At 54.5% G+C, this 56052-nt stretch carries 57 protein-coding genes and 2 pseudogenes (2 of these 59 cut by a window edge); 44 read left to right on the top strand and 15 right to left on the bottom strand.

Annotation, left to right across the window (positions count from 1 at the left end):
• From ABIB18_RS13610 to ABIB18_RS13585, 6 genes and pseudogenes are all read left to right on the top strand, one after another.
• Positions 1–908, top strand: a pseudogene (locus tag ABIB18_RS13610) (PBSX family phage terminase large subunit); it begins 462 nt to the left of the window's first position.
• The gene (locus tag ABIB18_RS13605; protein ID WP_354474389.1) at positions 908–2434 is read left to right on the top strand and encodes a DUF1073 domain-containing protein; all 1527 of its coding nucleotides are present in this window, start codon (positions 908–910) and stop codon (positions 2432–2434) included. Before ABIB18_RS13610 ends, ABIB18_RS13605 begins: the two are co-directional and overlap by 1 nt.
• A 52-nt stretch (positions 2435–2486) precedes the next feature.
• Entirely contained in the window at positions 2487–3173 is a 687-nt protein-coding gene (locus tag ABIB18_RS13600) for a phage head morphogenesis protein (RefSeq protein ID WP_354474563.1), read from the top strand.
• A gap of 12 nt (positions 3174–3185) precedes the next feature.
• Positions 3186–4505, top strand: coding sequence for a DUF2213 domain-containing protein (locus tag ABIB18_RS13595; protein WP_354474387.1), 1320 nt, complete (start codon positions 3186–3188; stop codon positions 4503–4505).
• A 1-nt stretch (position 4506) separates the two neighbouring features.
• Positions 4507–4989, top strand: coding sequence for a structural cement protein Gp24 (locus tag ABIB18_RS13590; RefSeq protein ID WP_354474385.1), 483 nt, complete (start codon positions 4507–4509; stop codon positions 4987–4989).
• Complete coding sequence (locus ABIB18_RS13585; RefSeq protein WP_354474383.1) at positions 4989–6023, top strand: major capsid family protein; 1035 nt, start codon at positions 4989–4991, stop codon at positions 6021–6023. Before ABIB18_RS13590 ends, ABIB18_RS13585 begins: the two co-directional genes overlap by 1 nt.
• A 9-nt stretch (positions 6024–6032) precedes the next feature.
• Here ABIB18_RS13585 and ABIB18_RS13580 read toward each other — a convergent pair whose 3' ends face one another.
• Positions 6033–6506 carry an HNH endonuclease gene (locus ABIB18_RS13580; RefSeq protein ID WP_354474381.1) on the bottom strand — a complete coding sequence of 158 codons (474 nt, stop codon included), beginning with the start codon at positions 6504–6506 and terminating at the stop codon, positions 6033–6035.
• A 67-nt stretch (positions 6507–6573) separates the two neighbouring features.
• Here ABIB18_RS13580 and ABIB18_RS13575 point away from each other — a divergent pair, with 67 nt between their 5' ends.
• The 19 genes from ABIB18_RS13575 to ABIB18_RS13485 all read left to right on the top strand — a co-directional run bounded on the left by ABIB18_RS13575 (position 6574) and on the right by ABIB18_RS13485 (position 21907).
• Positions 6574–6906, top strand: a complete 333-nt coding sequence (locus tag ABIB18_RS13575; protein WP_354474379.1) for a hypothetical protein — start codon at positions 6574–6576, stop codon at positions 6904–6906.
• A gap of 2 nt (positions 6907–6908) precedes the next feature.
• The gene (locus ABIB18_RS13570; RefSeq protein WP_346529051.1) at positions 6909–7352 is read left to right on the top strand and encodes a DUF4054 domain-containing protein; all 444 of its coding nucleotides are present in this window, start codon (positions 6909–6911) and stop codon (positions 7350–7352) included.
• Positions 7353–7354: 2 nt separating this feature from the next.
• Positions 7355–7807 carry a hypothetical protein gene (locus tag ABIB18_RS13565; protein ID WP_354474377.1) on the top strand — a complete coding sequence of 151 codons (453 nt, stop codon included), beginning with the start codon at positions 7355–7357 and terminating at the stop codon, positions 7805–7807.
• Entirely contained in the window at positions 7804–8175 is a 372-nt protein-coding gene (locus tag ABIB18_RS13560; protein ID WP_354474375.1) for a hypothetical protein, read from the top strand. The genes ABIB18_RS13565 and ABIB18_RS13560 overlap by 4 nt, the downstream gene beginning before the upstream one ends.
• The gene (locus tag ABIB18_RS13555; RefSeq protein WP_354474373.1) at positions 8172–8711 is read left to right on the top strand and encodes a phage neck terminator protein; all 540 of its coding nucleotides are present in this window, start codon (positions 8172–8174) and stop codon (positions 8709–8711) included. The genes ABIB18_RS13560 and ABIB18_RS13555 overlap by 4 nt, the downstream gene beginning before the upstream one ends.
• The gene (locus ABIB18_RS13550; RefSeq protein WP_354474371.1) at positions 8712–10190 is read left to right on the top strand and encodes a DUF3383 domain-containing protein; all 1479 of its coding nucleotides are present in this window, start codon (positions 8712–8714) and stop codon (positions 10188–10190) included.
• Positions 10190–10630, top strand: a complete 441-nt coding sequence (locus ABIB18_RS13545; RefSeq protein ID WP_354474369.1) for a phage tail fiber protein — start codon at positions 10190–10192, stop codon at positions 10628–10630. Before ABIB18_RS13550 ends, ABIB18_RS13545 begins: the two co-directional genes overlap by 1 nt.
• An 8-nt stretch (positions 10631–10638) precedes the next feature.
• Entirely contained in the window at positions 10639–11043 is a 405-nt protein-coding gene (locus ABIB18_RS13540; RefSeq protein ID WP_354474367.1) for a hypothetical protein, read from the top strand.
• A gap of 26 nt (positions 11044–11069) precedes the next feature.
• Positions 11070–11255, top strand: coding sequence for a transglycosylase (locus tag ABIB18_RS13535; protein WP_502922713.1), 186 nt, complete (start codon positions 11070–11072; stop codon positions 11253–11255).
• Positions 11255–13042: a hypothetical protein gene (locus ABIB18_RS13530; protein ID WP_354474363.1), complete on the top strand. Its 1788-nt coding sequence runs from the start codon at positions 11255–11257 to the stop codon at positions 13040–13042. The genes ABIB18_RS13535 and ABIB18_RS13530 overlap by 1 nt, the downstream gene beginning before the upstream one ends.
• Before the next feature lies 1 nt (position 13043).
• Positions 13044–13847: a hypothetical protein gene (locus ABIB18_RS13525; protein ID WP_354474361.1), complete on the top strand. Its 804-nt coding sequence runs from the start codon at positions 13044–13046 to the stop codon at positions 13845–13847.
• Positions 13847–14152, top strand: coding sequence for a phage baseplate plug family protein (locus ABIB18_RS13520; RefSeq protein ID WP_354474359.1), 306 nt, complete (start codon positions 13847–13849; stop codon positions 14150–14152). The genes ABIB18_RS13525 and ABIB18_RS13520 overlap by 1 nt, the downstream gene beginning before the upstream one ends.
• Positions 14149–15003: a hypothetical protein gene (locus tag ABIB18_RS13515; protein ID WP_354474357.1), complete on the top strand. Its 855-nt coding sequence runs from the start codon at positions 14149–14151 to the stop codon at positions 15001–15003. Before ABIB18_RS13520 ends, ABIB18_RS13515 begins: the two co-directional genes overlap by 4 nt.
• Positions 14952–15704 (top strand): Gp138 family membrane-puncturing spike protein, encoded by a 753-nt coding sequence (locus ABIB18_RS13510; RefSeq protein ID WP_354474355.1) that lies wholly within the window; start codon positions 14952–14954, stop codon positions 15702–15704. The genes ABIB18_RS13515 and ABIB18_RS13510 overlap by 52 nt, the downstream gene beginning before the upstream one ends.
• A gap of 36 nt (positions 15705–15740) precedes the next feature.
• Positions 15741–16100, top strand: coding sequence for a contractile injection system sheath initiator (locus ABIB18_RS13505; RefSeq protein WP_354474353.1), 360 nt, complete (start codon positions 15741–15743; stop codon positions 16098–16100).
• Positions 16101–16108: 8 nt separating this feature from the next.
• Entirely contained in the window at positions 16109–17341 is a 1233-nt protein-coding gene (locus tag ABIB18_RS13500; protein ID WP_354474351.1) for a baseplate J/gp47 family protein, read from the top strand.
• Positions 17338–17925, top strand: a complete 588-nt coding sequence (locus ABIB18_RS13495; RefSeq protein ID WP_354474349.1) for a DUF2612 domain-containing protein — start codon at positions 17338–17340, stop codon at positions 17923–17925. The genes ABIB18_RS13500 and ABIB18_RS13495 overlap by 4 nt, the downstream gene beginning before the upstream one ends.
• A gap of 1 nt (position 17926) precedes the next feature.
• On the top strand, positions 17927–19258 hold the full coding sequence (locus ABIB18_RS13490; RefSeq protein WP_354474347.1) for a hypothetical protein: 1332 nt from the start codon (positions 17927–17929) through the stop codon (positions 19256–19258).
• Between the two features lie 126 nt (positions 19259–19384).
• Positions 19385–21907, top strand: coding sequence for a right-handed parallel beta-helix repeat-containing protein (locus tag ABIB18_RS13485; RefSeq protein WP_354474345.1), 2523 nt, complete (start codon positions 19385–19387; stop codon positions 21905–21907).
• Between the two features lie 163 nt (positions 21908–22070).
• Here ABIB18_RS13485 and ABIB18_RS13480 read toward each other — a convergent pair whose 3' ends face one another.
• Genes ABIB18_RS13480 through ABIB18_RS13470 form a run of 3 tightly spaced genes read right to left on the bottom strand, consistent with a single transcriptional unit; the run spans position 22071 to position 25376 of the window.
• On the bottom strand, positions 22071–24119 hold the full coding sequence (locus tag ABIB18_RS13480; protein WP_354474343.1) for a DUF6311 domain-containing protein: 2049 nt from the start codon (positions 24117–24119) through the stop codon (positions 22071–22073).
• Positions 24109–25020 carry a glycosyltransferase family 2 protein gene (locus ABIB18_RS13475; protein ID WP_354474341.1) on the bottom strand — a complete coding sequence of 304 codons (912 nt, stop codon included), beginning with the start codon at positions 25018–25020 and terminating at the stop codon, positions 24109–24111. Before ABIB18_RS13475 ends, ABIB18_RS13480 begins: the two co-directional genes overlap by 11 nt.
• Complete coding sequence (locus ABIB18_RS13470) at positions 25017–25376, bottom strand: GtrA family protein (protein ID WP_354474339.1); 360 nt, start codon at positions 25374–25376, stop codon at positions 25017–25019. Before ABIB18_RS13470 ends, ABIB18_RS13475 begins: the two co-directional genes overlap by 4 nt.
• Positions 25377–25672: 296 nt before the next feature.
• Between ABIB18_RS13470 and ABIB18_RS13465 the strand changes: the two genes are divergently transcribed.
• Both ABIB18_RS13465 and ABIB18_RS13460 read left to right on the top strand, forming a co-directional pair.
• Positions 25673–25912 (top strand): hypothetical protein, encoded by a 240-nt coding sequence (locus ABIB18_RS13465; RefSeq protein ID WP_354474337.1) that lies wholly within the window; start codon positions 25673–25675, stop codon positions 25910–25912.
• A 2-nt stretch (positions 25913–25914) separates the two neighbouring features.
• Positions 25915–26238 carry a LexA family protein gene (locus ABIB18_RS13460; protein ID WP_233987923.1) on the top strand — a complete coding sequence of 108 codons (324 nt, stop codon included), beginning with the start codon at positions 25915–25917 and terminating at the stop codon, positions 26236–26238.
• Between the two features lie 174 nt (positions 26239–26412).
• Here the strand turns inward: ABIB18_RS13460 and glsA are convergent.
• The 4 genes and pseudogenes from glsA to ABIB18_RS13440 form a co-directional block, all read right to left on the bottom strand.
• Positions 26413–27009, bottom strand: a pseudogene (gene glsA, locus ABIB18_RS13455) (glutaminase A); the annotation flags it as partial.
• 102 nt (positions 27010–27111) lie between these two features.
• The gene (locus ABIB18_RS13450; protein WP_089562310.1) at positions 27112–28311 is read right to left on the bottom strand and encodes a CynX/NimT family MFS transporter; all 1200 of its coding nucleotides are present in this window, start codon (positions 28309–28311) and stop codon (positions 27112–27114) included.
• Between the two features lie 196 nt (positions 28312–28507).
• Positions 28508–28678 carry a hypothetical protein gene (locus ABIB18_RS13445; RefSeq protein ID WP_162836823.1) on the bottom strand — a complete coding sequence of 57 codons (171 nt, stop codon included), beginning with the start codon at positions 28676–28678 and terminating at the stop codon, positions 28508–28510.
• Positions 28679–28783: 105 nt separating this feature from the next.
• Complete coding sequence (locus ABIB18_RS13440) at positions 28784–28957, bottom strand: GhoT/OrtT family toxin (protein WP_008924737.1); 174 nt, start codon at positions 28955–28957, stop codon at positions 28784–28786.
• A gap of 524 nt (positions 28958–29481) precedes the next feature.
• Between ABIB18_RS13440 and ABIB18_RS13435 the strand changes: the two genes are divergently transcribed.
• A complete protein-coding gene (locus ABIB18_RS13435; RefSeq protein ID WP_031377554.1) occupies positions 29482–31125 on the top strand; it encodes a dihydroxyacetone kinase subunit DhaK in 1644 nt (547 codons plus the stop codon).
• A gap of 14 nt (positions 31126–31139) precedes the next feature.
• Here the strand turns inward: ABIB18_RS13435 and ABIB18_RS13430 are convergent, their stop codons facing one another.
• On the bottom strand, positions 31140–32018 hold the full coding sequence (locus ABIB18_RS13430; RefSeq protein ID WP_069729146.1) for a LysR family transcriptional regulator: 879 nt from the start codon (positions 32016–32018) through the stop codon (positions 31140–31142).
• 241 nt (positions 32019–32259) lie between these two features.
• Here ABIB18_RS13430 and ABIB18_RS13425 point away from each other — a divergent pair, with 241 nt between their 5' ends.
• Positions 32260–32808, top strand: a complete 549-nt coding sequence (locus ABIB18_RS13425; protein WP_084227873.1) for a YbhB/YbcL family Raf kinase inhibitor-like protein — start codon at positions 32260–32262, stop codon at positions 32806–32808.
• 53 nt (positions 32809–32861) lie between these two features.
• On the opposite strand, the gene ABIB18_RS13420 is transcribed toward ABIB18_RS13425, so the two are convergent.
• A complete protein-coding gene (locus ABIB18_RS13420) occupies positions 32862–33734 on the bottom strand; it encodes an alpha/beta fold hydrolase (RefSeq protein ID WP_069729148.1) in 873 nt (290 codons plus the stop codon).
• Positions 33735–33911: 177 nt separating this feature from the next.
• Here ABIB18_RS13420 and ABIB18_RS13415 point away from each other — a divergent pair, with 177 nt between their 5' ends.
• A complete protein-coding gene (locus ABIB18_RS13415; protein WP_069729149.1) occupies positions 33912–34505 on the top strand; it encodes a CGNR zinc finger domain-containing protein in 594 nt (197 codons plus the stop codon).
• A gap of 48 nt (positions 34506–34553) precedes the next feature.
• Here ABIB18_RS13415 and proP read toward each other — a convergent pair whose 3' ends face one another.
• Together proP and ABIB18_RS13405 are read right to left on the bottom strand one after the other, a co-directional pair.
• On the bottom strand, positions 34554–36020 hold the full coding sequence (gene proP / locus ABIB18_RS13410) for a glycine betaine/L-proline transporter ProP (RefSeq protein ID WP_046289299.1): 1467 nt from the start codon (positions 36018–36020) through the stop codon (positions 34554–34556).
• Positions 36021–36334: 314 nt separating this feature from the next.
• Positions 36335–37513, bottom strand: coding sequence for an aminotransferase class I/II-fold pyridoxal phosphate-dependent enzyme (locus ABIB18_RS13405; RefSeq protein ID WP_354474332.1), 1179 nt, complete (start codon positions 37511–37513; stop codon positions 36335–36337).
• 218 nt (positions 37514–37731) lie between these two features.
• On the opposite strand from ABIB18_RS13405, the gene ABIB18_RS13400 reads away from it, so the two are divergent.
• The 11 genes from ABIB18_RS13400 to ABIB18_RS13350 all read left to right on the top strand — a co-directional run bounded on the left by ABIB18_RS13400 (position 37732) and on the right by ABIB18_RS13350 (position 48333).
• Positions 37732–38544, top strand: coding sequence for a MetQ/NlpA family ABC transporter substrate-binding protein (locus ABIB18_RS13400; RefSeq protein WP_046289300.1), 813 nt, complete (start codon positions 37732–37734; stop codon positions 38542–38544).
• Positions 38541–39566 (top strand): methionine ABC transporter ATP-binding protein, encoded by a 1026-nt coding sequence (locus tag ABIB18_RS13395; RefSeq protein ID WP_354474330.1) that lies wholly within the window; start codon positions 38541–38543, stop codon positions 39564–39566. The genes ABIB18_RS13400 and ABIB18_RS13395 overlap by 4 nt, the downstream gene beginning before the upstream one ends.
• Positions 39559–40227 (top strand): methionine ABC transporter permease, encoded by a 669-nt coding sequence (locus tag ABIB18_RS13390; protein ID WP_031377548.1) that lies wholly within the window; start codon positions 39559–39561, stop codon positions 40225–40227. Before ABIB18_RS13395 ends, ABIB18_RS13390 begins: the two co-directional genes overlap by 8 nt.
• 3 nt (positions 40228–40230) lie before the next feature.
• Positions 40231–42546, top strand: a complete 2316-nt coding sequence (locus ABIB18_RS13385) for a molybdopterin-dependent oxidoreductase (RefSeq protein ID WP_354474328.1) — start codon at positions 40231–40233, stop codon at positions 42544–42546.
• Positions 42547–42680: 134 nt separating this feature from the next.
• Positions 42681–43703, top strand: a complete 1023-nt coding sequence (locus ABIB18_RS13380; RefSeq protein WP_069729150.1) for an isopenicillin N synthase family dioxygenase — start codon at positions 42681–42683, stop codon at positions 43701–43703.
• Between the two features lie 16 nt (positions 43704–43719).
• Complete coding sequence (locus ABIB18_RS13375) at positions 43720–44523, top strand: MetQ/NlpA family ABC transporter substrate-binding protein (RefSeq protein ID WP_354474561.1); 804 nt, start codon at positions 43720–43722, stop codon at positions 44521–44523.
• Positions 44516–45304 (top strand): methionine ABC transporter ATP-binding protein, encoded by a 789-nt coding sequence (locus tag ABIB18_RS13370; RefSeq protein WP_052720620.1) that lies wholly within the window; start codon positions 44516–44518, stop codon positions 45302–45304. The genes ABIB18_RS13375 and ABIB18_RS13370 overlap by 8 nt, the downstream gene beginning before the upstream one ends.
• On the top strand, positions 45292–45960 hold the full coding sequence (locus tag ABIB18_RS13365) for a methionine ABC transporter permease (protein WP_031377713.1): 669 nt from the start codon (positions 45292–45294) through the stop codon (positions 45958–45960). The genes ABIB18_RS13370 and ABIB18_RS13365 overlap by 13 nt, the downstream gene beginning before the upstream one ends.
• A 9-nt stretch (positions 45961–45969) precedes the next feature.
• A complete protein-coding gene (locus tag ABIB18_RS13360) occupies positions 45970–47040 on the top strand; it encodes an iron-containing alcohol dehydrogenase family protein (protein WP_354474325.1) in 1071 nt (356 codons plus the stop codon).
• A 95-nt stretch (positions 47041–47135) separates the two neighbouring features.
• Positions 47136–47738, top strand: coding sequence for an NAD(P)H-dependent oxidoreductase (locus ABIB18_RS13355; protein ID WP_046289302.1), 603 nt, complete (start codon positions 47136–47138; stop codon positions 47736–47738).
• A complete protein-coding gene (locus ABIB18_RS13350; RefSeq protein ID WP_031377711.1) occupies positions 47728–48333 on the top strand; it encodes a TetR/AcrR family transcriptional regulator in 606 nt (201 codons plus the stop codon). Before ABIB18_RS13355 ends, ABIB18_RS13350 begins: the two co-directional genes overlap by 11 nt.
• A gap of 87 nt (positions 48334–48420) precedes the next feature.
• On the opposite strand, the gene malG is transcribed toward ABIB18_RS13350, so the two are convergent.
• From malG to malE, 3 genes are all read right to left on the bottom strand, one after another.
• Complete coding sequence (malG, locus tag ABIB18_RS13345) at positions 48421–49311, bottom strand: maltose ABC transporter permease MalG (RefSeq protein ID WP_354474323.1); 891 nt, start codon at positions 49309–49311, stop codon at positions 48421–48423.
• A 144-nt stretch (positions 49312–49455) separates the two neighbouring features.
• A complete protein-coding gene (malF, locus tag ABIB18_RS13340; RefSeq protein WP_089562292.1) occupies positions 49456–50982 on the bottom strand; it encodes a maltose ABC transporter permease MalF in 1527 nt (508 codons plus the stop codon).
• Positions 50983–51039: 57 nt separating this feature from the next.
• The gene (gene malE, locus ABIB18_RS13335; protein ID WP_031377708.1) at positions 51040–52230 is read right to left on the bottom strand and encodes a maltose/maltodextrin ABC transporter substrate-binding protein MalE; all 1191 of its coding nucleotides are present in this window, start codon (positions 52228–52230) and stop codon (positions 51040–51042) included.
• A gap of 361 nt (positions 52231–52591) precedes the next feature.
• Between malE and malK the strand changes: the two genes are divergently transcribed.
• The 3 genes from malK to malM form a co-directional block, all read left to right on the top strand.
• Positions 52592–53701 (top strand): maltose/maltodextrin ABC transporter ATP-binding protein MalK, encoded by a 1110-nt coding sequence (malK, locus tag ABIB18_RS13330; RefSeq protein ID WP_031377707.1) that lies wholly within the window; start codon positions 52592–52594, stop codon positions 53699–53701.
• A gap of 42 nt (positions 53702–53743) precedes the next feature.
• Complete coding sequence (locus ABIB18_RS13325; protein ID WP_046289303.1) at positions 53744–55045, top strand: maltoporin; 1302 nt, start codon at positions 53744–53746, stop codon at positions 55043–55045.
• A 104-nt stretch (positions 55046–55149) separates the two neighbouring features.
• Positions 55150–56052: the 5' portion of a maltose operon protein MalM gene (malM, locus tag ABIB18_RS13320; protein ID WP_031377706.1), read on the top strand. 27 nt of this gene lie beyond the right edge of the window; only the first 903 of its 930 coding nucleotides appear in the window; the start codon lies at positions 55150–55152; its stop codon lies off the right edge, out of view.

Here is a 56052-nt window from a genome sequence, read left to right as displayed (position 1 = left end):
CGCATCAGCGCTTCGTAATCGCCCCTCCTGATGATATTTGCCTGCTGACCGTTAACTACAGCGAGAACCCATGGTTCCCTGATGTGCTTCGGCTGGAGATGGAGGAATGCAAACGCAAAGACTATGACCTCTACCTGCATATCTGGGAGGGTGAGCCGGTTGCTGATAGCGACATGGCAATCATCAAGCCCTCATGGGTTGCTGCCGCTGTAGATGCTCATAAGCTGCTTGGGTTCGATATTGCTGGCGAGAAGCGCGTCGGGTTCGACGTGGCCGATGAAGGTGAAGACAGCAATGCAATTACTCTCCGTCATGGCTCAGTCGCTATTGACGTAATGGAGTGGGATCGCGGTGACGTTATCGAATCCTCTAACCGCGTGAACCTGTATGCAGAACAGCAGCAGGCCGATGAGATTATCTACGACTCAATCGGTGTGGGTGCTGGCGTGAAGGCGCAATTAGGCCGCATAGCAAAAGTTAACATTCAGGGCTTCAACGCCGGTGGCGCTGTCCTTTACCCCGAATCTGAATATATCTCCGGGAAAAAGAACAAAGACATGTTCTCCAATATCAAGGCTCAAGCCTGGTGGCATGTGCGAGACCGGTTCTATAAAACATGGCGCTGCGTGGAAGCCCGTAAAGCAGATCCAGATTGCATCCTCGAATATAAACCTGACGAACTCATCAGTCTCTCATCCGACATCAAAAAGCTGGAATACCTCAAGGCTGAGCTGTCACGCCCATGGGTTGACTACGACGGCAACGGAAAGGTGAAGGTTGAGAGCAAGAAGGACATGAAGAAGCGCGGCATCCCGTCACCAAACATGGCTGACTCGCTGATCATGGCGTTCGCACCACTCATCAGGAAGCCGATGGTCATCGACGCAAGCCAACTCAGGAGAATTTGATGTGGTGGTTTAAGAAAAAAGAAATCGCCGCGCCTGAGCCGGTGAAAGAGCCTGAAAAGGTTCATATGAAGATTAACCCCGAGGCCGTTGCTTCCGTCCAGCCTAAGCCTCAGCGAGAATTCCAGCCTTACCAGCCCCCGAAGGGTGTCATTCCTGAGCCACTGGAGCGGTCAGTGCTTGCGATGGACTCCACCGATTACACGGCGCTGAATGAAGCTTACAGCATGGGCTACGGCACGCTGGATTCATTCCCCGGCTATCCCTATCTGGCGGCAATGGCGCAGAAGCCTGAATACCGAAAGATGGTTGGCACTATTGCTGAGGAAATGACTCGCAAATGGATAAAGCTCCGCACTGTCGGTGATGACGACAAATCAGAACGCGTGAAGGCCATTACTGATGCACTGGAGCGATTCCATGTGCGTGAGAAGTTCAGAGAGGCAGCAGAGCACGATGGTTACTTTGGCGGAGGGCAGATTTATATCGACGTCCTGTCACCAAAAAACGTATCAGCCTGGACGGATGATAATGAGCTGAAGCAGAAGCTTTTTATCTCTGACAAGAAAATCCCGAAAGGCAGCCTCAAAGGTTTGCAGGTGATTGAGCCAGTCTGGACCTACCCCGGCGTCTATAACGCGCAGAACCCGTTAAGCCCCGACTTCTACAAGCCAACAGAATGGTTTGTGATGGGCAAGACAGTTCACGCCAGCCGCATGATCGACTTCGTATCGCGACAGGTGCCGGACCTGCTGAAAGCCAGCTACAACTTCCGCGGGCTTTCTCTGGTGCAGATAGCAGAGCCCTACGTGAACAACTGGTTACGTACTCGTGACAGCGTGAGTGACATGATCCACTCGTTCAGCATCCCAGTGCTCGGCACTGATATGAGTCAGGTGCTGATGGGTAATGGTGCTGATGAGTTGCTTTCCCGCATGGAGCTATTCAACCGCTGCCGGGACAACAGGGGTGTGTTTGCAAAGAATAAGGTGGGCGATCAGGAGGAGTCAGTAGAGTTCGTAAATGCTCCCCTGTCTGGCCTCGACACATTGCAGGCTCAATCACAGGAGCACATGGCGGCAGTGTCCGGCATCCCGCTGGTTAAGTTGCTGGGTATTACACCCAATGGCCTGAACGCTTCATCAGACGGCGAGATTCGCGTTTTCTATGACTACATCCACTCAATACAGCAGGCAATGTTCAAAGAGCCTCTGAAGCGCGTTCTGGACGTTATTCAACTATCAGAGTTTGGCGATATCGACCCCGAAATATATTTCGAGTTTGAGCCGCTGTATGAAATGAGCGCGAAAGAACGTGCAGATATCCGCCTGGTTGATGCACAGACTGATGCAGTTTATGTCACTCAGGTGCAGGCGCTCTCAGTCAATGAAGTGCGCGAGAAGGTTGCTGATGACCCTGACAGCCCATATCACTCACTGGACTTAAGCGATGACCTCGAAATCGAAGAAAGCGACTTCGACGAAGACGAAGAGTCAGAGTCCGAAGACGATCCGCCCGACAAGGCCTAACGCCGGTGTCGAAGCCTGGTATCGAAAGAAGTTGGATTCACTCATTACCGAAATGAACGACTCGGTAGTGTACTGGCTGAAGGCTAATTACCGGGCATCCGGCGCAATGGCAATGGACGCATCGCCCGCAGTGTTCATGCGTGACGCGATGAAGAAGTTAGCCAGGCAATGGCAGAAGCGTTTCGACGATGTGGCCGCAAAGCTTGCTGACCGGTTCGCAGGGCAGGCGCAGAAGAACTCTGACGTGTCGCTCTATAACGCACTGGAAACGGCAGGATTCACAGTCCCGTTCAAGATGACGCCAGCGATGAATAACGCGTTGCAGGCGACAATCACGGAAAACGCGAACCTGATTACCAGCATCCCTGAGCAATATCTTACGCAGGTACAGACGCTGGTAATGCAGTCTGTCAGCCGCGGGCGTGACCTTTCGACGCTGACTGATGAGCTGCAAAAGCGATATGGCATCACCCGCCGCCGCGCAGCACTCATCGCACGTGACCAGAACAACAAAGCCACCGCAGTTATGCAGACGGCCAGACAGCACTCTCTCGGCATCACTGAGGGCATCTGGCGACACTCTCACGCAGGCAAACAGCCTCGGCAATCACATGTGAAAGCTGATGGAGAGAAGTTCGACCTGTCGAAAGGGCTTTATCTGGATGGTAAGTGGACTCTTCCAGGCGAAGAGATTAACTGCCGCTGCACATGGTCCCCGGTCATTCCCGGACTCAATTAAACGGAATCACACATGACTATCGAACGGTTAGCGTTTGACCGCGCATCCGTGCGCTCATTCGATGGTAACGGCAGGCTTCAGATTAAAAGTAGTCATATCAGCAAGGCGAATGTCTGCCCCTATTACGGGCGTGAGATTCCGAATGCTGAGGCGTTGGGATTAGACCCCGACAAGATTTACCGGCTCTGGCGCCACCCTGACGAACTGAAGAAAGCCGCACCAACATTCAACAATATCCCTGTTCTCTGCATCCATACCCCTGACTTCCCCGGCGACCCGCCTCGCGAATATCGAGTAGGCACCACGCATTCTGGCAGCGAGTTTTTATTCCCCTATTTAGATAACGGCCTGTCCGTATGGGATAACTCAGCCATTGCGGGTATCGAGACTGAAGAGCAGAAAGAACTGTCATCGTCGTATCAGTACGTCGCTGACATGACTCCCGGCGAGACACCAGACGGCGAAGCATTTGACGGCGTCATGCGTGACATCGTCGGGAACCACGTTGCACTGGTCGAAACCGGCCGCGCAGGTAGCGACGTACTGGTCGCTGATTCACTCCCACTGGAGCTTAAATACATGAAGTTAGACCGCAAAGGCGTTGCCGCACGTGCCGCGCTGGGAGCGTTTCTGAAGCCGCGCCTGGCTCAGGATGCTGCACCCAAAGACCTCACCGCCATCCTGAATGCGAACAAATCACCAAAGACGATCGCACAGGCCGTTATCGCCAAATACAAAACCAAACTGGCTGCCGACATGGAGCTGGAGCCGGAAGAGTTGGTTGAAATCATCGAAGCGTCCGCTGAAGGCATTGAGCCGGAAGAAGAGCCGAAAGTGGCTGGTGATGACGACAATGAGTCGATCATCTCTCTGCTGCGTGAAGCTGGCGTGTCCGAAGAAGTGGTCGCCAAAATCGCCGCTGCCCTGTCGCCTGCCGTCGCTGAAGATGAAGACAAAGACGACGACGACAAGAAAGACGAGAAAGACAAGGTATCCAAAACCGCTATGGACTCTGCTATTCGCCTGGCTGCTGACAGTGCCACCAAGACCGCCGCTGAGAACTTCCGCCGTGTGCGTGAAGCTGAGCAGGCTGTACGGCCGCTGATTGGTGATGTGGTTGCTATGGACTCCGCCGAGGACGTCTACCGCACTGCGCTTGAGCAGGCTGAAGTGGATATCACTGGCGTACATCCATCGGCATTCCCTTCACTGGTGCGTATGGCAATCCAGCAGAAAGAAAATTCACGTCCTGTTATCGCTCAGGACTCCGCATCAATCAGTGAGTTTGAGAAAGATTTTCCGACCGCTGGCAAGCTGAAACGAGGTTTCTAACATGGCAGGTTTTCAGAGTGTAATTAACCAATATCCGGCCCCGGGTGTTGAGGGTGGCTTTGCCAGCACCAACGAGCACGCTACCTATCTGGCTGGCGAGGCAGCACTGGTTGCAGGCGAAGATGGCCTGACTATCGGTCGCTTTGCATGGGACGTTAACGGCGTGGCATCAAACGCAGGTACTGGTGTTCCAGCTGGCTTTGTTCACCGCGATGGTCAGGCATCTATCACCACCTGGCTGGGTACGGACTCAAACGTTATCCAGTCTGGCCGCGAAGTTACCCTGATGGTTGCTGGTGACTTCTGGGCTCGCACGTCAACTGCAGCAACTCGCGGTCAGAAAATCTTCGCATCACTGACCACTGGTCAGGTTCAGACTGGCGCAGCGGGCGCAACGATCGCCGGTTATGTCGAAACCCCATTCAAAGCCGGTAGCGTCGCAGCAGCAGGCGAACTGGTCAAAATCAGCACCTGGAGCAATTAATGAATAAGTTTCAACAGCACTACTCCGCGGCAAGCGGCAAGTACGGCATCGTGCTGCCGGGCGCGAAAGAATATCTGAAGCCAGAGTTCGCGGAAAACTTCGCACTGGCTATGGATGCTCAGCCGACCATGGTTACCACTGGAAGCTCAGGTGTCCCGGCTTACTTCACCAACTACATTGACCCTGAGTTGATTCGCGTTCTGGTTACGCCAATGAAAGCCGCTGAAATCATCGGCGAAGTGAAGAAAGGCGACTGGACCACGCTTACCGCGCAATTCCCGATCGTGGAATCAGCAGGTGAAACCAGCTCTTATGGTGACTACAACCACAACGGTATGACCGCAGCTAACGTCAACTGGGTTGCTCGCCAGTCCTACCACTACCAGACCCACACCCGCTGGGGTGAGCGTGAGTTGGATATGTACGGCGCAGCGCGTATCGGTTATGCCGCCGAGCTGAACGTTGCTTCTGCGCTGGTGCTGAATAAGTTCCAGAACAAGTCTTACTTCTACGGCATTGCTGGCCTGCAGAACTATGGTCTGCTGAATGACCCGTCACTGCCTGCGCCAATCACGCCGAATGCAACTGGCACTGGTAGTGGCATCACCTGGTCAACCAAAGACGGCCAGGCGGTCTATGACGACATCGCAAAACTTTACGGCCAACTGGTTTCACAAACCAAAGGTCTGATCGAGCGCGATTCGCCAATGACACTGGCGATGTCGCCAACTGCTGAAGTTTCGCTGACCAAGACGAACATGTACAACGTCAACGTCTCCGACCTGCTGAAGAAAAACTTCCCGAATCTGACCATCAAGACTGCAGTTGAATACTCAACTCCGGCCGGCGAAATGGTTCAGCTGATTGCAGATCGCCTGGGTGAGCAGGATACCGCTTACGCTGCCTTCACTGAGAAGATGCGTGCGCATGCCGTGGTGACTGAAGAGTCTTCATGGAAACAGAAAAAGTCTGGTGGCACCTGGGGTGCAATCATCCGTCAACCACTGGCGATCGCCAGCATGCTGGGAGTGTAACAGGCTTATTCAAGCCGGTCGGTAAAACTCACCATAAAACATATATGCTGCAAGGTGATAAGCCGCAGATGCCTGCTCTTTGGTGGAATACAAGCCAAGGCTAACCTGTTTATTGTTTAAGCTTATTCTTGCCATCCATTTGTTTCTTTGGTTGTGAAAGCAAACTCCTTTAAATCCTGATGTGTTATCGGACCTTATGGTTGTGTTGCACATATTCTGGCTATTCGTGGCGGGACGAAGATTTTCAATTCTATTGTCGCTCTTATCTCCGTTAATGTGATCTATATATTCCGGCATGTCATCGCCGTGCGTAAGCATCCATGCGATTCTATGCACGCGGTACAGCTTGCCGGAAATGCCAATCATTCGATATCCAGCAGAGTCTAGAGATATCCCTTGTGGTTTGCGCATTTTAATATGCTGCATATCTCCAGTTTCAGGATTGTATTTAATAATCGACTTAAGGAACTCTTGGGTAATCATTTTTAATTCCTCTAAGGGTTAATTAGATATTTTCTCATGAAGACCTTAATTTATAAAGGTAATTAATATGTCTAACGAAGTATTAGTTGTTGGCTGCAAGCTGCCTAATGGCCTGGTGATTGATGTTGATGGCGCGCAGCCGGTCGTCCTGGCTGGCGCTAACGCATCAAACGTTATCGGCGGCTACGGCCTGACCGAGAATGTCGATAAAGCGGTGTTTGATAAATGGCTGGAACAACACAAAGACCAGCCGTACGTCAAAAACGAATTGGTGTTCGCCCAGGCTAAAACCAATAGCGCCGAGTCGAAAGCCAAAGAGAACGCTGACGTTAAGTCAGGTCTTGAAGGCCTGCCGCAGGACAATCCATCTCCGGGTGTCACCAAATCAGACGGTAAATAATCATGGCAGTCGTTGTCTTTGATGTGGACGCGTTCAGGGCGCGTTATCCCGAGTTCAGCTCGGTGAGTGATGACCTGCTGAAGGCGTATTTCGTTGAGGCAACGGTCTACCTGAATAACACCGATACAAGCCCGGTAAATGATGTGAATCAGCGGGCTGTATTCCTGAATATGCTGGTTGCTCACCTTGCTGCGATGAATAGCGGCGTAGGCGGGCAGGCATCAAGCGGGTTAGTTGGGCGGGTAACGAGCGCGTCGGAAGGTTCGGTCTCTGTGTCGGTAGATGCCGGGCCGTCCAGCTCAGCATCATGGTGGTATCTGCAAACGCCATATGGTGCGGCTTACTGGCAGGCCACACTGCCATTCCGGACGATTCGTTACCTGCCTGGTGGGTCACCGTCAATGTACCCCTATCACTACAACCGCAGAGGCTCATACCGGAGGTAGCGATGAGTTCATTTTCAGGTGGTGACGCGCTGGAGAAGAAGTTGGCTGAGCTGGCGCAAAGCCTCGGTGATGCCAAAACTCTCCGTGTCGGGTTCCTTGAGGGAGCGACATACCCTGATGGTGAGTCGGTTCCGATGGTGGCTGCAGCGAATGAGTTTGGTGATCCCGGCATGAATCGGCCACCCCGGCCATTCTTCCGCCGCATGATTGAAGATAAGTCGCCTCAGTGGGGTGATGACATCGGAAAGATTGCGGTTGCCACCAACTATGATGCGACCACTCTTTTCTCCCTGATGGGTGAGCGCATTAAAGATCAGCTGCAGGAGTCAATTCGTGAGTTTACAGACCCTGCGCTGGCACCCTCTACGATCGCCAGAAAGGGATTCGAAAAGCCTCTTATCGAAACCTCTCACATGCTCAAATCTGTCGACTATGACGTTAAGGATGGCGTATGAATCTCCATGGCATTGTGCGCCGCGCCATCACCGTTGTTAACCCGGACGTGCCGGGAGTGATGATGGTAAGCCTTGGCACATATACGACAGATGCGGCAGGCCATCGTGTGCCTGCTTACGCAGAACAGAGCGTGACTGTGCAGCTTCAGCCACTGGCCTATACCGATCTGATGAAGCTCGACGGGCTAAACCTGCAGGGCATCAAAAAGAAGGCCTACGTTAACGGTAACTTTGAAGGCGTCAACCGACCCAAGCAAAAGGGCGGCGACAAGCTCATCGTTAACGGCGAGACCTGGCTGATTACGCAACCACTGGAAGAGTGGCCTGACTGGTGCTCCTTCGCTGTCACGCTGCAGGTATCCACATGAGCGCGACCATAAGCATTACACAGGATGACCTGACAGCCGCCTTGCGCGGTTTTTTATTGTCCTTGATAGATGCAGAAGTTTTTCTTTCTCAGGAAAACAACACGCCAATGCCAATCGGTGATTTCGTCACCATGACGCCAATGTTTATCACTGGTCTATCAACAAACCGTGTCGGATACAACGACCCGGGCGTCGGTCAGGGTAGTGAGCTTACTCAGCGCAGCAACCAGTGGCGATGTCAGTTGGATTTCTACGGCACCTCAGCGCAGGAGATGGCAGCCATAGTCGGAACCATGATCCGCTCTGAATACTCCGCTAACTGGTTTCGCCAGAACAACATGCCGGTCACCCCGCTTTACGCGGGAGAGCCGCACCAGACAACGATGATTAATGCAGAACAGCAGTATGAAAGCCGCTGGACGCTCGACTTCATCGCGCAATTTAACGCCGTGATAGCCACACCTCTGGACTTCATGGACAGCATTCAAGTCGGCATTGTGGCCGCAGATTTAAAATACCCTCCGGAGAATGCATAAATGGCAATCCCATTACGTAAAGACGTACAGATTAACCCTGGCGTTTTGCCTGCTGGCGGTTCAGCGCTCGATCTGAATGGCCTAATCCTGACCGACAGCTCTTATGCCCCGGTAGGGAGTGTCGTCACGTTCACCAGCAAGGATGATGTGTCGGCATATTTTGGCAGCGCGTCAGCTGAATTCAGCATGGCTGAAGTTTATTTCCAGGGCTATGACAACTCAACAAAGACGCCGGGCGCGCTTCTGTTTGTCCGATTTAACTCTGAAGATGCCCCGGCGTGGCTTCGCTCCGGCTCTATGGCGTCCGTAACGTTAGATCAGCTTAAATTACTGAGTGGCGCGCTGACACTGACCGTTGACGGCACGGCGCACACGTCGGCCAGCATCGACCTGAGCACGGCAACGAGCTTTGCAATGGCGGCCGACCTGATTGAAACAGGTATCGGCTCCAGCGTTACGGTAGAGTTTGACACTACTCAGAAGCGCTTCATTATCACCAGCGCGACCGATGGCGCAGTTAGCACCATCACCTACGCAACCGGAACCTTATCTGCTGGCCTGAAGCTGACAGCAGCTACCGGCGCTCTGTTATCTCAGGGCGCAGATGCAGCAGTTGTCACCACGGCAATGCAGTCGGTGCTTGATAGCTCTCAGAGCTGGGCAATCTTCACAACTTCCTTCACACCGACAGAAGAGGAAGCGCTGGGCTTCTCTTCCTGGGTTAATGGTCAGAATTACCGGTTCGGCTATGTGCCATTCACGCTGGAAGAATCCGCGCTAGTATCTGGCTCAACCGAAACGCTGGCGTACAAAATCATCAGCACTTACGAATATTCCAACGTCGTGCCGGTGTTCGGTGACCAGACTCATGCAGCGAGCGTTATTGGTTATGCCGCATCTCTTGACTTCGACCGTCAGGAAGGCCGGGTGCCATTCAAGTACCGCTCTCTTGGTGGCCTGCTGCCGGAAGTGACCACGTCAGCAAATTACGATGCGCTGATTGCCAACGGTTATAACTTCTACGGCGCGTACACGGAGAATAACTACGACACCCGTTACTGGGCTGATGGCACCATTACCGGTGACTTCAAGTGGTTTGACTCCTTCTGCTTCCAGATCTGGCTCAACGCCAACCTGGCTCAGGATGCAATCGAACTCTTCCAGTCAAACCGAAGCATCCCGTACAACGCGCGTGGCAAAGCTATTACCGAAGCGTCTTTCGCGGACACCCTGAATCAGGGGATCACCTTTGGCGGCATCCGTACGGGCGTCACTCTTTCGTCTTCTCAGATATCAGAGATCCAGAATGCTGTTGGCACCGATGTGTCAGCCTCGCTGATTGCAAAGGGCTACTACCTGTATATCGCTGACGCTACTCCTACTCAGCGTCAGGAGCGCACAAGCCCTAGCATGACCCTGTGGTATTGCGATGGCGGCTGTGTGCAGAAACTCACCCTGGCAAGCATTGAGGTGCAATAATGTCCAACACTATTACAAGCGCTGATTCCATTTTTGCCCTCACTGTTACCAACCTGTTCCCCAGCGCGCAAACGCTGGAGGGGTACGCTGCTGACGCGATGTTTGCACTTGGCGATACTGAAATGGCGGTCTCCGTCCGTGGTGCTGACGGAAAGTTATCGGCCGGCTTCGTTTTCGGCGAGTATCTTCAGACGATCACCATCATGCCAGACAGCCCATCACGCGGGCTGTTCGAAACATGGCAACTGACATCGGTAACGGCCAAGGCAGTTTTCCGCTGCAACGCGACAATCATTCTCCCGGCTATCGGCCGCAAGTTCACACTGACCAACGGCGTACTGCAGCGCGTTAAAGCCATCCCTGATGCGCAGCGCGTATTGCAGGCGATGACCTTCCAGATCAACTGGGAAAACGTCACGGCCGAGGCTTATCAGGCGTAAGGAATAACATGGCACGCAAAGAGATTTATTACACGGTGGAAGGAAAGGGTCGTGACCAGGGCAAGGTTTTCTTCATTCGCGAGATGGCTGCTTCAAAGGCTGAATGGTGGGCGATCCGTGCCGGACTGGCGATGGCTAAAAACGGCGTTAATCTTCCGGATAATTTTTCAGATTTTGGTATGGCAGGCATGGCTAAAGTCGGCCTAGAAATGGTTGCCAAAATTGACCCTGAAGAAGCAAAGCCGCTACTAGACGAGTTAATGGCCTGCGTTGAGTACGTGCCAAATCCTGACGATCGCTCTGTTAAACGTCCAATCATGGAAGATGCGATAGAGGAAGTGACAACCCGCCTCAAGTTGCGCTCTGAAGTGCTTAAGCTACACGTCGATTTTTTCACCGCCGTCGCAGGTTAGACATTCCGCCTACTATGGGGAGTAATGTGGTGGGGCTGGTGAGGTATGAGAATGTCCCCAGCACCATTGCAACTGTTGTCTCCTCAAAGCTTGCGACCCTCATCGAGCTGGATACCGTTTACGGCACAGAGGATTTATGGCGGCTGCTGGAAATCAACACCGTGGAAAACTACAACCAGATGGTTATTAACCGCTCTCAGGAGAATCCGTAATGCCAAACATCATAGATTCCCTGATTGTAACGCTGGGGCTTGATTCGAGTGGATTCAAAAAAGGCCAGGAAGATGTCAAAAAGGGCCTGAAAGATACCCGCAGTAACGCCGACCAGACAGCAAAAGAAATGGAGGCCGCAGGTAAAAGAGCGGCGTCTTTCTTTGGCTCCATCCGGACTGAGCTGCTGGCTCTGGTTGGCGTTACGCTCTCTGCGCAGGGCATCAAGACCTTCATCACCGGCATGACCAGCAATCTTCAGCAACTTGCGGTGAGCTCTAAATCGCTGGATATGTCATCCAAATCACTGGATGGGTGGCAGCGCGCAGCAGAGGCTGCAGGTTCTAGTGCGCAGAAGATTACCGGCACGCTGGGTTCATTCCAGGACACGCTGACCAAAATCAGAACCGGAGGAGCGCAGGATGATCCCCTGTTCGGTGCCCTTGCAAGTTTTGGCGCGGCCACTGGGGCAAACTTCGATTATCAGAACGATAACTCTGAAGCGATCATGCGCAAGATTTCGCAGAACTGGGGAAAACTCAACAAAGACGCTCAACGCAGATTTGGCAGCATGTTCGGATTTGATAATGCCACCCAGCAGGCAATGAGTAGTGGCGATCTTGTCCAGGATGCTGACCGGTTCACGAAGATGTCCCACGCTACTGAGGATGCGACGCGCAAGGCGCAGGAGTTTAACCGCCGCCTGGCAGAGATGAAGCAAAATTTCTCTGCCGCCTCACAGGTGTTGTATGAATCGCTCATCCCCTATGTAGAGAAGCTGATACCCCTGATCGAAAAGTTTGGTAACTGGATTGCTACTCACGGACCAGAAATACAGAAGTTCTTTTCTGATACGTCAAAAGAAATAAGTGATGCAGTGGATGCGGTAGGCGGATGGGAAAACGCTCTTTCCATCCTTCTGGTGTTCGTCGGCGGTAAGTGGCTAACTGGCATGCTCGGGGCGTTTGGCGGCGTAAAAGGTGCGCTTATTGGCCTCTCACGACTCAGCCTTATAGCTGGCCTTGTTGAGCTGCAGAAGTACGCTGAACAGCTTGAAAAGAAATACTCATGGCTCGTTAACAATCCTGTCGCCAATACGCTTAATAGCGGCATGGGTGCGGATACGGTAAGCGAGTGGGGCAAGAAGCTACACGATTGGGTGTATGACAAGACCGGAGTCGAGCTTCCTCGCGGCGACGGTTACAAATCAGCACCGCGCGGAATCCGTAACAATAACCCCGGAAACCTCAACTTTGCGGGCCAGTCTGGCGCCACTAAAGAAGGCGGCGGAAATGGTCGCTTTGCTGTTTTTGGCTCCATGCAGGAAGGGATTGCTGCGCTCTATAAGCAGCTTCAGCTCTATTTCAAGCGCGGCGTAAACACCCTGTCAGAAATCGTCAACAAGTACGCTCCGGCTGCTGACGATAATAATGTCGTCGCGTATATCAGCGCTCTGTCTGCTGCTACCGGAAAGGGCGCGAATGAAGCGCTTGATCCGAATGATACCGGTACGATATCCCGCCTGATGAAAGGCATCGTGGACCATGAGAACGGCAAGGGCTACATCAGTTCATCCGATATCATGGGCGGCGTCCGACTCGGTGCCGGCGTTACCTCAATGAACGGACCGGCGTCATCCGGCGGTTCTGGCGGTTCTGGCGCACAGATTCACATCGGCGAGGTCAACATGACAACGTCAGCCACCAATGCAAATGCGCTGGGTCAGGACATCATGAGAAACGTGCAGAGGAACCGGCTGGTAACTCCATCACTGTCAGGGCAGGGCTGATATGGCATTTTCGCTTAATGAAACAACGCTGCTCAGTGCGATAAATAGCGGCAATATCTTCTCCATCATTAACAGCACGCTGTCGCCCGGCTATGGAATATACCTGAAGTCGGGGCTGGCGGCCCTGAATCCCACATCTTTCCTTGGCATTGAGTATGGCGCTGATGCTTCGGTAGTGTCGGCTCCGATCGAGCAGGGGTCGTATTCATCCTTCAATAAAGTAAAGCGGCCGCCGGTGATTCGGGTTCTGTTTACGCTTGAGGGATGGACGGGATTTAGTGGCAGCATTCCAAATCTGACCAATTTCAGCCTGACAAGCAGGGCAGACATGCTGGCTGCACTGGATGAGATGGTGGCGACTGCAGATGTTTATGACATCGAGACGCCGGACACGACCTATGAGGATTACGACCTCGTCAGGTACAACTATCGCACATCAGATCGCGATGTCACCCTGCTGACCGTAGAGGCAATATTTCAGGCTGTTTTGCAGTCAGCAGAAGTTACGCTGACCAGCACGACAGCCAACAGCTCAACTACTGCCAATGCAACCAGCAAAGCCGCAAGCACTGTCACAGAGAAAGCAAACTCCACTGCGACCAACTCCACGCTTGATGACGTGAAAGGCGCGCTAACGGGCCTCAAATCGTCTGTATCAAGCGCATCGGCAAAGGTTGCAACATCTGTCAGCAATGCGGTTAGCAGCACCACATCCGGGGCTACAGGCGCCATTAACGGTGCGGCGACATCGGCAATAAACAACCTGTCCTCTACTATCACTGAACTGGTCTCGGGGCTGTCGTAATGCAGAACATTTCGCTAAAGCCGCTTAAGGCGCAAGAGGTGAGCGTTACGCTGGGCGGGCAGGCGGTAACGCTTCGTATCGTTCAGCGGTCAACGGGCCTGTTTATGGATATTGGCGTGGGTAGCACCTGGATAGCACAGGGTGTGCTTTGCCTGAACTGCAATAAGATTGTCCGGTATCCCTATCTTAAATTTCAGGGTGAGTTGTTCTTCGCGGATACTAAAGGCAGTGAAGACCCGGTCTATGATGAGCTCGGCACCAGGTACAAGCTGTTTTATGCCACGGCAGAAGAGATGGCAGCATGACGTATAAGAAGCGAGAGCTGAAGTTTGAGTTCACCCTGAAAGAAGGTGCGTTTGACGAATCTGGCAACAACATTCTGACGATTGGCGATATAAAGGCCGAGGTAGAGATTGGTGCCTATGGGGGTATCACAGGCACCACGCTGGAGGCGCGCGTATACGGCCTGAGCATTGAGAATATGGCGCTCCTCAGCTACAAGGGCATTCAGTTAAACGGCGCAAAGCAGAATATGATGAAGGTCTGGGCCGATGACAGGCCCGTTTTTTTTGGCTCCATCACAAACTGCTTTGCCGATTTTAACCAGATGCCTGATGCACCATTAATCATCAGTGCCTTCTCGACGGGATTTGACCAGTCGATAGTCGCCGCGCCGTTCTCTCAGCTAGGGGTGGTTAACGTTGCCGATATCATTACGGCGATCGCCGGCAGCATAAATTACACCGTGGTCAATAACGGCGTAACGGCTCAACTGGAAAACCCGTACTTTGATGGCAACCCGATTAGCCAGATTCAACAATGCGCGCATGCCGCTGGTATCGAGATAGATTTCCGTCTGGGCGCGGTATACATCTGGCCTCAGGGTGGCAGTATCGATGACACTATGCCGCTGATATCGCCAGATCATGGACTGATTGGCTACCCCGCTTTCAGTAACTACGGCATTAATTTTCAGTGCCAGTACAGCGAGCTCATCCTGCGCGGTCGAAAAGTACAACTGGAAACATCACTTCCGAACGGGAGCGGTGTTTATACCATTCAGTCAGCAATTCACCATCTGTCCTCATGGGTAGAGGGTGGCCCATGGCTGACAATCGTCTGGGCTTCTATTGGGCAGTTAACAGTGAGGCAGTAATGAATTTATTCACAAACCGCCCGCAGGACACTGCAACAGACTCCAATGCACAGCAGTTTATGATGCAGCAGTTCCTGATGGGGAAAGCCTTCATTACCCTGGCTGTCGTCACTGAAGTAAGCGAGTCTGGCGAAAAAGTCTCAGTCAGGCCCATGGTGCAGGGGTTTACCGGTGGCGGTGATGTCATTCCTAATTCGGTCATCCATGGCGCGCCAGTATGGCGTCTGCAGCGGGGAGTCAGCGCTGTGATTATGCCGCCTGTCGCTGGCGATATTGGCCTGATAGCCATTTGTGATCGAGACATCACCTCAGTCAAAAAGACAAAAGCCGATGCGCTTCCCGGCTCAAACCGCACGCACAGCTATTCCGACGCGGTTTACCTTGGAGGACTGCTCAATGCCGAACCCACTCAGTACGTGAAATTCTCCAATGACGGCATAGACATTGTGTCGCCTCTGGTTGTGAACGTGCAGGCCAGCATCGTCAGCCTGAATGCAGATGACCGGGTTTCCATCAATGCGCCGATCATAGAGGCGAATGGTCAGCTCACTCAAGGGTCTGGCAGCTTTGCTGGCAATGCGACATTCGGCGGCTCTGTCACGGCAGTGGGTGAAGTTACAGGAAATGGCATACCACTCTCTACGCACAAACATGGCGGCGTCGACAGAGGCTCCGGCCAGACAGATACCCCATCAACCTAACCCGCTCCGGCGGGTTTTTTATTGCCCGGAGTTTCCATGCTCACCAAATCATTCCAGCTGATTACATCTGAGTGGGACATCTCACTGGATGACACCGGCAACATTGCGATCACATCAAATCCCTATGCCGTCGCTCAGGACGTAGCGTGCTCCTGCTCTACCTTCCTAGGTGAGGCGTGGTACGACACGACTCTCGGCATCCCTTATTACGAGCGCATTCTCGGCAAATGGCCCGGAACACAGCTGATAAACACCAAAATGGCTACCGAGGCCAAAAAACTCCCTTACGTCCAATCTGCCTTCTGCACAACAACGGTTAGCAATGGCGATCGCACAGCATCCGGCGTCATGACGGTTACGGACACCAACAACACACAGATCAACGTACAATTCTGAGGTAGCCAATGGCTGAAGTCACAGTGAGCACGGCCGTACCTGCCGTAACGCTTTCCGATACCGGCGTGGCTGTACCGGATGAAATAGACATTCTGAATGGCCGACTTACCGATCTTGATACCGCGATGGGCGGAGGTATGAGTACCAGCCTGACAACCCCTCAGGGTCAGATTGCCATGAGCGACACGGCAATCATCGGCGACAAAAACGACAACCTCGCATGGCTGGTCAATCAGGTTAATCCCGACTTTGCTTCAGGACGCATGCAGGACGCAATCGGTCAGATTTACTTTATCGATCGCATCGCTGCCATTGGAACCACGGTTACAGCAACCTGCACGGGCCTTCAGGGAACGTTAATTCCGGCAGGAAGCCTGGCGCAGGACAGCAATGGATACCTTTACGCCTCTCTTTCGGCAGCAACTATTCCCGCTTCTGGCTCGGTGAATGTCGTCTTTCAAAATCAGGCAACAGGCCCGATAGCCTGCCCAATCGGCGCGCTTAATACGATCTACCGGGCAATAATCGGATGGTCTGGCATAACCAACGCGACCGCTGGCGTGCTGGGTAATGAGGTAGAGAGCAGGGCTAACTTTGAGTATCGGCGCAAACAATCTGTTGCCGGCAACTCAAATAACCAGCTTGGCGCAGTGTACGCCAACGTGCTTGCAGTAAGCGGAGTGACTGACGCATACGTGACCCAGAACAATGCCGGGGCAACAGTTGAAAAGGGTTCAACATCATTCCCCATCCCCGCCCACTCGCTGTATGTATGCGTCTACGGTGGGGCGACCGCCGACATAGCAAAAGCAATCTGGCAGAAATTGCCACCTGGACCTCCTATGTCCGGGAATACAAACTATACGGTCGTGGATGATGTTAATTACGTACAGCCATACCCCGAGTATGAAATAACCTGGCAGACGCCGGCAGCGGTAAATGTTTATGTCAAAGTGGAACTGGCAGAAAACAACGCTCTACCGGGAGACATAGCCACCAGAGTAAGAGCCGCCGTCCTTAGTTCATTTAATGGCGAGGACGGCGGCACGAGGGCCCGGATAGGCTCAACCATCTATGCGGGAAGATACTACTCAGGAGTCCAGAACATTGATTCTGATAACGTAGATATTTTCAGCATTACACTAAGCAGAGACGGCACGACATACGGAACGTCACTATCGTTTGGGATAGATGAGGTTCCGACGCTGGATTCAACCAACATCTCGGTGACACTGGCATGATAAACGTAGCGGATACAATCCTTACGCAATATGCCGACAGCCCTAAATTAAAATCCCTTATTTACTCGTTCAATGAAGCCGTAGGAATCGAGAGTTTTATTGATGACTTCTATGACATGATCTGGAATATCCAGACGGCTGGCACGTACGGCCTTGATGTGTGGGGGAAAATAGTGGTTGTCAGCAGACAATTGACGGTGACAGAAAACCAGATTTACTTCGGGTTCAATGAGGCAACATCAGACCCCCCGGTTGTCGATGACCCTCAGCCATTCGATCAGGCCCCCTTTTATTCTGGAGACGTCCTGACGTCAACCGTAACCCTCACCAATGACATTTATCGGAAGCTGATAATGGTGAAGGCGGCCGCAAACATATCTGACTGCACCATCCCAAACCTGAACAAACTTCTTCTCTACATGTTTGGAGATCGCGGTCGCTGCTACGTGAGAAATGATGGCGGAATGGTAATGAGCTACGTCTTTGAGTTCTCACTATCGACGGCTGAGCTTGCCATTGTGCAAAGCTCTGGCGCGCTGCCAGCGCCAGTTGGTGTAACTGTAAATATCGTCCAGCAGGCATAAAATGAATATTTCTGATATCCCATCAAGAATTTTAAAAGCGTTTGGCATTAACGGCATAAGAAATTCTATCCCGACAGATTCTACTGCGGATACATTGAATAACGGGTATGCCTCTTATGACAGTGGCTTCCCCGACATTACCATGCAACCAATCAGCGCCGGCGGAAAGCCACCGCGTGGTGGTGATATGAATGGTGTCCTTAACGAGATCACCGCCATTCTTAAGTGGTATGAGTCCGGGGGTGGCTTTCCATACGACTCGACATTTTCGACGGGAATAGGTGGTTATCCTAAAGGCGCTGTTATACCGAACAGTACGCAATCTGGGTTCTGGCTAAATACAATCGATGCGAATACCACAAACCCTGAAGTTGCATCAGCCACAGCAACCGGTTGGGTTCCTGTCGATAATTACGGTACCACATCGGTATCAATTTCATCATCAAGCGTAACACTTTCAACGCTGAGCGCGGCAAAAGACCGGATAATTCTTTCTGGCAACATTACATCCAATGTTTATCTTTATTTCCCGCCATGGATTAAAAACTGGGAAGTGGAAAATAACTGCACAGGGTCTTTCAGCGTTATCTGCTCTAATGCTGCTTCTGGCGGCAAGACCGTAACATCCACGTCAGGATCTGTTCTGGCAATACATAATGACGGTTCAAATATAACCATCCTTCGGAGCCAGCCCGGTATACAGAGGTTCACTGCCACATCAACGTTTACGGCAACCACTCATACTGTTTGGCTTAGCGGCTGCGGCGGCGGCGGCGGCGGTGGGGGTGGTGGTGGCTCTGGCGGGGCAGGTCAGGTAGGAAGTGGTGGTGGCGGCGGTGGCGCTGGTCAGTCCGTAAATCGATATCCGACACCCGTGGTTCCTGGAAATACTTATACGGTAACCATTGGCAATGCAGGTATTGGTGGGACTGCAAACCCTGGGGGTGGAACGGGAGCGGCCGGTGGAAATGGTGGTAATACTAGCTTTGGTAGCTTGTTAGTGCTGACAGGTGGTCGCGGAGGAGGTAACGGGCTCAATATCGCATCTCCCTCAGCCGGGGCAGCCGGCGGGGTTGGTTATCCAAGCGGGTCGTATGGGCAGGATGCGACATCAGGAAACTCTTCAGGATATGGTGGCGTTGGTGCAAGCGGCCCATTTGGCGGCGGCGGGCCTGCTGGCCGAGGGGGTTCTGGCGCGGGAGTTCCTGGTTATGCCGCATATGGTTACGGAGCCGGTGGTGGAGGGGGTGGTGGTTCATATACTGCCGGGAGCGGGTTTACTGGCGGCGCGGGCGGGGACGGCGCACCTGGTTTCCTGATCGTTGAGTGGTAATAGCCTCACCAATACAACCTAAATCACTCCTGCATTACTTTAAATAGAATAAAACCCGAACACTTCAGAAACTGAATCAGATTTAATTCTGAGGATTTTCTGCGCCTTTTAAACCCGGAGATTAAAATGTCAATTTCTGATACCGCGCAGGCAAAAAAATATTCATCTGTTGCGGAGGTTGCAGCAGCGCAGGCAAAAAAATATGCCCTTGAGCTTGAAACTGCGCCGAACTACGCGGCTGAGGCACAAGCTTCAGCCGAGGCTGCGGCATCTTCATCACAATCTGCGTCTCAGTTTGCATCGAATGCGTCAGCATCAGCCGCCTCATCACAACAGTCCGCCAATAGCGCGGCGACATCAGCACAAGATGCTGCTGCCGCTGCTGGTGACGCAATTAACCAAACAGTGCGAGCTCCTGCTGGGGAGACTCTTACGGAATTGCCTGATGCTGCCTCGCGCAGCAACTCGTTCATTGTGACAGGTAATGACGGTGATGTGAGTATTTTGAGTCGCGACAGTGTTCCCGTGCTTGATGGGGGTGGTAAGTTGCCAGTATCGGTCATCCCATCCATTGCGTTGACAGAGCCTTTTGTCGTTAGTGATGAAGCAGCCATGCTGGCGCTTGATGCCCAGCCTGGTGACATTGCAAAAAGGACCGATCTCGGTTACTCATTTTGTCTTGCGGCGTCTCCTACATCGACACTATCAAATTGGATCCAGCTTACTGATGACGTTTTGTCTCAGTTGGGGCAACCTTCTGGCGCTACCCAGGTCGGCGCAACCAGCCCATCTGGCTCCAGCTCTACTGTGCAGGCTGAATTGAATGTAAAAGCAAAGGCAGGGGCCAACTCTGATATATCTTCTTTATCAGGACTCACTACCCCATTAAGTTCATCCCAGGGAGGTACAGGAAGTTGCGCGCTCATGGAAACATTAAACGATGCTGCATCTTCAAGCATTAACGCGACCGTAAATTATATCATTACTAATGGTTACAGGGCCGCCGGAGATGGTGGTGGAGCAACTTACATACGCGTTACTTCACAGCCATCGCATCCAGGAAAGTTTCAATCTGCAGATGGAGCATGGTGGGAGATTACCGGAACCCTACTTAACCCTAATCAATTTGGCGCAGCCGGAGACGGCGTTACCGATGATGCTGCGGCTGTTGCCGCGTGCGTAGGGGTGGGGCGTAATGTCTGTTTCAGGGGATATTCTTACCTCATGAACACTTACACCATTATCCCTGTTGCCGGGCAGAAATTTTATGGCCCCGGCAAACTGTTAAAAACCAACCTGACCAGCGACGAAGATGTTTCCGCGGTACAGGACGGGCCTAAATTCTTTAAAGTTACTGTGGATGATTTTCTTCTTGATGGCGTAGAAATTAATTATGTTAACGCCTCCAGTAACTCGCGGGTTTACGGGGTTACTACACAAGAATGTACAAGACCTACTATCCAGAACTGCAAATTCACAGGCCAAGTTAGCGCGTGTTTCTGGTGGCGAGGTACGACATGGGCTAAATTCATTAATAACGATTGCCGTGCGTTCGGTGTTTTTGGTATCGCTACCGGCGGAGATAAGGACGGCAACACTAACGGCTTGGTTACAGACTGGATTATTTCTAATAATTTCTTCACCGGTGCCATCTCTGAGGCAATAGACATCAACTGGGACAGCGTTCGGGGTGTAATATCCGATAACGTAATACGAGGAAACAACGTAACAGCTGGTGAAGAAGAAATTGATATTGGAGGGGGGAGCTGTGCAGAGATTACAGTAACCGGAAATATTATTGATGGTGGTGGATTCGCTTCTGCCGGTATTACTATCAAGCTGAATGCCCGGTATATCGTTGTTGCTAACAATGTAATCCGCAATCTGGTGACTACCAATACGGACGGCCACGGCATCCGCCTAAGTTATGGTGCCAACCGTTGCCATATCCTGGGGAATACAATTAACACTGCTTATTCTGGCGTCCGTTTTGACCGCGGTGCGTCCGATAACATCGTCGAAAACAACACGATACTGAGCACCGCATCAAGCGCGGTCACAATGACGACTCTAAATACTACGTATCCTGATTTTTTCAGAAACCACATAATGAATAATACTATTCTGAATTGCGGTAGCTTAGGTGTTCCGGCCGTCTATATCAACATCGGCAGCGACCACCGGGTTTGCGGTAATCATATTCAGGGCTCTATCGATACTGCGGTAACTATCGACGGTGTTGGTTACTGCGACATTTCAGGCAACAAAATTTCTGGGAGCGGAAACCATGGGATTAACACTAACGGTAGTTTTATTAAAATACTGGGAAATACTGTGGCAAATTCGCAAGGGCACGGGGTTATTGTTTCAGGGATTTACAATAATGTGCAAGGAAATCAGTTGATTTCTAATGGTAAAGGTGGTGTAAATGTCTGGGGTATTGTCCTTAACACAGGGGCTGATGGCGCTAATATCACGGGCAACACAGTCAATGACCCGGCAGGCACTAAAACACAAAATGGTTTGCGAGTGAATGGTGCTGCTGATAGGTGTATTTTAGCTTGTAATATTATTTACGGGAATGTAACTAATATCACTGGGGCTGGCAACCTTACAAACTCCGTCTATTTGAATAACATCACTTCCTAAATACTTAAATATTCAGTAGCAAGGTTTATTGTATAGGGTGGCTGGTGTAATTTTAGTACTTCCGCTCATATTGAAGAGCGGAAGTTTCTAATTTAAAACTCATATATCCAGTTGGCTTGGGCTTAACACCCCCTACATTCCAATGGTTCTATCTTTATACTATTTAATTATCTAAACTTGCAGATAATATTCCAAACCCTATAATTCTTCCATCTTTATTTATTCCAATACTCCTTGGCTCTATAGCATCTGGAGTTTCAACGGTAATAACAGAAGACCTTGCCCCATCTTTAGCCCTCCACGAAAGTTGCACGCTGCCGTTTTTATCAGCATGTATCTCTTTCAGTAGGACGCCATTCACTTTAAAAATGAGTCTTTGTACTTTGACCTGTTCAGGAGTGAAAACTCTGTAATGAATTGTCATTTTTACTTCTGGTGACTGTGACTGCACAAGTATGGGGGTTATCTTCCCATCATTCCACTCTCCAATTTTCTTCTCAGAAAGCCAGTTGCTCGAAAATATATATATTCCTTTTTTGACTGGCTCATCTAATAGTTTACATTCTTTGCACGAACTAAGCCCAGGAGCAAGTACATTAAGGCCATCTATTCTATACAGGTTATCACCATTCTTTAATGAGATTTTATCAACAAGATCGTCACGAATTACATATAAAGTTTCATTATCATATTCGCCTAAAGCTAGATCTCCAATCACTTTCCTGTTCATTTCACCCATAGTAATGTCACTAAAGCGTGCAAGGTAAACAGCATCAGTTTGCATATGATTTTTCTCAGCGATGTATGATAGCTGGAGCCAAGGTTTGTTTCTATTCTGGAAAGGCACGTATCTAATATAAGAATACTTTCTGATCTCTTCTGACCAGAATTTATTTAAAAGCGTAAAGCGGGGTGATTCATTTTTATAGAAATAAAAATTACTTTCTTTGTATCCTCGACTGGTATCACATGCCTGCACGGTGGCGGCCAAGGAAATTAAAATTATTGCATGCTTCTTACTACAAGACCTTATTACTCCAACTACGATAAGCACCATAGCACAGTATGTTATGGGCCAGAAAAATCTAGCTGAAGCGCGAACGACAGACATGATGTTAACAATTTTGTAAGGCAATTCAATGGAAAGTTGATGGTTGCCAAATGCTATGTTGTTAGTTGTTGCTATGATGAAAAACACTGGCAGACATAACAAAAAAGTTAAAAATACTGAGTTTAATCTTTCTTGCTTTAGAATCTTGATCATGCCAGAGATTCCTACAACAAGCAAAAGTAAGATTCCCAAACCCCAGAAATTGAATGATTCGAAAGTCGATGACCCAAAAGCTCTTACATTAAATATGTATGACCAATTATTTGAAATCAAAAAGGAAAGAATGTTATTATTATGCCTTCCATATTCCCCAGTTGCTGAAACGTTACCGACAGTAAAATATCCAAGAATATATAGAGTGATGCTTGTCAAAGCAATTATGAATGATGTCTCTATAAAAGTGTCTTTTAAAGAAGATTTCTTTGTAACACATCTTGAGAGAATGTTGGCTCCCCATATCATTGATACCATCATAGCTAGATAGAAATGAACGGAGAATGCCACCATTATCAACAGGCACCATTTTGCAATAAGGTATCTTCCTGATCCGCGTAGCACCATATAAATGGCAGCAAGTATCAAGAAATGACCCATAAGATTTATATGAGCAACCCTGTTAATCCATGCGGGATTAAACATCATCAGCAAGACAGCAAAGAAAATTATTGCCTTACTATCAGTAAACAGAGAAATTATTTTCCATAAAAAGTAGCTTTGTAGAATGCAGCACACCAAAAGCCATATGCCAAAATATTGGAAGGTTTCCGGCAATAAGGGCGAAAACATCTTAAAAAAAATCGCCAGCAGTGGGTTTGAATCAGAGAAAACAATTGAGCTTCCAACATCCATTCCATAACTAGGCGACATGCCTATTACTGGGAAAGACCATGGTGTGTGCCTAAAGAACTGCCATCCTATATAATTCTGAAAACCATCTCCTACGCCAAACCAGGAAATATTTGTAACGTATAGCGGGCTAAATCCAAAAATATACAAGAAGAAAACGACACCAATAACTACAGGTATAAAATTAAAATAACCATTAGTAATCTTACCTTTAGATAAGACATAGGGAGCTTTGAAATTTAAATTATTTTCCATTTTTTAAAATATATCTCGGTCTTTGTTTTGTCTCAATGTAAATTCTGCCGACATATTCACCCAATACACCGACCCCAATTAACTGTACACCTCCCAGGAAAAGAACAGACACAAGGATTGATGGATATCCGGCAACAGGATTACCCCATATTAATTTATCAACTATCATCCATAACCCATAAAGGAAAGACACTGCTGCGACAGTGAATCCAATATATGTCCATACCCTGAGCGGAAATGTCGAGAACGAGGTGATCCCTTCAATAGCCAGATTCCACAGCTTCCACCCGTTGAACTTCGAGGTGCCTGCCACGCGCTCCGCCCTGGTATACTCAACAACCTCAACGCGTCCGCCGACCCAAGACAGAATACCCTTCATGAACAGATTTCTTTCTGGAAGGAGCTTGATGTGGTCTACGGTCTCGCGGGACATCAGGCGGAAGTCGCCAACATTCTCTTCTATTTTCGGGGAGCTGATTTTATTGTGAAGATGATAGAACCACTCAGCTGATTTGCGTTTCAGGTGCCCGTCTGTGCTGCGGTCGGTACGTTTTGCAAGGACCACATCTGCGCCTTCCTGCCAGCGCGCTATCAACTGGAGAATGACCTCTATCGGGTCCTGAAGGTCAACATCAATCGGGATTACGGCGTCACCCGTGGCATGCTCAAGACCTGCGAACAGCGCCGGTTCCTTGCCAAAGTTTCGTGTGAATGACAGCGGTACAATGAGAGAATCAGAGACTGCCAGAGCATTAATAATGCTTTCCGTGCCGTCGCTGCTGCCGTCATTGACGAACACGATCTCCACCTCGTATCCGGTCAGCTTCCGGCGGACAGCCTGATAGAAAATGGGTATTGCGTCCTGTTCATTGAAGACGGGAACCACAAGAGAAATCTTCATGATTTGTCCTTAAAAACAATAAGTTTCGAGTACATGAATCCGCACAAAAGACTTATGAGGGAGAAAACAACCAGCGTCACGATGGGGTTTGCTTTGGTGCGATCTGCATACAGGCCAATAGCTGTAGCCATGCCCCCCATAAAGAAGAGGTAAAGCAGGTAACGAATAGTGGTTGCTTCAGCGTTGAAGGTCCATTTCGCGTTTGCAAAGAAGGAAAAAGTGACGGCACAGCAGAAGGCGGCAAAATTCGACAGAGACTGAGACTGCCCCTGAGTATAGAGAACGGTGAATACTATCCAGTGGATTAGAGTGTTTACCACACCAACAGAAGCGTATCGGGAAAAAATCTTAATCATGTGATTAACCTAATATTTCAGAATGCGCCGGATCTTGTCATTACGTTAAAGCTAAGGCAAGTATTGATAGGACATGTAACAGCATAAAAAAGCCCCTGCGACTGGGGAGCTACAGACCGCGCCAGTCTCAGCATGCTGCGGGATGTGAGATTAGTCACTCCTTACCGCTGCTGCCCAACTAAAATCCCTTTCACAACCGCACCTTTACAAATTTGTGAGCCGCTCCGCCTTGATCAAAACCACCGATAGATATTACTGTTTATTCATACAGTATTTATCAAAGGAGGATTATCATCATGGCGCGCAACAGCGATATCAAAGGTGCCTTTTTACAGGCCATAAGCAGAGACGGCAGGGGCCGGCAGGTAGTCACCACCGGTACATTTCAGCGAAACCTTGAGGCGGTAAATCACATATGGACGCTGCAACAGTGCAATCAGTGGATACGTCGCGAACAGAACATGTTCAGAGAGCTGATTACCGATGGCGGTGAAAACCGCACGTATGCGCTGATGAACATGGGATATGTGAGGTAGCTATGGGATTTCCATCTCCTGCGCAGGACCATGTTGAGCACCGCCTGAGCCTGAATGACATTCTGATGCCTAACCCGGCCAATATGATGCGCATTGAAACCCCGGAAGGGTTTGTGCTGGTTGACCGCTCCATCCCTCCTAAGCCTGGCGACAAGGTTGCATTCCAGTTTGAGGATTACCCGCAGATTGGGAAATTGTTCCCCAGCGGCATCATCACTCAGGACGGCGAGACGATCGACGGAAAGGGACTTGATGGGGTAGTGGTGCTGGGAAAGGTAACGGCGGAGGTTCTCGCTGTGTATGAGCCTTACCGGCCGACTATCTGATGGGACAGATTTGAGACACGCAAAGGTAGGTGCGCTTGGTGGGGCATGTATGGGGCAAAAAATTACCGCAAAACGATGTTACTACCTGCTGAGTAGTTAGTCGCTTTGCGGTAAGCATCTGCTTTAACCGTACTTAAATCCTACTTCCTGCAATTTCCTGTTTCTACTAAGCCTCATCGACAGCGAGCAGTAGTGGAAATAGGTCTGCATCACGCTGGTGACGTCGTTATCAAAGTTGCCAAACGATTTCATCAGCCAGGCGATGGCGGCGTTGCGGGCGGAATGCTCAAACTCAGAACGGGCGACGTGGCGGTCATAATTGATATCGGGCTGCTGACTGAGCTGACGCACAATCTCCAGCATCCGCTGACGCGGGGCGGTCAGGCGCGTTTCCAGCAGGTCGCAAATCACCAGCGCACCGGCGTTGATAAACGGATTACGCGGCTTGCCCTGTTCCAGCTCCAGCTGCACCAGCGAGTTAAACGGCTGACCCGAAGGTTCTTTGCCGACCCGCTGCCAGATTTCACTGTCGTCATAGCGGGTCAGCGCCACCGTCAGCGACAGGGCTTTGGAGATCGACTGGATCGAAAAGCGCGTTTCGGCATCGCCCGCCTGATACAACGTGCCGTCGCGCAGACAGACGGCAATGCCTAAATGATCGGCGGCGACTTCCGCCAGCGCCGGAATGTAATCGGCTACTTTTCCCTGATGCACCAGAGGACGTACCTGGTCCAGCACCTCCTGCAGCAGCTCATTACTCAGTTCGGACACGCACGCTTCTCCCGTCAATGAAAACTGGCCGGATGATGCGTGTCAGCGGCCAGTGAATCAAGGCTAATTTACTGCCATTGTGAGCCATGCAGAACCGCAGAGTCAGCTGATGGGCTTTGACTGCGCGGCCAGCGGTGCCAGCAGCATCTGCAGCAGGCTTAGTCCGGTCAGCACAGTGAACGGTAAGGTCCAGTTACCGCTGTAATCATGCAGCACGCCAAAAAACAGCGGGCCGAGCGCCGCCAGCGCATAACCGACACACTGAGCCATCCCCGATAACTGAGAGGCCTGACGATGGTTGCTGGCCCGCAGATTAAACAACGACAGGCAAAGTACCAGCGAGGCACCTGCGCCCAGACCGGCCAGCGTCAGCCATGCGAACGCCGCCTGCGGCAACATCAGCAGGCCAAGCATGCCGAGGAAAATGGCGCCAGAGGCGATAAAGGCGGTCAGCCGGGCATCTTTCACCCGCTTCAGCGCCACCATACAGCCGAGGTTGGCGACGATCGCTATCGCCTGATACCAGAACAGCAACCAGCCAGCGGTCGCCTGACTAAAGCCACTGGCCTGGGCATACAGCGTGAACCAGTCAATCAGGGTATAGAATGCCAGCGATTGCAGCGCCATGAACAGCGCAATCTGCCAGCCGCCGGGCGACCGCCAGGGATGACGATGCGCGACCGTCTCTGACGAGGTCGGCAGCGTGGTGACGTGACGGCGTAACAGTGGCAGCCAGGCAATCAGCGCTATCAGCCCCGGCAGCGCCCAGACCACCAGCGACAGACGCCAGCCCGCCGGTGACAGCTGGCTGAGCGGCACCGCAACGCCTGAGGCCAGGCTGGCGGTAATCGACATCGTGGCGGCATAGAGACCGATATATTTGGCGGTCTGGGCGGTGAAGTCGCGCTTTATCAGCGGCGGAAGCAGCACATTGGCCGCTGCGATGCCGGCACTCAGCAGCAGGGTTCCGCCCCATAACGCCGCTTCGGCAGGTAGCCAGCGCAGCAGCGAGCCCAGGGTAATCAGGCACAACGCGCCCCACAGGCTGCGCTCCAGCCCGATCCGATTGCCCAGCCAGGCTGCCAGCGGTGCCAGCAGGGCAAACAGCATCAGCGGAATGAAGTTAAACAGGCCCGCCTGACCGGCACTGAGGCCGAACGTCAGGCGGATATCCTGCAGTACCGGGCCAACGGCGGTGATCGGTGCGCGCAGGTTGGCTGCGGTAAGCAGCAGTACAAACAGAAAAAAAGCGGTGCCAGAAAACCGCGAATGAGATTTTGCAGGATGTTGAACAGGGGTCATCAGAATGATCATCACAGGCAGCAGTGCTGCGGGGGCGTTGGTTGACGTTAACGCTTACGCATCAGATTTGATGTCTGGGCGTTACTCTACTGACCACGCTGTGAAGTGTAAAGCCTTGTTATCAATTCATATTTGCGCCGTCACGCTTTAAGCCACCTGCAGGCTATTGTGACGCAGCAGGTGGCGGCGTAGCGCTTCAGTGAAATTCAGGTTCCGGGAAGTGGCCGCAGTCGTTTTGACTGGGATTGGTACCGGGCGGGCAGGTTTGCTGGCGGGTTTCACCGGCAGGAACCGGTTTTTCGCTGCCCCACGGTGAGCTGCAGGCAGTTAAGGCAGTGACCACAATGATCAGGCTGAGAAAACGCATATCCGCTCCTTGTTGGGATTATCATGAGCAAACAAACGTCGGTGGCCACGTTTAGCCGGCCAGAGGCGTATTACCTGAGTGTGGTGGGAAAGGCTAAATTGTCAATTAAAACAGGGCAAACATCAGTGCGACCGGGAAACTCATCGGCCAGGTAGCGCCGACTAAAAATGCACTCAGCAGCTTAATGCTCAGCTTATCTTTAGCAATAAAGAAGGTGATCAGCGTAGCGACCAATGCAACAACGGCATAAAAAATTAGCATACCCTGGTACAGTGTCATTGATATCTCCGCGGCGTCATTAAGGTTTTCGCTGCGCATGATGCGGATTTTTGTGATCCAGATCAAGTCGAACGCTGTTAAAAATCTAAAGTAACGGCATGCTGTAGCTGATGTTTTGTGGGTGGACGTAGGCGTGATTAATGGGCGATTTCAGCCTGAAACCGGCAGGGATGAAAGCAGCTCAGGCGTTGCGGGCAGCGGTTGATCACCCTGCTGGTCCCCTGGCGAAACAGCAGGTCCGGCTAAACCGCGCGGAGCAATAATATACCCTTTCACTGCCTGCATCATGCGGCAGTCATGTTGCAGTCACCGTACCCTGCAGTTCCGCCGGCCAGCTTGATGCCAGTGCCGGAATCGTCCAGTGTGCCAGTCTGTGTAATCTGTAACCTCACTCGATGCAGGCCGGGCGGTTGACAGCCGAACTGTCTGATTTCTGTCTGTCAGAGGGCGAAATTCCCCACAGCGCCGATTGCTGTGCAACACTTCCTGATGAGCAAACTGACCCATTCAGAAGAGGAAAAACCATGACCCGGTTCGTAATGAACAAAAAGGATGACCTTGTCGACAGCGCGCTGGATGGCATGATCTATGCCAGTCCGTGGGAAAATCTGGTGCGGCTGGCGGTTGCGCCACGGATCCGTATCGTGATGCGTAAGGACTGGAAAAAGCAGCAGGTCGCGCTGATTTCCGGCGGCGGATCGGGCCATGAGCCGGCGCACGTCGGGTTTATCGGTAAAGGTATGCTGACGGCAGCGGTCTGCGGCGATGTGTTTGCCTCGCCCAGCGTCGATGCGGTTTATAACGCCATCATTAATCTCACCGGAGAGGCGGGCTGTCTGTTAATCGTCAAAAATTACACCGGTGATCGGCTCAACTTTGGTCTGGCGGCGGAGAAAGCGCGCAAGGCCGGCTTTAAGGTCAATATGGTCATTGTGGGCGATGATGTCGCGCTGCCGGAGAATCCGCAGCCGCGCGGCGTGGCCGGTACGCTGCTGGTGCACAAAGTAGCGGGTTTTGTCGCCGAACGCGGTGACGATCTGGCGGCGGTGACCGGGGCGGCGGAATCGGCCAGCCAGGCGATCTCGACCATGGGCGTCGCGCTGTCGAGCTGTCATCTGCCTGATGAGCAGACGGCACAGCGGGTGCCGGAAGGCAGTGTCGAAATGGGGCTGGGTATCCACGGTGAACCGGGCGTGGACGTGCTGAAAACCCAGAACAGCGAGCAAATCGTCCAGCATCTGCTGGAAAAAGTGATGCAGAAGGGCGATGCGCAGCAGCCACGGGCGCTGCTGGTGAACAATCTGGGCGGCATGTCGGCGCTGGAGATGAGTCTGGTGACCCGCGATCTGATCGCCTCGCCGCTGAGCCAGCAGGTCAACTATCTGATCGGGCCTGCACCGCTGATGACGGCACTGGATATGAAAGGTTTCTCGGTGACCAGCATGATCCTGACCCCGCTGTTTGAACAAGCGATTTGCGCGCCGGTCGAAGTCACCGGCTGGGTTAACGCCGTCAGGCTGAGCGCGTTGCAGCCGGTGACAGCCAAAAAGCAGGTGACGGAACATCCGGCCACGCCGTCGGAAAACCCGGCGGTCGCCCGCATAGTGAATATTCTGTGTGAAACCCTGATCGCCTGTGAAAGTGAGCTGAACCAGCTGGATGCGCAGGTGGGCGACGGTGATACCGGATCGACTTTCGCCGCCGGTGCCCGTCAGATCCAGCGCGAATGTGCCGACAACCAGCTACCGCTCAACGCGTTACCCGATCTGCTGGCGGTCACCGGTGAACGTCTGGCGACGGTGATGGGCGGTTCCAGCGGCGTGCTGATGGCGATCTTCTTTACTGCCGCCGCGCAGCAACTGGCCGCGGGCGAGGCGCTGCCCTCCGCCCTGCAACAGGGACTGGAAAAAATGAAGCAGTATGGCGGCGCGCAGCTGGGCGATCGTACCCTGATCGATGCGCTGCAACCGGCTATCGAGGCGATGGTTGCCGGCAAATCACTGGCGGAGGTGGCGGAAGCGGCGCAGCAGGGCAGTGAAGCCACTGCCAGCATGGGTCAGGCCAAAGCGGGACGGTCTTCCTATCTCAACAGCGATAACCTCAACGGCGTGCCCGATCCGGGTGCGGTGGCGGTGGCGCGAGTGTTTGCCGCTCTGAGTAACGGTTAACGCGACAGGCGCGGTTAAGTAAGTAATCGCGCCTGTAAAAAGGCCAGAAACTGACGGTTTACTTCGCTGCGCTGACGGTGCTGCGGGTAAACCGCATTCAGCGCCAGCGATGGCGGATGAAAAGAGTCCAGCACCGTCACCAGTTCACCACGCTGCAGCGCCGGACCGACGATAAATTCCGGCAGCAGCACCAGCCCCAGGCCCGCCAGCGCCGCGTCACGTAATACTTCACCGTTATTGCTCACCATCGGTCCCTGTACCGCCAGCAGTTTTCGTTTGCCGCTGACCTGCAACTCCCAGCCATTCTGACCTTCACGGCCATAGCGCAGACAGGCATGTTGCAGCAATTCGTCCGGCTGTTGTGGCGTTCCGGCCCGGGCTAAATAGGCCGGGCTGCCACAAATCACCCGTTTCAGTTCGCCTAACGGACGGGCAATCAGCGTGGAGTCGGCCAGCGCGCCGATGCGGATCGCCATATCCACCCCTTCGCCAATCACATCGACATAGCGGTCAGCCAGTTCAATCTGGAACTGCAGCGCCGGATGCTGACTGAGAAACTCGGCGATCAGCGGCGAAAGATGATTCATCCCGAATGACATCGGCAGGTTGATACGAAAACTGCCGCGCAGGATCTGACGCTGTTCCGATACCGCCAGCTCCGCTTCCTGAATGTCATCGAGAATGCGCTGGGCGTGCTGAGCAAACAGCGAACCGGCATCGGTCACCGACAGTTTGCGGGTGTTGCGAACCAGCAGTCGTGCGCCAAGCGACGCTTCCAGCGCGGCCATCCGACGGCTTACATACTGCTTCGATAACATCAACTGGTCAGCCGCGGCGGTAAAATTACCGGCATGAATGACGGCGACATAAATCCGGAGGTCTTCGATCTGCATAAGGTCTGCTTTCTGGTGACCCTGCTGCGCACGGTCACTGATGAGGGATCATAAGCGTTAACTTATAACGATTAACGCGTCAAAGGACAACGTAGCGCTGAGGCGAGCAGTTATTCGGGTAGATAGCGGGTTAAAAACCGTTAAATCGTGCAAAACAGTTATATTTAACAGGCAGCATTCGGCAGCAGACCGTTAATCTGCCGCAATTTACCCTGATAATGACCCTGTAAAGGAGTGGCTGGTGAAGAAATTACTCTGTGCAATGATACTGGCGACACTGCCTGCAACCACCCTGGCAGCATCCGTGTTTACCCTGCAATCCAGCGACTTCAGCGATAATGCGCTACTGGATAAAAAATTTGCCGGTGCTAATAAAAGTAATCCGGCCTGCACCGGCGAAAATATCTCACCGCAACTTAACTGGTCTGCCTTACCCGCCGGCACCCGCAGTCTGGCGCTGCTGATCACCGATCCGGTCGGTGCCAAAGGGCTGGGGGTGACGCATATGGTGGCGTATAACATCGCACCGACGCGCAGCGCCTTTGCGCAGGGCGAGCTGACGCAGGGCAAAGGCTATACCGGCGGCAAAAACACCCCCGGCACCGCTCACTATTATGGGCCGTGTCCACCGGCTGGCAGCGGTCTGCACCACTACAATTTTGTGTTGATCGCTACCGATCTGCCGGCGGGACAGTTAAAAGCGGGATTAACCCAGACGGAATTGTTGAGCCAGCTCAAGGGACACGCGCTGGGCGCGGCCAGTACCGTGGGTCGTTTCAGTAATGAATAATCCGGCGTGAAGCTGTTCCCGCAGGCGTATCAGCCCTGCGGGAACAGCGGCGGTCACTCGGCGCTGAACATCTCGCGGATGCGCTGAGCGATGTAAGCCGTATGGGTTTCCAGCGCAAAATGGCCGCTCTCCAGCATCTCAACCACTGCCTGCGGATTATCCCGTTGCCAGGCCGCCGCGCCAGGCGGAATGAAAAACGGATCGTGCTTGCCCCATATCACCAGCGTGGGCGGCTGCTGCTGACGGAAGAAGGCCTGAAAGGCGGGATAGAGCTTCAGATTACTGGCGTAATCCAGAAACAGCGCCAGCTGAATCGCTTTATTGCCGGGGCGATCCATCAACAGTGTGTCGAGGGTATAGCTCTCCGGTGCGATCAGCTGAGGATCGCTGACGCCATGCAAATATTGCCACTTAATGCCTTCCGGCGTCAGGATGGCGTCGCGGATCACCTTGCCATTTGCTTCACTCGGATTGTCCCAGTAAGCCCGCACCGGTGCCCAGGCGTCACCCAATCCCTCAAGATAAGCATTGCCGTTTTGTGAAATCAGCCCACTGACGCGTTCCGGATAGGCCAGCGCCAGTCGCAGCCCGGCAGGCGCACCGTAATCGAACACATACATCGCATACCGTTCCAGCCCCAGAGCATCCACCAGGGCAGTCAGCGTCTGGCCGAAGGCATCAAAGGTCCATTGATAATTGCGTTCCGCAGGAACGTCGGTAAAGCCGAAGCCGGGCAAATCAGGGGCGATAATGTGGAATTTATCGGCCAGCAGTGGAATCAAATCGCGGAACTGATGGGAGGAAGTGGGGAAGCCGTGCAGCAACAACAGGACAGGCAACGCGGGATCACCCGCTTCACGATAAAAAATATTAACGCCGTCGGCCTGCTGATAACGGTATGAGATCGGGTGCGGTTGAATCGACATAGTCTGCTCCTGTAACTGTTAAAATGGATTTTAGTGGTTACCTGAAGATCATTATGCGCCAGTTATGTAACCAGTAAAGACATATTTAAGAGGTTACAAAAAGCCATGGTAACTGTTCAAAGGTGATTTTATCGGTTACATTAAGCGCAGATAAGGGTGTCGGGACAGGATAAAAAGATGGCGAACAAACAATCAATCAACCCGCAGGGCCCGTGGTTTCTGGCCGATCATCCGGCGCTGGATTTCATCAATACGCTGGCGTTAGTTGACGGCCAGCCGCACGATTTCTGGCAAACCGATGGCGATGTTGAGGCGTGGCTACAGCAGGCCAGGCTGGCACCGGATACGCCCCACGGCCGCTATGAAGTGGGCGCGCTGTTGCAGGCGGCGCGGCAGTTACGGCAGATTATTCGTGATGCGGTGCAGCAGCGTAAAGCGGGCGCTGCCGTTGATCCGCAGGCGCTCAATGCTTATCTCAGCGAGGCGGACAGCCATCTGCAGCTGGTTAATGACGATAACGGTGCGCTACAACTGCGGCGGGTCTATGCGGATCACACTGCGGCGCAGCGGCTGGGGCAGGTCGCGGAACAGGCCGCGACGTTGCTGACCGGGGAAGAGATGAGCCGGATACGGGCCTGCGAACATCCGGCCTGTATCCTGTGGTTTTACGATCGTACCAAAGCGCATCGTCGTCGCTGGTGTAGTATGGCGCTGTGCGGAAACCGGGCTAAAGTGGCACGGTTCAGGCAGCTGAATCCGGCGGGAAAGTAACGGACGGCAGATAAAAAAACACCCTGCAAAAGCAGGGTGTGGGTCAGGTTATTTAGCGGGTGCCGCTGTGGGCTTAGAGCGTTTACGCAGCTTATCAATCAGGCGCTGCGCTTCCGCTTTGGTTGCCACTGCGGGTGACGAACCGTTCAGCGGCTGGCGGGCGGTTTCATGCACCGTGAGGATAGTAATCAGACCAATCACGCCGGCACCCATCATGTAATAAGCGGGCATCATGTTGTTTTTGGTGGTATCCACCAGCCAGGCGGTGATCAGCGGCGTGGTGCCACCGAACAGCGAGACTGACAGGTTGAAACCGATCGCCAGTGCGCTATAGCGAATGTCAGTGGTAAACAGCGCTGGCAGGGTAGAGGGCATAGTGCCGCTAAAGCAGGTGTGCAGCACGCCCAGAATCAGCAGTCCGCCGAATACCGCCCACATATTGCCGGAACCGATCAGCATAAAGCTGGGGATCGCCAGCAGAATCAGACCGACCGCGCCAAAACCAATCACCGGACGACGTCCGATGCGGTCCGTCCAGCGACCCCACAGCAGCGTCAGCGGCATCATCACAAACATCGCCACCATCACCAGCAGCAGGCCGCTCAGTTCAGGCAGGCCCAGCACGCCGGTCAGATAGCTCGGCATGTAGGAGGTCAGCATGTAGTTGGAGACGTTAAACAGCAGCACCAGGCCAATACATTTCAGCATCGGTGCGCGGTATTTGCTCAGCATCTGCATCAGCGTCAGACGCGGCTTGCTCTGCTCCAGCGCCTCCTGTTTTTCCATGTGCTGCTGGAATGCCGGCGTCTCTTCCAGTTTCAGACGGACATACAGCCCAAACAGGCCGAGTGGCGCGGCGATAAAGAACGGTACGCGCCAGCCCCATGACATCATCGCGTCATTCGACATCAGGGTCGTCATCACCGTCACCAGGCTGGCGCCCAGCAGGTAACCGCCGATGGTGCCAAACTCAAGGAAGCTGCCCATAAAGCCACGGCGTTTATCGGTGGAGTATTCGGCGATAAAGGTTGCCGCACCGCCATATTCACCGCCGGTGGAGAAGCCCTGAATCAGACGCGCCACCAGCAACAGGATCGGAGCCATGATCCCTATCGACGAATACGCCGGGATCAGCCCGATACAGAAGGTGCCGATCGACATCATAATCATGGTCATCGCCAGCACTTTTTGTCGGCCGATTCGGTCGCCAAGCGGACCGAACACCAGACCCCCAATCGGGCGCACCAGGAAGGCGGCAGCAAAGGTACCAAAGGTCGCGATCAGCTGAACCGCGTTATTGGCATCCGGGAAGAAAACTTTGCCGATAATCACGGCGAGATAGCTGTACACGCCAAAATCAAACCACTCCATCGCATTACCCAGCGCGGCAGCGCCAACGGCACGCTTCAGCATGTCGTTATCGATCACGGTAATGTCATCAACAGTCAGCTCTTTTTGCTTCCTGTTCCAGAAGTGCTTCTTTGGATGTTCAGACGATGAGTTTCTAGTGTCCATATTCTCCTCAAGTGCTTCAATGAAGGAGTCTTATAGCTTTCGCAGCCGCAAAATAATGTTCAGAAGAAACCGTGGAAATGAAAGCTATAAGAAGCCGAATAATATTTAAGTGAAGCGGCAAGTAACCGCAGCCGCCAAACCTTAGACCATTATTGTAAGTTATTGCAAGTTTTCGGGGGAAATAACCGCAATTCTTGACAAATGCAGCACGCTGCGCTTGTTCATCGGTTCTTACGCTTATCAATATTTTGTTACCTGATTGGAGAATTTATTATCAGAATGGCTGGCGCTGATTATTATTATTGCGGCTCGCGTCAGCCAAATAATTTCAGCGCTGCGATGCGATCGAGGGCACGCATAATTAAATCCGTCTCTGCCGTCAGGCTGATGCGAATATAGTGCTGACCTGCCGGGCCAAATCCTTCGCCAGGCGCAACCAGCAGATGCGCCTGCTCCAGTAGCAGGGCGGCAAACTGCTTGCCGGTCATGCCTCGCGGGGCCGCCAGCCAGAGGAAAAAGGTGCCCTGCGCGGCGCGTACCGGCCAGTGCAGTGCGGCCAGTTTAGCCAGCACCTGCACCCGCCGCTGATGCCAGCATTCGGTCAGCTGCGCGATCTGTTCAGACGGCAGTCCCAGTGCGGTGATGGCCGCATCCTGCACTGCGCCAAATACCGTGCTGTAACTGTGGGTGTGCAGCTTTTTAAACGCCGCAATAATCGAGGCATTACCGACCGCAAAGCCGACCCGCCAGCCCGCCATCAGAAAGCTTTTCGACAGGGTATAAACTTCCACTCCCCAGGCTTTGGCGTCGGGTTGGGCCAGCAGGCTGATCGGCTGCTCGCCGCGCTGACTGCCGACGGTGGCATAGGCGAAGTCGTGCACCAGCGGAACGTGATGCTGGCGGGCGAACGCCAGCGCATCAGCAAACAGGTCGGGCGTCGCCAGCGCACCGGTCGGGTTATGTGGATAATTAAGCAGCAGCAGTCCGGCACGGGCCGCTATCTGAGGCGGAATGCGGCTGAAATCGGGCAGAAAAGCGTTGCGTTCCTCCAGCGGAATGCCATAAAAGTCGGCATTCGCCTGGCGCGCCGCAGAGCGATAAAGTGGATAGCAGGGATCGGTTGAAATCAGCACCTGGCCCGGATTCAGCAGGGCGCGCGGCAGGCCGGTGACCGCAATGTGCGCCCCCTGAAACACCGCGACTTCGCTTTCAGCATCGAGCGTCACGCCATACTGGCGCTGATAAAAGGCGGCAATAGCCTGGCGCAGCGCCGGTTTGCCCCAGAAAGAGGGATATTCATGATTATCAGGCTGCGTCACTGCCGTCTGCAGTGAGTCAATTATCGCGGGCGGCGTCGGCTGACGCGGGCTGCCTGACGAGAGATCGATTAACGGCAGGCGCGGATCATCCACCTGCGCTGCCTGCTTTTCTAACCGGCTGAAAAGGTTTTCCTCCAGCCCTGCTACCAGTTCTGATGCTGCAAACTCCGCCATAATGTCCCCGAAAATCGCCTGCTAAGCGGCAGAGCATGACACAGCCGGGTGATCAATATTTAGCAGAAATAACGCTATCGATTGCCGTTAAATGAATTTCCAGCAGGCAACTATCGTTAGCATAAAAAAGCCAAAGCGACGGGCGGATTTTAACTATTCCTGGTTATCGCGGCTGTGATTAAATCGATTTTTCTCACAATAATGAAGAAGGTTTTTTTATGCGCATCAGTGTTAAGGGAACGCTTTATTTACTGGCCGCCGCCGTAACGTTAATTTCTGCCGCCCAGGCAGCCGAAGAGAAAGTGATTCGGATTGGCTTTAATCCCGGACCGTATAAAGAGCAGTTTGAACAGGGTGTCGCGCCCTGGTTAATTAAGCAGGGATATAAAATCGAATATAAAGATTTCAGCGATGGTATTCAGGTTAATGACGCGGTACACCGAGGGTCGATTGACGCCAATATCATGCAGCATCCGGTCTATCTCAAATCGGTGAATGACCGGCTCGGCATAGATAACGTCGGCATTGTTCAGGTGCCGACTCCGCCGATGGGGCTCTATTCTGAACGGGTTAAACAGCTGCCAACCCCGACGCCGGGCACCACCGTCTCGGTGCCTAATCAGCCCTCTAATGAATATCGCGCGGCGCTGCTGTTGCAGAGCATCGGCTGGCTGAAGATCAGCCCTGACAGTGACGCAGCGACCTTTTCACAGAAAAATATCAGCGACAATCCGTATAAAATCGTGCTGAAAGAGATGGACAACGCGCAGCAGGTACGCGCACTGCCAGACGTCGATTTTGGCGTGATTCAGGGAAATTTCGCCGTATCAAGCGGCATGAAACTGAGTTCAGCGCTGAAGCTGGAAGCGCCGACCAGCCAGTTTATTAACGTGGTGACGGTAGCTGGTAAAAATAAACAGGCGGCGTTTGCCCGCGATATTATTGCCGGTTATCACTCCCCGGAATTCAGGCAGTATATTGTCAGCCAGCCAAAATATAGCGGCTATCTGCTGCCAGACTATTTCAAATGAGTCAGCCGGCTATTGTCTTCCGCCAGCTGAGCAAAACGTTCTCGCGCAATGGCGTTGAGGTTCGGGCACTGGATAACATCAACCTGACCATTAATCAGGGGGATATTTTTGGCGTCATTGGCACCAGCGGTGCGGGAAAAAGTACCCTGCTGCGAATGATTAATCATCTGGAAACGCCGACCGTGGGCACGGTTGAGGTGCAGGGTGAAGCGCTGCACGGCATCAGTAAATCGCGCTTAATCCAGATTAAAAAGCAGATCGGCATGATCTTCCAGCACTTCAATTTACTGAATGCCAGAACGGTGTTTCACAATGTGGCTATCCCGCTGATTTTACAGGGACGGGATAAGGCTTTTATTCGCGCACGGGTCGACGAGCTGCTGGCGTTCGTCAACCTGAGTGACAAAGCCCACAGCTACCCGGATGAACTCTCCGGCGGCCAGAAGCAGCGCGTCGGGATTGCTCGCGCGCTGGCAACCAACCCGGCGATCCTGCTGTGTGACGAAGCCACCTCAGCGCTGGACCCGCAGACCACGGTTCAGATCCTGTTGCTGTTACAGGAGATCAACCAGCGTTACGGCATCACTATCGTTCTGATTACCCATGAAATGTCGGTGGTGCAGAAGATTTGCAACAGGGTGGCGGTGATGGCGCAGGGCCAGATTGCTGAACAGGGCGACGTGCTGGCGGTGTTTGCCGATCCGCAACAGCCGGTCAGCGCCAGTTTCGTGCAGTCAGTGATCCACGATCGTCTGCCACAGCAGACGCTGGCGCTGCTGAGCCAGCAGCCGAACCTGCAGTCGCTGCGGCTGGAGTTTGTCGGCAGCACCGCCCAGCAGCCGATTATTCATCGGCTGATCCGGCACTACGCGGTGGAGGTCAACATCCTGTTCGCCAATATGTCCGAAGTGCAGAGCACCATCCTCGGCTTCATGATCGTGCAGCTCAGCGGGGAACCGGCGCAGATCGCGGCGGCGAAGGGTTTTCTGACGGAAACAGGAGTGAAAATCAGCCATGTCTGATCTGTTTGAAACGGCGGTGACCGGCGACCAGTTTCTGATCGCCTTGCAGGACACTCTGGTGATGGTCAGCGTATCGCTGGGGTTTGGCGCGCTGCTCGGCCTGCCGCTCGGCGTGATTCTGGTGATTTGCCGTCCCGGTGGCATCATGCCGCACCGGCTGGTGCATCAGATACTGAATCCGCTGGTGAACATTATCCGTTCGCTGCCGTTCATTATCCTGCTGATTACTATTCTGCCGCTGACGCGCCTGCTGGTGAATACCACCATCGGCACGGCCGGGGCGATCGTGCCGCTGGTGATTTTTATTGCGCCCTATATTTCGCGGCTGGTGGAGAGCGCGCTGCTGGAGGTGGATGAGGGCATTCTTGAATCCGCCAACGCCATGGGGGCCACCACGTTGCAGACCATCTGGTACTTCATGCTGCCGGAAGCCGCCTCGTCGCTGGTGCTTGCCCTGACCACCGCCACCATCGGATTGCTGGGTGCTACCGCTATGGCCGGAACGGTCGGCGGCGGCGGGATCGGGGATCTGGCCATCACCTACGGCTATCAGCGCTTTGATGCCTTTGCCACCATCACCACCGCGCTGGTGCTGATCGTTATCGTTCAGCTGTTACAAACCCTGGGGACGCGCCTGTCGCGTCGTATTCGCCGCGAGTAGCCGATGAAAAACAATGATTTAGCTGTGATGCACTGGGGCACCTATCACGTCACCACCGAACAGGGACGGCTGACGGCGGTCAGACCGGTGGCGTGGGATCGTAATCCTTCTTTGATCGGCCAGTCACTGCCGGAGGCGGTACAAGGCAACAGCCGGGTAAAATATCCGGCGGTGCGGCTGGGTTATCTGCAGGGCAAGCCCGCGTCGCGCCAGTCGCGCGGCAAAGAGCCGTTTGTTGAGGTGAGCTGGGATCACGCGCTGCGGCTGGTGGCAGACGAGCAGGCACGGGTACGACAGCAGCACGGCAATCAGGCGATTTACGCCGGGTCATATGGCTGGTCGAGCGCCGGACGTTTTCATCATGCGCAGAGTCAGCTGCATCGCTTTTTTAACGGCTTTGGTGGCTATACTGCCAGTACCAACACTTACAGTATTGCCGCCGGTGAACGCACCTTGCCGCATATCCTCGGCGATCTGGACACTCTGCAACGTCAGCACACTCACTGGCCGGTGCTGGCGCAGCACTGTGAGCTGTTTGTGGCCATCGGCGGGCTGCCACTGCGTAATGCTCAGGTGAATGGCGGCGGAGCCAACGATCACGCGCTGGCGCACTGGCTGACCACGTTGCGCCGCAACGGCACCCGCTTTATCAATATCAGCCCGGTCAGAAACGATCTGTCGGCGGTAGCGGATGCGGAATGGCTGGCGATTCAGCCGGGTTCCGATACCGCCCTGTTGCTGGCGATAGGTCAGGTATTGATTGCCGAATCCCGTTACGACGCCCGCTTTGTTGCCCGCTGCACGGTGGGATTCGATCACTATGCCGCTTATCTGAGCGGCGCGTGGGATGGAGTGGTCAAATCGCCGGAATGGGCCGCGCCGCTGACCGGCCTGCCGGCGGCGCAGATCCGCCAGCTGGCACGGCAGATGGCGGAATGCAAAACAATGATCAATATTGCCTGGTCGGTGCAGCGTGCGCGGCAGGGCGAACAGGCTTTCTGGGCGGCGGTGGCCACTGCCGCGCTGCTGGGTCAGATTGGCACGCCGGGGGGCGGGCTGGGTTTTGGCTATGCTTCGACCAATCTGGCGGGGGCAGCACGGCGTCAGTTTTCCGGTCCGCGACTACCTGCCGGTCACAATCCGGTGCAGCAGAACATTCCGGTGGCGCGTATTGCTGACATGCTGCTGAACCCCGGCGGTGGCTACGCGTTTGATGGCCAGCAGCGGACCTATCCCGATATCCGCCTGGTCTACTGGGCGGGCGGCAACGTTTTCCATCACCATCAGGACCTGAATAAGCTGGTGCGCGCCTGGCAACAGCCAGAGACCATTATCGTGCATGAGCAGTTCTGGACCGCGCAGGCAAAGTTCGCCGATATTGTGTTGCCCGCCACCACCTCGCTGGAGCGCGAAGATATCGGCAGCGCCAGCAATGACGGTTTTATCATCGCCATGCCGCAGCATCTGGCACCGCTGGCGGCATCGCAGTCTGACTATGCGATTTTTGCCGCCCTGGCGCAGCGGCTTGGCTTTGCTGACCGCTTCACCGAAGGACGCGATGAACGGCAATGGTTAGCGGCAATCTACGATCAGGCCCGACCCCGCGCCGCAGAGCAGGGCATCACGCTGCCCGACTTCGAGACGTTCTGGGCGAGCGGCAAGCTGGAATATCCGTTACCTGACACGCCGCAGGTGCTGTTGCAGGCGTTTCGTGACGATCCTGAAGCGGCACCGCTAACCACCCCGTCAGGCCGGATTGAGCTGTTTTCGGAGACGGTCGCCGATTACGGTTACGCCGAAGCGCCGGGTTTCGCCTGGTGGGACCCGGATGAATATCAGGCACAGCAGCAGGAGAAGCAGCAGTGGCCGTTGCATCTGCTCTCCAGCCAGCCGCGTACCCGACTGCACAGTCAGTACGATCATGGCCGCATTAGCCAGCAGACTAAGATTGCCGGACGGGAGCCGCTATGGATGCATCCGGATGACGCCAGCCCGCGCGGCATTGGCGAAAACAGCATCGTGAAGGTGTTTAATGCGCGCGGAGCGGTGCTGGCGGGCGTCCATCTGACGCGGGATATCCGGCCTGGTGTCGTGCAGATGTCGACCGGTGCCTGGTATGACCCGCTGGAGCAGGACGGCGAGCTGCCGCTGGATAAACACGGCAATCCCAACGTGCTGACCCGCGATTGTGGCAGTTCACGGCTGGGGCAGGGATGCAGTGCCCAGACCTGCTTTGTCGATATCGCGCTTTATAGCCAGCGACTGCCTGTTATTACCGCCTGGCAGCCGCCGGAGTTTGTTCACTGGCCGGCAGAATAATCGTTGAAAATTGAGCGGCTTAAGAATAATCGGGATATTCCCGCCGACTGAATATCGATAGCAGGATTAGTTGGTAGTTAAACACCCGGTGAACTGGCAAGGTTAATTCATTCCATGCCAACAGGGTGTCAATAATGAGTAAGATAGCGCCGTCAGAATTACCGATAATTGATTTCGCGTTATTGTCCGGTAATAAACAGCAGCAACAACAGTGTCTGGAAAAATTAGGCCAGGCAGCACGTGATGTCGGCTTCTTTTATTTAATTAATCACGGTATTGATGCTGAATTATTAAATGCGGTACAGCGCGTTGCCCGGGATTTTTTTGCGCTGCCCGAGCAGGAAAAATTATCGGTACAAATGGCCAACTCGCCCCATTTCCGCGGCTATAACCTTGCCGGTGTGGAAATTACCCGGAGCCAGCCTGACTTCCGCGAACAGTTTGATATTGGTGCAGAACGCGAAGCTCTGCCGGTGACCGCCGATTCACCCGCCTGGCAGCGGATGCAGGGACCCAATCAGTGGCCCGCCGCGCAGCCCGAGCTGCAAACGGTGGTGACCCGCTGGCAGCAGGAGATGACCGCGGTTGCGCTGGAGCTGCTGCGGGCCTTTGCCGAGGCGCTGGATCTGCCGCGTCACGCCTTCGACAATCTGTATGGCGACTACCCCAACGAGCATATCAAACTGATCCGCTATCCCGGCCGCACCGATGGCGAGTCACGCCAGGGCGTGGGTGCGCATAAAGATTCCGGTTTCCTGACGCTGCTGTTGCAGGACGACCAGCCGGGATTGCAGGTTGAGGTCACGCCTGACCACTGGATTGACGCATCGCCGTTGCCTGGCGCTTTTGTGGTGAATATCGGTGAACTGCTGGAGCTGGCCACCAACGGCTATCTGCGTGCCACCGTACATCGGGTGGTGTCGCCTCAGCAGTCCAGCGAGCGGTTATCGATCGCCTTCTTCCTCGGTGCACAGCTTGATGCGGTGGTGCCGGTCTATCAGCTGCCGCCTTCACTGGCGCAACAGGCACAGGGACCGAGCAGCGATCCGCTTAATCCGCTGTTACGTGAGGTCGGCTGGAACTACCTCAAAGGGCGCTTACGTTCCCATCCTGAAGTCGCGCAGCGTTTCTATCCCGAACAACTTCAACACTCATAATCCTAAGAGAAAAATGATGATCAAAAAGCGCGTTTTAGCCCTTGCCGGGCTGACTTTACTGATTGCACAGAGTTTACAGGCGGCACCTTTACGTGTGGCCGCCGATCCGGTGCCGCACGCGGAAATTCTGGAATATGTCAAAACACTCGATCCGAAACTCGATTTTAACATCGTCGAGCTGAGCGGAGGCGTTAATGCCAACGAGCTGCTGGCGTCCGGTGACGTTGACGCCAACTACTTCCAGCATCTGCCTTATCTGAGAGATCAGGAAAAAGCGCTGGGGAAAACCTTCGCGGTAGCGGCCAGCGTGCACATTGAGCCGCTGGGCATTTACTCCCATAAAGTGAAAAGCCTGTCGGCCCTGCCGCAGGGAGCCAACATTGCGGTGCCCAATAACACCACCAACCTGAGCCAGGCGCTGTGGCTGTTGCAGGATAAAGGGCTGATTAAACTTGGCGCGCAGGGCGAAGCGGGTTCAACGCTGGTGACACCGAAAGATATCAGCGACAACCCGAAACAGATCAAAATTATCGAGATCGAGTCACCGCAACTGCCGCGGGCGCTGGATGATGTCGATGCGGCGGTCATCAACGGCAATTACGCGCTGGAGGCGGGACTGACGCCAGCGAAAGATGCGCTGGGACTGGAGTCTGCCAGCCACAATCCTTACGCCAACCTGCTGGTTACCACGCCAGCGCTGGCAAAAGATCCGCGTATTCTGCAACTGGCGAAAGATCTGCGCTCGCCACAGGTGGCCGACTTCATCCGTAAAAACTATCACGGCTCGGTGATACAGGTAGCGGACCCGCAGCATGATTAAACTCTCCCATCTCAGTAAACACTACCCCGGCGCGGCGACCCCCGCGCTGGATGACCTGTCGCTGACCATCGAAGAGGGAACGATTTTTGGCATTTTAGGCCGCAGCGGTGCCGGAAAAAGTACCCTGCTGCGTTGCCTGAACCGGCTGGAAAGCCCCTCCAGCGGCCAGATTGAGATCGACGGTCAGGACATCGCCGCCATGAGCCTGGCGCAGTTGCGCCAGCAGCGGCAGCAGATGGGCATGATCTTCCAGCACTTCAATCTGCTGCACTCGCGCAATGTACACGACAACATCGACCTGCCGCTGGAGATCGCCGGCGTGCCGGCGGCGGCGCGGCGTCAGCGGGTCAGCGAACTGCTGCAACTGGTCGGGCTGGAGCACTTTGCCCGCGCCTGGCCGTCGCAGCTCTCCGGCGGACAGAAGCAGCGGGTCGGCATTGCCCGCGCGCTGGCCGCCCGACCGCGTTATCTGCTGTGTGATGAAGCGACCAGCGCGCTCGATCCTGAAACCACCGGCTCGATTCTGGACTTACTGGCTGATATCCAGCAGCAGCTCAATATCACTATCGTATTAATCACCCACGAAATGACGGTGGTCAAACGCATCTGCGAAGGTGCCGCGCTGCTGGAGCAGGGGCGGCTGGTGGAGAGTGGTTCCCTGAGCCAGATCATGTCACGTGAAGAGGGACGCCTGCGGCAGATGCTGCTGCAGGATGGCGCAGCGGATCGGGCATTTATCGAGAAATATCAACGTGGAGCCGTAACACGATGCGTAGCCTGACCAGCGAACGTTTTCAGCAACTGCTGCTGAACGCCACCGCAGAAACGCTTTACATGGTGCTGCTGGCCGCGCTCTTTACTGTGGCAATCGGTTTGCCGGTCGGGGTCGTGCTGTTTCTGACCCGCCCGCAGGGCATTCTGCCTAACCGGGGCGTGTCATGGCTGCTGAATGCACTGGTTAACATTGGCCGGGCGCTGCCGTTTGTGGTGCTGTTGATCGCGTTGATTCCGTTTACCCGCTTGCTGGTCGGCACCACGCTGGGCAGCACGGCGGCGATCGTGCCGATCACCCTGGGCGCTTTTCCCTTTTTTGCCCGCATCGTCGAAAACGCGCTGGATGAGGTGGATCGAGGACGGATTGAAGCGGTGGTATCGATGGGCGGCACCCTGTGGCATATCGTCAGCCGCGTGCTGCTGCCGGAAGCCTTACCGGCGTTGGTGGCGGGCATTACCCTGACGATTGTGATGCTGATTGGCTTCTCGGCAATGGCCGGTGTGGTCGGCGGTGGGGGATTGGGCGATCTGGCGATCCGTTACGGTTATCAGCGTTTTGATAACCAGATTATGGCCGCCACCATCGTGGTGCTGCTGGCGCTGGTGATGCTGATTCAAAAACTGGGCGATCGGCTGGTCCGCTCGCTGGCCTATCGTCGCTAAGGGGGATTGATGTTTCGTGTGATGTCGCCGAAAGGCTATCTGCAACGTCCCGGCCTGCGGGCAGAGGTGGGTGAAATCATCCGGCCGCTGGCCACACATATTCACATCCTGACCTCGCCGCGCGCCTGGCAGGCGGTCAATCCGCAGCTGAGTATCAGCCTGGAGCGGGCCGGCATACGCTGGCAGCTCGACGTTTTAAACGGCGAATGTACCGATGCGGCGATTGCCGGGCTACAGCAGCAGGTGCAGACGCACGGCGCATCGCTGATTCTGGCGATTGGCGGCGGGCGGGTGCTGGACTGCGCCAAAGCGGTCAATGATGCGCTGCCGCAGGTCCGGCTGGTTAACATGGCGACCGTAGCAGCGACCTGTGCGGCCTGGTCACCGCTGGCGATTATTTACAATCAGCAGGGCGGTCATCTGCGCAGCCAGCCGCTCAGCAGCATGCCGGAGTGGATTCTGGTCGACAGCGAGGTGATTGCCGCCAGCGATGTACGTTATCTGCGCGCCGGAATGGTGGATGCGCTGGCGAAATGGATTGAGTTTGAACCCTATCAGCGGCAGACGCCGCATCAACTGGCACTGGATTTGAAAGTTAACGCCGCCAGGCAGGCGCTGGAGTGGTGCGATCGCTGGGGCGAGGAGGCGGTGGCAGCCAACGTCGCGCAGCAGGTGACGCCCGCGCTGGAAAAGATTATCGAAGCCAATATTGTGCTGGCCGGGCTGGCGAACAGTATTCAGGACAGCCTGGCCACGCCAGGATTTGCTCATGTTATTCATGACCGTCTGACGTATCAGCCTGAGCTTCACCACTGGCTGCACGGTGAAAAAGTCGGCTTCAGCCTGCTGGTACATTCTCTGATCGAGCAGGATAACGGGCAGGTCGAGCCGACGCTGTTATCGCTGCTGCGGCGTTTCAACAGCCCGCTGACGCTGCCCGCCGGGATCGACGACGCTACGCTGCAACAGATCGCCCGTGAGATTCATTTCCCCGACGCCAGCCTGGCGGATCTGCCCTTTACTATCGACCCGTACAAGCTGGAACAGGCGCTACGGGCGACCGCGACCTTTAAACCGTAAATGCGGTCTGCACCATTGCCGGTAAACATCGCTTGCTAACCTACTAATCGTAACCTACCTTTAGTAACTTAATAGTGATGAAGGAGGTGACGACCATGCACGCATTAATTGTGACGGCCCATCCCGATCGGGATGCACATACTCACCGCGTTGCGGAGCAGCTTGCGCGCGGCATCATTGCCAGCGGTCAGCATAGCGTTGAACAGGCTGACCTGGCGGCTGAAGGGTTTGATCCGCGTTTTACTCTTCATGACGTGCGGCAGTTTAAAGGCCAGGCTGCTTCGCCGCCTGATGTGCTGGCTGAACAGCAGCGGGTGGATCGCGCCGACGCGCTGGTACTGGTCTATCCGATCTACTGGTGGTCATTTCCGGCGCAGCTAAAAGGCTGGATTGATCGGGTCTTTACCCAAGGCTGGGCTTACCAGGAGCAGGAAGGGAGGATAGTGAAACGTCTCGGCCATCTTCCGGTTCATCTGCTGGCGCTGGGGGCGGCCGATACGCGGACTTATCTGCGGCACGGCTACTTCGCCAGCATGCGCAATGAAATTGAGCACGGCATCTTCGATTACTGCGGCGCACCGGTGGTGACCAGCGAACTGTTGCTGACCGGCGATGAGGGCTATCCTGAGTCGCACTATCAGCAGGCCCGGCAGTTGGGTCAGCGTTTGTTTGTCGATCGGAGATCTCATGACCAGTGAAAAGTCCGCCAGGCCGCGCCTGTCGCGTGAAGCCCGGCGCAGACAGTTGTTAGACGTTGCATGGCAGTTAATGCAGGCCGAAGGCAGTGATGGCCTGACGCTGGCGCGGGTCGGTGATGCCGCCGGGGTCAGTAAGCCGGTGGTGTACGACCACTTCACAACCCGTCATGGTTTGCTGGCGGCCCTGTATGCTGATTTTGATCGTCGCCAGACCGAACTGATGGAAGCGGCCATGCGCGCCGCGTCACCGCGGTTGCAGCAAAAAGCGGCGGTGCTGGCCGCCTGTTATGTGGATTGTGTGATGACGGAGGGACGTGAAATCCCTGAATTGTTATCAGCACTCAGCACCTCGCCTGAACTTGCCGCCGTTAAACGTCATTATCAGCTCGACTTTATTGCCCGCTGTCAGCAGTGGTTTGCGCCTTTCAGCGGCGAAAACCGGATTGCTGACGCCGCAATGTGGGGAATGCTGGGGGCGGCAGATGCGATAGCCGGCGCGGTGGTACGCGGCGATATCAGTCAGGCAGAAGGTGAGCAGACATTAACCGCGATCATCCTGGCGCTGGTGGCAGGCAGCGGCGGGTCCGGTTGCTGACAGCATAAAAATGGCGGCCCGCAGGCCGCCTAATCCTCAACCACAACGGATGTTGTGTAAGCAGTGGCAACGTACAATGATGATCGTTTACCCTTTCACGCCGCCGGCGGTTAAGCCGCTGACCAGCCAGCGCTGTGCCAGCAGGAAGACCAGGGTGATAGGAATGGCCGAGAGCACCGCCGCCGCGGCGAAATCGCCCCACAGGTAGTTCTGTGGATTAAGGTATTGCTGCATCCCCACCGCCAGGGTGTAACTGTTGACATCGCGCAGCAGCAGCGACGCAACCGGCACCTCGGTGATGGCGGCGATAAACGCCAGAATAAACACCACTGCCAGAATCGGTACCGACAGCGGCAACAGCACCAGCCGGAACGCCTGCCACGGCGTGGCGCCGTCCAGCGCAGCGGCCTCTTCCAGCGAACCATCGATGGTTTCGAAATAGCCCTTAATGGTCCAGACATGCAGTGCGATACCGCCCAGATAGGCGAAAATCACCCCACCGTGAGTATTCAGCCCGATAAAGGGCAGATACTGGCCGAGTCGATCAAACAGGGCATACAGCGCCACCAGCGACAGCACCGCCGGGAACATCTGGAAAATCAGCATCCCCTTCAACAAACTGGCGCGACCGGTAAAGCGCATGCGGGCAAAGGCATAAGCGCAGGTGGTGGAGAGCGCCACAATGCCCAGCGCACTGATGGCCGCAATCTTGACCGAGTTCCACAACCACAACAGCACCGGAAAGGGCGGTGGCGTCACCCGACCATCGGCGTGTTCAACGCTGAAGCCCAGCGCCAGCCGCCAGTGCTCCCAGGAGATCTGCTCCGGGATCAGGCTGCCGGTGGCGAAGTTACCGGCGCGCAGTGAAATAGCGATCACCATCAGCAGTGGAAACAGGATGGCGGCAATAAATAACAGCAGCAGCAGATGCGTCGTCAGCAGACGCAGCCGTTGCGATTTTGGTTGTACCATAGCCATAACAACTCCTTAGCACCTGGTCCATCAGGCTATTTTATGTGTCACTCTGCAGCCGGGCAGTGCGCACAATCCTCACGTACTACCTGTACGCTCCGGTTGTTCCGCGACTGCCTGCAACGATTACGCCTGGTGGGGCCAGGCTCCTTAGTCGAATTTCATCCGTGACGCTTTCAGGTTAATCACCGCCAGCGCACCCACCAGCAGGAAGATCAGGGTGGCAATGGCCGCCGCCAGACCAAAGTCCTGTCCGCCGCCGCCTTCAAAGGCGATACGCCAGGTGTAGTTGACCAGCAGGTCGGTATAGCCCGCCGGGGTAGTGGTACCGATCCGATCCGGCCCGCCGTTGGTCAGCAGTTGTACCAGCACAAAGTTGTTAAAGTTAAAGGCGAAGCTGGCGATCATCAGCGGCATCAACGGCTTCAGCAGCAGTGGCAGGGTGATCAGGAAAAAGTTTTGCAACGGTCCGGCCCCGTCCATCGCAGAGGCTTCATACAGATCGTCAGGAATCGCCTTCAGCAGTCCCATGCACAGGATCATCATGTAGGGATAACCCAGCCAGGTGTTGACGATAATCAGCATGGTGCGCGCCAGCGTCGGATCGCTGAACCAGGCGGGCTTCACGCCAAACAGCGCGCTGAGCATCACGTTGATCTCACCGAAACTCTGGTTAAACAGTCCCTTGAAGATCAGAATCGAGATAAACGCCGGTACCGCATAAGGCAGGATCAGCATCACCCGGTAAACCGCTTTGCCGCGCAGCGCCTCCCACTGCACCAGACAAGCCAGCACCATACCGACCGCCACGGTCAGCACCACGGTGATCAGCGAGAACAGCAGCGTCCAGCCGAAGATCGCCAGGAACGGCTTCTGAATACCTTCATCGGTAAACACCCGCAGGAAATTCTTCCAGCCGGTATTGACGGTGAAGCCAGGGCTCAGGGTTTCATTCGCCCAGCTACCGTCGGCGTTAATCGCCTGATAGAAACCGGTTTGCGGGTTAGCGCGATAGTGCGTTCCGCTCTGCTGGTTAGTCAGCTCATCCTGCGCGCCAACCTGATACAGCGGCTGGGTGCCGGAGAACTGCCGCAGTGAACTCATGCGTAACTGACGGCCATCCGGCAACACCGCACTGATCTGACTCAGCGCCTGGCGATTGCCGGTGATCACCCGCAGCGTGGCGCGCTCGCCAGCCGGTTGCGCGGCGGGCTGCATTTTCAGCTGCTGTTCACCGCCAAAGCGGAACGGCGGCGAGACAAAATGGTTGCCATTTTCATCCAGCATCAGTTGCCAGCGATCGCCCGCCGGATAGAGCGAGAAACTGACAGCTTCACCCGACTGGAAGGAACGGCTCAGCAGTACCTGCTGCGCCCGCTCAAAGGTGAGCTGGTTGGTGCTGCTGTAGTTGGTAAAGGCGATGGCGATGGTACAGGCGAGCGGAAACAGCACGAATAGCGCCATCCCCGCCACGCCGGGATAAACATAGCGCCAGGCATAGGCGCGACGATTAGCGTAGATCCACAGGCCGAGCGCACTGAGGATCAGCGTCAGCAGCGCAAACAGATATTCACCCTGCGCATACATCAGCACCAGCAGATAGCCGACCAGCAGACAGCAGATCCCGATGAGAACGCTTTTAATCAACAGACCTGGCGTTTTCGGTTTTCCTGACATGATGCGGTTTTCCTTAACGGTCACTCAAGCCGGGTTGCCCCGGCTGTAAAGGGAGGATTACTTTTTCAGGCGCGCCTGGGCATCTTTCAGGGCAGCGTCAACGCTCTGACGACCGCCCAGCGCATTCAGGGTAGCGGTGCGCATGGCGTACCAGAACGCCGCCATCTGCGGGATGTTCGGCATGATATCGCCGTGGCGGGCGTTGCTCATGGTGGCGGCGATACGGGAATCTTTCTCCAGCGTCTGCTGGAATGATTTCAGCGCCACGGCACCCAGCGGCTTGTCTTTGTTAACCGCGTCCAGTCCGGCGTCGGTCAGCAGGTAGTTTTCCAGAAACTCTTTTGCCAGTTCTTTATTGGGGCTGGCGGCGTTGATACCGGCACTCAGCACGCCGACAAAGGCTTTCGACGGTTTGCCGTTCAGCGTCGGTAACTCAGCAACGCCATAGTCGATGCCGCTTTTATCGATGTTGCTCCACGCCCAGGGACCGTTAATGGTCATGGCGGTTTGACCCTTGTTGAAAGCAGCTTCAGCAATCGAGTAGTCGGTATCGGCGTTGAGGGTTTTGGCCTTGACCTGATCGACCAGGAACTGCATGCCCGCTTTGGCTCCGGCGTTATCCACTCCGACATCCTTCACGTCATAACGGCCGTCATTCAGCTTAAAGGCATAAGCGCCACCCGCGGCCAGCAGTGGCCAGGTGAAGTAGGGTTCCTGCAGGTTAAACATGATGGCGCTTTTGCCTTTGGCGCGCATTTGCTTGTCGAGTCCGGCAATCTCTTCCCAGGTTTTTGGCGGTGTCGGCAGCAGCTTTTTGTTGTAAATCAGCGACAGCGACTCAACCGAAATCGGATAGCCGATCAGCTTGCCGTCAAAGCGCACTGCATCCCAGGTGAAGGGGAAGATTTTTTGCTGGAAGCTGGCGTCAGGCGTGATCTCAGCCAGCAGGCCCGATTGTGCGTAGCCGCCAAAGCGGTCGTGAGCCCAGAAAATGATATCCGGGCCATCGCCGGTGGCGGCCACCTGCGGATATTTCTCTTCCATCTTATCAGGATGCTCCACCGTCACTTTAATGCCGGTCTCCTGTTCAAACTTCTTACCAACCTCGGCAAGGCCGTTATAGCCCTTGTCGCCGTTGATCCAGATGACCAACTTGCCTTCCTCAATTTTTGCCACTGCGGATGCTGAAAACAGCACGGCAGAGAGGGCAGAGAGGGCCAGAATTCGTGCACCGGTTTTCATCGTCATAAGTCCATCCTGTTTGCGGAAGCGGTGATTGCTCTACCGGCAACATTGTGCGCATCCGTCACCGCTTCTCATCCTCCTTCGCTCTACGCCCTGTGGCTGAGGGGTGTGATCGCGCTGGCAAAAAGCGGGCGAAGCGGCCGGTTACGGGCTAAAAAATCCGGCAGGTCTGCGTTAGCGATCACAAAAAACCGCCGCCGCCCGCCCGCCGCCGCGTCAGCCCGCCTTTCTCCTCCTCCCGCCTCCTCCCCCAGCAGGTTGCGCTGCGGCGGAGGATGTTAGCCCCGCCATCCTTGCGCATAGTGAGCCCCGGAACCCGTCTGCCGAGAGCAGACACGAATGAGCAGCTAAGAGGGAAGGGATCATGGCGAGCGTTGTGCTACGCAATGTCACAAAAGCCTGGGGCGATACGGTGGTGTCGAAAGATATCGATCTCACTATTCGTGAAGGGGAATTTGTCGTTTTTGTTGGCCCATCAGGCTGTGGCAAATCAACACTGCTGCGCATGATTGCCGGACTGGAAACCATCACCAGCGGGGAGCTGCTGATTGGTGACCGCCGCATGAATGAGGTGCCGCCCGCCGAGCGCGGTATCGGCATGGTATTTCAATCCTATGCGCTCTACCCGCACCTGTCGGTGGCGGAAAACATGTCTTTTGGCCTGAAGCTGGCCGGGGTAAAAAAAGCGGAAATCCATCAGCGGGTCAACCAGGTGGCGGAAATCCTGCAACTGGCGCACCTGCTGGATCGCCGTCCTAAAGCGTTATCAGGTGGACAGCGTCAGCGCGTGGCAATTGGCCGCACGCTGGTGGCGGAACCGCGGGTTTTCCTGCTGGATGAACCGCTCTCTAACCTTGACGCGGCGCTGCGCGTCCAGATGCGGATTGAGATCTCCCGTCTGCATAAGCGCCTGAAGCGCACCATGATTTACGTCACCCACGATCAGATCGAAGCGATGACGCTGGCCGATAAGATTGTGGTGCTCGACGCCGGGCGCATCGCGCAGGTCGGCAAGCCGCTGGAGCTTTACCACTATCCCGCCAACCGCTTTGTGGCCGGCTTCATCGGCTCGCCGAAAATGAATTTCCTGCCGGTCAAAGTGACCGCCACCGCCATCGATCAGGTGCAGGTCCGGCTGCCGAATCAGCAGCTGGTCTGGCTGCCGGTCGACAGTGCGGGCGTGCAGGTCGGCAGCAATATGTCTCTGGGCATCCGCCCTGAACATCTGCTCTCCAGCGATATCGCCGATGTCACCCTTGAGGGTGAAGTGCAGGTGGTAGAGCAGCTGGGGCATGAAACACAGATCCATATCCAGATTCCCGCCATTCGTCAAAACCTGGTCTACCGCCAGGAAGACGTCGTGCTGGTAAAAGAGGGCGCCATCCTCGGTATCGGCCTGCCGCCCGAGCGCTGTCACCTGTTCCGTGAGGACGGGAGCGCCTGTCGCAGGCTGTATCAGGAGCTGGGTGTATAGCCCTGCCAAAACAATAAAAGCAATGACCTCAGGAGATAGAAAATGTTAACTCTGCGCAAACTTCCCCTCGCCGTTGCCGTCGCGGTGGGAACCCTCTCCGCCCCGACGATGGCGGTCGATTTTACCGGGTACGCCCGTTCCGGCATTGGCTGGACCGGCAGCGGTGGTGAACAGCAATGTTTTCAGGCCACCGGTGCTCAAAGTAAATACCGTCTGGGTAACGAATGCGAAACCTACGCCGAATTAAAATTAGGTCAGGAAGTGTGGAAAGAGGGCGATAAGAGCTTCTATTTCGACACCAACGTGGCCTACTCCGTGGCGCAGCAGAATGACTGGGAAGCGACCTCTCCGGCCTTCCGTGAAGCCAATGTGAAAGGTAAAAACCTGATCGAAGCACTGCCAGGCTCAACCATCTGGGCCGGTAAGCGCTTCTATCAGCGTCATGACGTTCACATGATCGACTTCTACTACTGGGATATCTCTGGTCCGGGTGCCGGTCTGGAAGATGTGGATCTCGGTTTTGGTAAGCTGTCATTCGCCGCCACCCGTTCGTCTGAAGCGGGCGGGTCTTACACCTTCTCCAGCGATCGGATCCGTGACTTCGCCACCAGCACCGCCAACGACGTGTTTGACGTGCGCCTCGCCGGACTGGAAACCAACACCAACGGCGTGCTGGAGCTGGGGGTCGACTACGGTCGCGCCAATGCCCGTGATGACTACCGTCTGGAAGACGGCGCCTCTAAAGATGGCTGGATGTTCACTGCTGAACATACCCAGAGCATGCTGAAGGGCTACAACAAATTTGTGCTGCAGTATGCCACCGATGCGCTGACCTCACAGGGCAAAGGCGTGCCGCAGGGCACCAGCCTCAACAACAACGGCGATATGTATCGCATCCTCGACCACGGTGCGATCTCGCTGGCGGAACGCTGGGACCTGATGTACGTGGCGATGTATCAGAACATCGATCTGGATAATAACCGCGGCACCGAATGGTACACCGTCGGCGTGCGCCCGATGTACAAATGGACACCGATCATGAGCACCCTGCTGGAGCTGGGCTACGACAACGTGAAGTCGCAGCAGGCTAACGAACGCAACGGCCAGTATAAAATCACGCTGGCGCAGCAGTGGCAGGCGGGTGACAGCATCTGGTCACGTCCGGCGCTGCGCGTATTCGCCACCTACGCCAAGTGGGATGAGAAGTGGGGCTATAACAAAGACAGCGCCGGCGATCTCACCACCTTCGCCTCTGCTGACAGCAGCGGTAACGGCATCCTGACCAACAGCCGTGGCGACAACGACGAGATTACCTTCGGTGCGCAGATGGAAATCTGGTGGTAAGCCGACGCTCTCCAGCCCAGGCGCGGCGGCGCGCCTGATTGGTCTTTTTGGTCACGGTGCGCCATTGCCTGGTTCGTGCCGTGGCCTGCAATAAGGTAGGCATAATGAAAATGACAAAAACCCTGACGGCGCTCTGCCTGAGCGCGGCGTTACTGGCCGGACACAGTCTGCCAGCCCTGGCGGACATCAATCTGGTGCCGCAGGATCTCTCCTCTGCTCCGCAGGTTGCGCCGGAAACGCTGCAACACCTGAGCTGGCTGCCGGTTGCCGCTTCTCAGACCCAGGTTACCCAGCTGGCGACCAGTGGACAGTCACTGAATGCTCCGCACGTTGCCGGACCAGTGGCGGCCTACAGTCTGCCGGCCAATATCGGTGAACTGACGCTGACGCTGAGCAGCGAAGTGGCGAACAATCAGGTTTTCGCCCCGAACGTGCTGGTGCTGGATGAAAATATGCGGCCCGCCGCCTGGTTCCCGAGTCGCTACTTCACCTACCAGAAACCGGGTGTGATGGCGGCGGACCGGCTGGAAGGGGTGATGAAGCTCACGCCGGCGCTTGGCCAGCAAAAAATTTACCTGCTGGTGTTTACCACTGAGCAGGATCTGACCCAGACCACCACACTGCTTGACCCGGCGAAAGCTTACGCGCAGGGCACCGGTCACGCGGTACCGGATATTCCCGATCCGATCGCCCGTCACAGCCGTGAAGGGACGCTGAAGCTGAAACTGCAGACCAGTTCCGGCTCATCAATTCTGGTCGGCCCGCTGTTTGGCTCTTCCGGCCCTGGCCCGGTTACCGTCGGCAACACCGCTGCGGTTTCGCCAGCCGCCTACAGCGCTGCACCGGCCCCGGCACCCAAAGCCAAAGCTGAGCCGATCATCAATGAGACCGAAAGTTACTTTAACCAGAACATCAGACAGGCGGTGAACAGCGGCAATATCGATAAGGCGCTGAAATTGCTGGATGAAGCCGAGCGGCTGGGATCGACCTCCGCCCGGCAGACCTTT

This window comes from Pantoea sp. UYEF8, from assembly GCF_040546285.1.
Taxonomy (GTDB): Bacteria; Pseudomonadota; Gammaproteobacteria; order Enterobacterales; family Enterobacteriaceae; genus Pantoea; species Pantoea brenneri.
This window is presented reverse-complemented; position numbering and strand designations above follow the sequence as displayed.

What these genes read in the sequence shown, in the direction of transcription:
- ABIB18_RS13605 (WP_354474389.1), top strand. Translation starts at nt 908, where the DNA reads ATGTGGTGGTTTAAGAAAAAAGAAATCGCCGCGCCTGAGCCGGTGAAA.
- ABIB18_RS13600 (WP_354474563.1), top strand. Translation starts at nt 2,487, where the DNA reads ATGAACGACTCGGTAGTGTACTGGCTGAAGGCTAATTACCGGGCATCC.
- ABIB18_RS13595 (WP_354474387.1), top strand. Translation starts at nt 3,186, where the DNA reads ATGACTATCGAACGGTTAGCGTTTGACCGCGCATCCGTGCGCTCATTC.
- ABIB18_RS13590 (WP_354474385.1), top strand. Translation starts at nt 4,507, where the DNA reads ATGGCAGGTTTTCAGAGTGTAATTAACCAATATCCGGCCCCGGGTGTT.
- ABIB18_RS13585 (WP_354474383.1), top strand. Translation starts at nt 4,989, where the DNA reads ATGAATAAGTTTCAACAGCACTACTCCGCGGCAAGCGGCAAGTACGGC.
- ABIB18_RS13580 (WP_354474381.1), bottom strand. Translation starts at nt 6,506, where the DNA reads ATGATTACCCAAGAGTTCCTTAAGTCGATTATTAAATACAATCCTGAA.
- ABIB18_RS13575 (WP_354474379.1), top strand. Translation starts at nt 6,574, where the DNA reads ATGTCTAACGAAGTATTAGTTGTTGGCTGCAAGCTGCCTAATGGCCTG.
- ABIB18_RS13570 (WP_346529051.1), top strand. Translation starts at nt 6,909, where the DNA reads ATGGCAGTCGTTGTCTTTGATGTGGACGCGTTCAGGGCGCGTTATCCC.
- ABIB18_RS13565 (WP_354474377.1), top strand. Translation starts at nt 7,355, where the DNA reads ATGAGTTCATTTTCAGGTGGTGACGCGCTGGAGAAGAAGTTGGCTGAG.
- ABIB18_RS13560 (WP_354474375.1), top strand. Translation starts at nt 7,804, where the DNA reads ATGAATCTCCATGGCATTGTGCGCCGCGCCATCACCGTTGTTAACCCG.
- ABIB18_RS13555 (WP_354474373.1), top strand. Translation starts at nt 8,172, where the DNA reads ATGAGCGCGACCATAAGCATTACACAGGATGACCTGACAGCCGCCTTG.
- ABIB18_RS13550 (WP_354474371.1), top strand. Translation starts at nt 8,712, where the DNA reads ATGGCAATCCCATTACGTAAAGACGTACAGATTAACCCTGGCGTTTTG.
- ABIB18_RS13545 (WP_354474369.1), top strand. Translation starts at nt 10,190, where the DNA reads ATGTCCAACACTATTACAAGCGCTGATTCCATTTTTGCCCTCACTGTT.
- ABIB18_RS13540 (WP_354474367.1), top strand. Translation starts at nt 10,639, where the DNA reads ATGGCACGCAAAGAGATTTATTACACGGTGGAAGGAAAGGGTCGTGAC.
- ABIB18_RS13530 (WP_354474363.1), top strand. Translation starts at nt 11,255, where the DNA reads ATGCCAAACATCATAGATTCCCTGATTGTAACGCTGGGGCTTGATTCG.
- ABIB18_RS13525 (WP_354474361.1), top strand. Translation starts at nt 13,044, where the DNA reads ATGGCATTTTCGCTTAATGAAACAACGCTGCTCAGTGCGATAAATAGC.
- ABIB18_RS13520 (WP_354474359.1), top strand. Translation starts at nt 13,847, where the DNA reads ATGCAGAACATTTCGCTAAAGCCGCTTAAGGCGCAAGAGGTGAGCGTT.
- ABIB18_RS13515 (WP_354474357.1), top strand. Translation starts at nt 14,149, where the DNA reads ATGACGTATAAGAAGCGAGAGCTGAAGTTTGAGTTCACCCTGAAAGAA.
- ABIB18_RS13510 (WP_354474355.1), top strand. Translation starts at nt 14,952, where the DNA reads ATGGCTGACAATCGTCTGGGCTTCTATTGGGCAGTTAACAGTGAGGCA.
- ABIB18_RS13505 (WP_354474353.1), top strand. Translation starts at nt 15,741, where the DNA reads ATGCTCACCAAATCATTCCAGCTGATTACATCTGAGTGGGACATCTCA.
- ABIB18_RS13500 (WP_354474351.1), top strand. Translation starts at nt 16,109, where the DNA reads ATGGCTGAAGTCACAGTGAGCACGGCCGTACCTGCCGTAACGCTTTCC.
- ABIB18_RS13495 (WP_354474349.1), top strand. Translation starts at nt 17,338, where the DNA reads ATGATAAACGTAGCGGATACAATCCTTACGCAATATGCCGACAGCCCT.
- ABIB18_RS13490 (WP_354474347.1), top strand. Translation starts at nt 17,927, where the DNA reads ATGAATATTTCTGATATCCCATCAAGAATTTTAAAAGCGTTTGGCATT.
- ABIB18_RS13485 (WP_354474345.1), top strand. Translation starts at nt 19,385, where the DNA reads ATGTCAATTTCTGATACCGCGCAGGCAAAAAAATATTCATCTGTTGCG.
- ABIB18_RS13480 (WP_354474343.1), bottom strand. Translation starts at nt 24,119, where the DNA reads ATGGAAAATAATTTAAATTTCAAAGCTCCCTATGTCTTATCTAAAGGT.
- ABIB18_RS13475 (WP_354474341.1), bottom strand. Translation starts at nt 25,020, where the DNA reads ATGAAGATTTCTCTTGTGGTTCCCGTCTTCAATGAACAGGACGCAATA.
- ABIB18_RS13470 (WP_354474339.1), bottom strand. Translation starts at nt 25,376, where the DNA reads ATGATTAAGATTTTTTCCCGATACGCTTCTGTTGGTGTGGTAAACACT.
- ABIB18_RS13465 (WP_354474337.1), top strand. Translation starts at nt 25,673, where the DNA reads ATGGCGCGCAACAGCGATATCAAAGGTGCCTTTTTACAGGCCATAAGC.
- ABIB18_RS13460 (WP_233987923.1), top strand. Translation starts at nt 25,915, where the DNA reads ATGGGATTTCCATCTCCTGCGCAGGACCATGTTGAGCACCGCCTGAGC.
- ABIB18_RS13450 (WP_089562310.1), bottom strand. Translation starts at nt 28,311, where the DNA reads ATGACCCCTGTTCAACATCCTGCAAAATCTCATTCGCGGTTTTCTGGC.
- ABIB18_RS13445 (WP_162836823.1), bottom strand. Translation starts at nt 28,678, where the DNA reads ATGCGTTTTCTCAGCCTGATCATTGTGGTCACTGCCTTAACTGCCTGC.
- ABIB18_RS13440 (WP_008924737.1), bottom strand. Translation starts at nt 28,957, where the DNA reads ATGACACTGTACCAGGGTATGCTAATTTTTTATGCCGTTGTTGCATTG.
- ABIB18_RS13435 (WP_031377554.1), top strand. Translation starts at nt 29,482, where the DNA reads ATGACCCGGTTCGTAATGAACAAAAAGGATGACCTTGTCGACAGCGCG.
- ABIB18_RS13430 (WP_069729146.1), bottom strand. Translation starts at nt 32,018, where the DNA reads ATGCAGATCGAAGACCTCCGGATTTATGTCGCCGTCATTCATGCCGGT.
- ABIB18_RS13420 (WP_069729148.1), bottom strand. Translation starts at nt 33,734, where the DNA reads ATGTCGATTCAACCGCACCCGATCTCATACCGTTATCAGCAGGCCGAC.
- ABIB18_RS13415 (WP_069729149.1), top strand. Translation starts at nt 33,912, where the DNA reads ATGGCGAACAAACAATCAATCAACCCGCAGGGCCCGTGGTTTCTGGCC.
- proP (WP_046289299.1), bottom strand. Translation starts at nt 36,020, where the DNA reads ATGGACACTAGAAACTCATCGTCTGAACATCCAAAGAAGCACTTCTGG.
- ABIB18_RS13405 (WP_354474332.1), bottom strand. Translation starts at nt 37,513, where the DNA reads ATGGCGGAGTTTGCAGCATCAGAACTGGTAGCAGGGCTGGAGGAAAAC.
- ABIB18_RS13400 (WP_046289300.1), top strand. Translation starts at nt 37,732, where the DNA reads ATGCGCATCAGTGTTAAGGGAACGCTTTATTTACTGGCCGCCGCCGTA.
- ABIB18_RS13395 (WP_354474330.1), top strand. Translation starts at nt 38,541, where the DNA reads ATGAGTCAGCCGGCTATTGTCTTCCGCCAGCTGAGCAAAACGTTCTCG.
- ABIB18_RS13390 (WP_031377548.1), top strand. Translation starts at nt 39,559, where the DNA reads ATGTCTGATCTGTTTGAAACGGCGGTGACCGGCGACCAGTTTCTGATC.
- ABIB18_RS13385 (WP_354474328.1), top strand. Translation starts at nt 40,231, where the DNA reads ATGAAAAACAATGATTTAGCTGTGATGCACTGGGGCACCTATCACGTC.
- ABIB18_RS13380 (WP_069729150.1), top strand. Translation starts at nt 42,681, where the DNA reads ATGAGTAAGATAGCGCCGTCAGAATTACCGATAATTGATTTCGCGTTA.
- ABIB18_RS13375 (WP_354474561.1), top strand. Translation starts at nt 43,720, where the DNA reads ATGATCAAAAAGCGCGTTTTAGCCCTTGCCGGGCTGACTTTACTGATT.
- ABIB18_RS13370 (WP_052720620.1), top strand. Translation starts at nt 44,516, where the DNA reads ATGATTAAACTCTCCCATCTCAGTAAACACTACCCCGGCGCGGCGACC.
- ABIB18_RS13365 (WP_031377713.1), top strand. Translation starts at nt 45,292, where the DNA reads ATGCGTAGCCTGACCAGCGAACGTTTTCAGCAACTGCTGCTGAACGCC.
- ABIB18_RS13360 (WP_354474325.1), top strand. Translation starts at nt 45,970, where the DNA reads ATGTTTCGTGTGATGTCGCCGAAAGGCTATCTGCAACGTCCCGGCCTG.
- ABIB18_RS13355 (WP_046289302.1), top strand. Translation starts at nt 47,136, where the DNA reads ATGCACGCATTAATTGTGACGGCCCATCCCGATCGGGATGCACATACT.
- ABIB18_RS13350 (WP_031377711.1), top strand. Translation starts at nt 47,728, where the DNA reads ATGACCAGTGAAAAGTCCGCCAGGCCGCGCCTGTCGCGTGAAGCCCGG.
- malG (WP_354474323.1), bottom strand. Translation starts at nt 49,311, where the DNA reads ATGGCTATGGTACAACCAAAATCGCAACGGCTGCGTCTGCTGACGACG.
- malF (WP_089562292.1), bottom strand. Translation starts at nt 50,982, where the DNA reads ATGTCAGGAAAACCGAAAACGCCAGGTCTGTTGATTAAAAGCGTTCTC.
- malE (WP_031377708.1), bottom strand. Translation starts at nt 52,230, where the DNA reads ATGACGATGAAAACCGGTGCACGAATTCTGGCCCTCTCTGCCCTCTCT.
- malK (WP_031377707.1), top strand. Translation starts at nt 52,592, where the DNA reads ATGGCGAGCGTTGTGCTACGCAATGTCACAAAAGCCTGGGGCGATACG.
- ABIB18_RS13325 (WP_046289303.1), top strand. Translation starts at nt 53,744, where the DNA reads ATGTTAACTCTGCGCAAACTTCCCCTCGCCGTTGCCGTCGCGGTGGGA.